This window comes from Bacillus sp. AFS077874, assembly GCF_002566505.1.
In the GTDB taxonomy this organism is placed as follows: Bacteria; Bacillota; Bacilli; order Bacillales; family Bacillaceae_G; genus Gottfriedia.
The window spans coordinates 4,723-62,393 of record NZ_NUYF01000006.1 but is presented as its reverse complement, the minus strand read 5'-3'; the positions used below and the strand labels follow the sequence as shown (position 1 = coordinate 62,393).

55 protein-coding genes and 1 pseudogene (1 of these 56 running past the window's edge) are annotated in these 57,671 nt (G+C 33.2%); 21 read left to right on the top strand and 35 right to left on the bottom strand.

Annotated features, from left to right (window positions below; all coding sequences use genetic code 11):
• The 4 genes in view from COJ46_RS05250 to COJ46_RS05235 are tightly spaced (at most 41 nt apart) and all read right to left on the bottom strand, a layout consistent with a single transcriptional unit that may run on beyond the window.
• Positions 1–560 carry the 5' portion of an MFS transporter gene (locus COJ46_RS05250; protein WP_097976764.1) on the bottom strand. 601 nt of this gene lie to the left of the window's left edge, so 560 of the gene's 1,161 nt are visible here — the first part of the coding sequence; it begins with the start codon at positions 558–560; the stop codon falls past the left edge of the window.
• A 41-nt stretch (positions 561–601) separates the two neighbouring features.
• On the bottom strand, positions 602–1,915 hold the full coding sequence (locus tag COJ46_RS05245) for a VTT domain-containing protein (protein ID WP_097976765.1): 1,314 nt from the start codon (positions 1,913–1,915) through the stop codon (positions 602–604).
• Positions 1,916–1,955: 40 nt separating this feature from the next.
• Positions 1,956–3,314, bottom strand: coding sequence for a sensor histidine kinase (locus tag COJ46_RS05240; RefSeq protein WP_097976767.1), 1,359 nt, complete (start codon positions 3,312–3,314; stop codon positions 1,956–1,958).
• Between the two features lies 1 nt (position 3,315).
• Positions 3,316–4,014, bottom strand: coding sequence for a response regulator transcription factor (locus COJ46_RS05235; protein WP_097976769.1), 699 nt, complete (start codon positions 4,012–4,014; stop codon positions 3,316–3,318).
• A 237-nt stretch (positions 4,015–4,251) separates the two neighbouring features.
• Between COJ46_RS05235 and COJ46_RS05230 the strand changes: the two genes are divergently transcribed.
• Complete coding sequence (locus tag COJ46_RS05230) at positions 4,252–7,368, top strand: efflux RND transporter permease subunit (RefSeq protein WP_097976771.1); 3,117 nt, start codon at positions 4,252–4,254, stop codon at positions 7,366–7,368.
• Positions 7,369–7,453: 85 nt separating this feature from the next.
• Here the strand turns inward: COJ46_RS05230 and COJ46_RS24390 are convergent, their stop codons facing one another.
• Positions 7,454–7,810: a hypothetical protein gene (locus COJ46_RS24390; RefSeq protein WP_176527923.1), complete on the bottom strand. Its 357-nt coding sequence runs from the start codon at positions 7,808–7,810 to the stop codon at positions 7,454–7,456.
• A 35-nt stretch (positions 7,811–7,845) separates the two neighbouring features.
• Here COJ46_RS24390 and COJ46_RS05220 point away from each other — a divergent pair, with 35 nt between their 5' ends.
• From COJ46_RS05220 to COJ46_RS05215, 3 genes are read left to right on the top strand one after another with little or no spacing between them, the layout of a single operon-like run.
• Entirely contained in the window at positions 7,846–8,025 is a 180-nt protein-coding gene (locus COJ46_RS05220) for a hypothetical protein (protein WP_097976773.1), read from the top strand.
• 36 nt (positions 8,026–8,061) lie between these two features.
• Positions 8,062–8,241, top strand: a complete 180-nt coding sequence (locus tag COJ46_RS24125) for a hypothetical protein (protein WP_141437799.1) — start codon at positions 8,062–8,064, stop codon at positions 8,239–8,241.
• A 9-nt stretch (positions 8,242–8,250) separates the two neighbouring features.
• Positions 8,251–8,448 carry a hypothetical protein gene (locus COJ46_RS05215; RefSeq protein WP_097976774.1) on the top strand — a complete coding sequence of 66 codons (198 nt, stop codon included), beginning with the start codon at positions 8,251–8,253 and terminating at the stop codon, positions 8,446–8,448.
• Between the two features lie 170 nt (positions 8,449–8,618).
• Here the strand turns inward: COJ46_RS05215 and COJ46_RS05210 are convergent, their stop codons facing one another.
• Positions 8,619–8,948, bottom strand: coding sequence for a hypothetical protein (locus COJ46_RS05210; protein ID WP_097976776.1), 330 nt, complete (start codon positions 8,946–8,948; stop codon positions 8,619–8,621).
• 228 nt (positions 8,949–9,176) lie between these two features.
• On the opposite strand from COJ46_RS05210, the gene COJ46_RS05205 reads away from it, so the two are divergent.
• A complete protein-coding gene (locus COJ46_RS05205) occupies positions 9,177–9,944 on the top strand; it encodes a TSUP family transporter (RefSeq protein WP_097976777.1) in 768 nt (255 codons plus the stop codon).
• 84 nt (positions 9,945–10,028) lie between these two features.
• Here the strand turns inward: COJ46_RS05205 and COJ46_RS05200 are convergent, their stop codons facing one another.
• The 4 genes from COJ46_RS05200 to COJ46_RS05185 form a co-directional block, all read right to left on the bottom strand.
• On the bottom strand, positions 10,029–11,204 hold the full coding sequence (locus tag COJ46_RS05200) for a thiolase family protein (protein ID WP_097976779.1): 1,176 nt from the start codon (positions 11,202–11,204) through the stop codon (positions 10,029–10,031).
• A 45-nt stretch (positions 11,205–11,249) separates the two neighbouring features.
• Positions 11,250–12,032, bottom strand: coding sequence for an SDR family NAD(P)-dependent oxidoreductase (locus tag COJ46_RS05195; RefSeq protein WP_097976781.1), 783 nt, complete (start codon positions 12,030–12,032; stop codon positions 11,250–11,252).
• A gap of 216 nt (positions 12,033–12,248) precedes the next feature.
• Positions 12,249–12,725, bottom strand: coding sequence for a 2,4'-dihydroxyacetophenone dioxygenase family protein (locus COJ46_RS05190; RefSeq protein ID WP_097976783.1), 477 nt, complete (start codon positions 12,723–12,725; stop codon positions 12,249–12,251).
• Positions 12,726–12,915: 190 nt separating this feature from the next.
• A complete protein-coding gene (locus COJ46_RS05185; protein ID WP_097976785.1) occupies positions 12,916–13,704 on the bottom strand; it encodes an SDR family NAD(P)-dependent oxidoreductase in 789 nt (262 codons plus the stop codon).
• A gap of 143 nt (positions 13,705–13,847) precedes the next feature.
• Here COJ46_RS05185 and COJ46_RS05180 point away from each other — a divergent pair, with 143 nt between their 5' ends.
• Entirely contained in the window at positions 13,848–14,753 is a 906-nt protein-coding gene (locus tag COJ46_RS05180; RefSeq protein WP_097976787.1) for a LysR family transcriptional regulator, read from the top strand.
• Positions 14,754–14,818: 65 nt separating this feature from the next.
• Here the strand turns inward: COJ46_RS05180 and COJ46_RS05175 are convergent, their stop codons facing one another.
• Positions 14,819–15,004, bottom strand: a complete 186-nt coding sequence (locus tag COJ46_RS05175; protein WP_097976789.1) for a hypothetical protein — start codon at positions 15,002–15,004, stop codon at positions 14,819–14,821.
• 30 nt (positions 15,005–15,034) lie between these two features.
• Positions 15,035–16,324: an MFS transporter gene (locus tag COJ46_RS05170; RefSeq protein WP_098565732.1), complete on the bottom strand. Its 1,290-nt coding sequence runs from the start codon at positions 16,322–16,324 to the stop codon at positions 15,035–15,037.
• 475 nt (positions 16,325–16,799) lie between these two features.
• Here COJ46_RS05170 and COJ46_RS05165 point away from each other — a divergent pair, with 475 nt between their 5' ends.
• Positions 16,800–17,573, top strand: coding sequence for an SDR family NAD(P)-dependent oxidoreductase (locus COJ46_RS05165; RefSeq protein WP_097976792.1), 774 nt, complete (start codon positions 16,800–16,802; stop codon positions 17,571–17,573).
• Between the two features lie 119 nt (positions 17,574–17,692).
• Here the strand turns inward: COJ46_RS05165 and COJ46_RS05160 are convergent, their stop codons facing one another.
• The 5 genes from COJ46_RS05160 to COJ46_RS05140 form a co-directional block, all read right to left on the bottom strand.
• Positions 17,693–18,643: an alpha/beta hydrolase gene (locus tag COJ46_RS05160; RefSeq protein ID WP_098565731.1), complete on the bottom strand. Its 951-nt coding sequence runs from the start codon at positions 18,641–18,643 to the stop codon at positions 17,693–17,695.
• Between the two features lie 138 nt (positions 18,644–18,781).
• Positions 18,782–19,780, bottom strand: coding sequence for a TauD/TfdA family dioxygenase (locus COJ46_RS05155; protein ID WP_097976796.1), 999 nt, complete (start codon positions 19,778–19,780; stop codon positions 18,782–18,784).
• Positions 19,781–19,848: 68 nt separating this feature from the next.
• A complete protein-coding gene (locus tag COJ46_RS05150) occupies positions 19,849–21,138 on the bottom strand; it encodes an MFS transporter (RefSeq protein ID WP_097976798.1) in 1,290 nt (429 codons plus the stop codon).
• Between the two features lie 87 nt (positions 21,139–21,225).
• Entirely contained in the window at positions 21,226–22,281 is a 1,056-nt protein-coding gene (locus COJ46_RS05145; protein ID WP_097976800.1) for a TauD/TfdA family dioxygenase, read from the bottom strand.
• Between the two features lie 33 nt (positions 22,282–22,314).
• Entirely contained in the window at positions 22,315–23,829 is a 1,515-nt protein-coding gene (locus COJ46_RS05140) for a long-chain-fatty-acid--CoA ligase (protein WP_098565730.1), read from the bottom strand.
• Between the two features lie 384 nt (positions 23,830–24,213).
• Here COJ46_RS05140 and COJ46_RS05135 point away from each other — a divergent pair, with 384 nt between their 5' ends.
• Positions 24,214–25,254 carry a YeiH family protein gene (locus COJ46_RS05135; protein WP_176522552.1) on the top strand — a complete coding sequence of 347 codons (1,041 nt, stop codon included), beginning with the start codon at positions 24,214–24,216 and terminating at the stop codon, positions 25,252–25,254.
• A 102-nt stretch (positions 25,255–25,356) separates the two neighbouring features.
• Here the strand turns inward: COJ46_RS05135 and COJ46_RS05130 are convergent, their stop codons facing one another.
• Both COJ46_RS05130 and COJ46_RS05125 read right to left on the bottom strand, forming a co-directional pair.
• Positions 25,357–25,893 carry a DUF2179 domain-containing protein gene (locus tag COJ46_RS05130; protein ID WP_097976806.1) on the bottom strand — a complete coding sequence of 179 codons (537 nt, stop codon included), beginning with the start codon at positions 25,891–25,893 and terminating at the stop codon, positions 25,357–25,359.
• 411 nt (positions 25,894–26,304) lie between these two features.
• The gene (locus COJ46_RS05125) at positions 26,305–26,928 is read right to left on the bottom strand and encodes a TetR/AcrR family transcriptional regulator (protein WP_097976807.1); all 624 of its coding nucleotides are present in this window, start codon (positions 26,926–26,928) and stop codon (positions 26,305–26,307) included.
• Between the two features lie 118 nt (positions 26,929–27,046).
• Here COJ46_RS05125 and COJ46_RS05120 point away from each other — a divergent pair, with 118 nt between their 5' ends.
• Entirely contained in the window at positions 27,047–29,287 is a 2,241-nt protein-coding gene (locus COJ46_RS05120; protein ID WP_097976809.1) for an MMPL family transporter, read from the top strand.
• Between the two features lie 61 nt (positions 29,288–29,348).
• Here the strand turns inward: COJ46_RS05120 and COJ46_RS05115 are convergent, their stop codons facing one another.
• The 4 genes from COJ46_RS05115 to COJ46_RS05100 form a co-directional block, all read right to left on the bottom strand.
• A complete protein-coding gene (locus COJ46_RS05115; protein WP_097976811.1) occupies positions 29,349–29,651 on the bottom strand; it encodes a transposase in 303 nt (100 codons plus the stop codon).
• Positions 29,652–29,942: 291 nt separating this feature from the next.
• Positions 29,943–30,353: a GNAT family N-acetyltransferase gene (locus tag COJ46_RS05110; RefSeq protein WP_097976813.1), complete on the bottom strand. Its 411-nt coding sequence runs from the start codon at positions 30,351–30,353 to the stop codon at positions 29,943–29,945.
• Between the two features lie 65 nt (positions 30,354–30,418).
• Positions 30,419–30,937 (bottom strand): spermidine/spermine N(1)-acetyltransferase, encoded by a 519-nt coding sequence (gene paiA, locus COJ46_RS05105; RefSeq protein ID WP_097976815.1) that lies wholly within the window; start codon positions 30,935–30,937, stop codon positions 30,419–30,421.
• 28 nt (positions 30,938–30,965) lie between these two features.
• Entirely contained in the window at positions 30,966–31,418 is a 453-nt protein-coding gene (locus COJ46_RS05100; RefSeq protein ID WP_097976817.1) for a MarR family winged helix-turn-helix transcriptional regulator, read from the bottom strand.
• A gap of 124 nt (positions 31,419–31,542) precedes the next feature.
• Between COJ46_RS05100 and COJ46_RS05095 the strand changes: the two genes are divergently transcribed.
• The 3 genes from COJ46_RS05095 (at position 31,543) to COJ46_RS05085 (ending at position 32,845) form a co-directional block, all read left to right on the top strand.
• Complete coding sequence (locus COJ46_RS05095) at positions 31,543–31,980, top strand: GNAT family N-acetyltransferase (RefSeq protein ID WP_097976879.1); 438 nt, start codon at positions 31,543–31,545, stop codon at positions 31,978–31,980.
• Entirely contained in the window at positions 31,977–32,642 is a 666-nt protein-coding gene (locus COJ46_RS05090; protein WP_097976819.1) for a YczE/YyaS/YitT family protein, read from the top strand. The genes COJ46_RS05095 and COJ46_RS05090 overlap by 4 nt, the downstream gene beginning before the upstream one ends.
• A 68-nt stretch (positions 32,643–32,710) precedes the next feature.
• Positions 32,711–32,845: a hypothetical protein gene (locus tag COJ46_RS05085; RefSeq protein WP_056467807.1), complete on the top strand. Its 135-nt coding sequence runs from the start codon at positions 32,711–32,713 to the stop codon at positions 32,843–32,845.
• A gap of 65 nt (positions 32,846–32,910) precedes the next feature.
• Here COJ46_RS05085 and COJ46_RS05080 read toward each other — a convergent pair whose 3' ends face one another.
• Positions 32,911–33,726 (bottom strand): putative protein N(5)-glutamine methyltransferase, encoded by an 816-nt coding sequence (locus COJ46_RS05080; protein WP_286133574.1) that lies wholly within the window; start codon positions 33,724–33,726, stop codon positions 32,911–32,913.
• A 246-nt stretch (positions 33,727–33,972) separates the two neighbouring features.
• Positions 33,973–35,214 carry a cation:proton antiporter gene (locus COJ46_RS05075; RefSeq protein ID WP_097976821.1) on the bottom strand — a complete coding sequence of 414 codons (1,242 nt, stop codon included), beginning with the start codon at positions 35,212–35,214 and terminating at the stop codon, positions 33,973–33,975.
• Between the two features lie 395 nt (positions 35,215–35,609).
• On the opposite strand from COJ46_RS05075, the gene COJ46_RS05070 reads away from it, so the two are divergent.
• The 4 genes from COJ46_RS05070 (at position 35,610) to COJ46_RS05055 (ending at position 40,318) form a co-directional block, all read left to right on the top strand.
• Positions 35,610–36,323 carry a DUF421 domain-containing protein gene (locus tag COJ46_RS05070; RefSeq protein WP_097976823.1) on the top strand — a complete coding sequence of 238 codons (714 nt, stop codon included), beginning with the start codon at positions 35,610–35,612 and terminating at the stop codon, positions 36,321–36,323.
• 334 nt (positions 36,324–36,657) lie between these two features.
• A complete protein-coding gene (locus tag COJ46_RS05065; protein WP_176522553.1) occupies positions 36,658–38,118 on the top strand; it encodes a spore germination protein in 1,461 nt (486 codons plus the stop codon).
• Complete coding sequence (locus tag COJ46_RS05060; protein WP_176522554.1) at positions 38,115–39,227, top strand: GerAB/ArcD/ProY family transporter; 1,113 nt, start codon at positions 38,115–38,117, stop codon at positions 39,225–39,227. The genes COJ46_RS05065 and COJ46_RS05060 overlap by 4 nt, the downstream gene beginning before the upstream one ends.
• On the top strand, positions 39,224–40,318 hold the full coding sequence (locus COJ46_RS05055; protein WP_097976828.1) for a Ger(x)C family spore germination protein: 1,095 nt from the start codon (positions 39,224–39,226) through the stop codon (positions 40,316–40,318). The genes COJ46_RS05060 and COJ46_RS05055 overlap by 4 nt, the downstream gene beginning before the upstream one ends.
• A gap of 158 nt (positions 40,319–40,476) precedes the next feature.
• Here the strand turns inward: COJ46_RS05055 and COJ46_RS05050 are convergent, their stop codons facing one another.
• Entirely contained in the window at positions 40,477–40,908 is a 432-nt protein-coding gene (locus COJ46_RS05050; protein ID WP_097976883.1) for an Lrp/AsnC family transcriptional regulator, read from the bottom strand.
• 153 nt (positions 40,909–41,061) lie between these two features.
• On the opposite strand from COJ46_RS05050, the gene COJ46_RS05045 reads away from it, so the two are divergent.
• From COJ46_RS05045 to COJ46_RS05035, 3 genes are all read left to right on the top strand, one after another.
• Entirely contained in the window at positions 41,062–41,643 is a 582-nt protein-coding gene (locus COJ46_RS05045) for a beta-class carbonic anhydrase (protein ID WP_097976830.1), read from the top strand.
• A gap of 33 nt (positions 41,644–41,676) precedes the next feature.
• Positions 41,677–42,120, top strand: a complete 444-nt coding sequence (gene cynS, locus COJ46_RS05040; RefSeq protein WP_097976832.1) for a cyanase — start codon at positions 41,677–41,679, stop codon at positions 42,118–42,120.
• Positions 42,121–42,256: 136 nt separating this feature from the next.
• Entirely contained in the window at positions 42,257–43,537 is a 1,281-nt protein-coding gene (locus tag COJ46_RS05035; protein ID WP_097976834.1) for a purine/pyrimidine permease, read from the top strand.
• A 141-nt stretch (positions 43,538–43,678) separates the two neighbouring features.
• Here the strand turns inward: COJ46_RS05035 and COJ46_RS24385 are convergent, their stop codons facing one another.
• A complete protein-coding gene (locus COJ46_RS24385; RefSeq protein WP_176522555.1) occupies positions 43,679–43,852 on the bottom strand; it encodes a hypothetical protein in 174 nt (57 codons plus the stop codon).
• A 159-nt stretch (positions 43,853–44,011) separates the two neighbouring features.
• On the bottom strand, positions 44,012–45,415 hold the full coding sequence (gene pdxR, locus COJ46_RS05030; RefSeq protein WP_097976836.1) for a MocR-like pyridoxine biosynthesis transcription factor PdxR: 1,404 nt from the start codon (positions 45,413–45,415) through the stop codon (positions 44,012–44,014).
• A gap of 119 nt (positions 45,416–45,534) precedes the next feature.
• Between pdxR and COJ46_RS05025 the strand changes: the two genes are divergently transcribed.
• The gene (locus COJ46_RS05025) at positions 45,535–46,461 is read left to right on the top strand and encodes a DMT family transporter (RefSeq protein ID WP_097976838.1); all 927 of its coding nucleotides are present in this window, start codon (positions 45,535–45,537) and stop codon (positions 46,459–46,461) included.
• 442 nt (positions 46,462–46,903) lie between these two features.
• On the opposite strand, the gene COJ46_RS05020 is transcribed toward COJ46_RS05025, so the two are convergent.
• The 3 genes and pseudogenes from COJ46_RS05020 to COJ46_RS25335 all read right to left on the bottom strand — a co-directional run.
• Positions 46,904–47,686, bottom strand: a complete 783-nt coding sequence (locus tag COJ46_RS05020; RefSeq protein ID WP_176522556.1) for an ABC transporter permease subunit — start codon at positions 47,684–47,686, stop codon at positions 46,904–46,906.
• Positions 47,679–47,954, bottom strand: a complete 276-nt coding sequence (locus COJ46_RS05015) for a DUF4162 domain-containing protein (protein ID WP_176522557.1) — start codon at positions 47,952–47,954, stop codon at positions 47,679–47,681. Before COJ46_RS05015 ends, COJ46_RS05020 begins: the two co-directional genes overlap by 8 nt.
• A 72-nt stretch (positions 47,955–48,026) precedes the next feature.
• A pseudogene (locus tag COJ46_RS25335) lies at positions 48,027–48,095 on the bottom strand (hypothetical protein); the annotation flags it as partial.
• A 150-nt stretch (positions 48,096–48,245) separates the two neighbouring features.
• Here COJ46_RS25335 and COJ46_RS05010 point away from each other — a divergent pair.
• Positions 48,246–48,629, top strand: a complete 384-nt coding sequence (locus COJ46_RS05010; RefSeq protein ID WP_286133575.1) for a TetR-like C-terminal domain-containing protein — start codon at positions 48,246–48,248, stop codon at positions 48,627–48,629.
• A gap of 1,078 nt (positions 48,630–49,707) precedes the next feature.
• Here COJ46_RS05010 and COJ46_RS05005 read toward each other — a convergent pair.
• The 4 genes from COJ46_RS05005 to COJ46_RS04985 form a co-directional block, all read right to left on the bottom strand.
• Complete coding sequence (locus COJ46_RS05005; RefSeq protein WP_097976845.1) at positions 49,708–51,789, bottom strand: transglycosylase domain-containing protein; 2,082 nt, start codon at positions 51,787–51,789, stop codon at positions 49,708–49,710.
• 979 nt (positions 51,790–52,768) lie between these two features.
• On the bottom strand, positions 52,769–53,962 hold the full coding sequence (gene yhbH / locus COJ46_RS04995) for a sporulation protein YhbH (RefSeq protein WP_097976849.1): 1,194 nt from the start codon (positions 53,960–53,962) through the stop codon (positions 52,769–52,771).
• A gap of 323 nt (positions 53,963–54,285) precedes the next feature.
• The gene (locus tag COJ46_RS04990) at positions 54,286–55,188 is read right to left on the bottom strand and encodes an aldo/keto reductase (RefSeq protein WP_097976851.1); all 903 of its coding nucleotides are present in this window, start codon (positions 55,186–55,188) and stop codon (positions 54,286–54,288) included.
• A 103-nt stretch (positions 55,189–55,291) separates the two neighbouring features.
• The gene (locus COJ46_RS04985; RefSeq protein WP_097976853.1) at positions 55,292–57,187 is read right to left on the bottom strand and encodes a PrkA family serine protein kinase; all 1,896 of its coding nucleotides are present in this window, start codon (positions 57,185–57,187) and stop codon (positions 55,292–55,294) included.
• Positions 57,188–57,671 lie beyond the last annotated feature (484 nt).

Genomic DNA, 57,671 nt, shown 5'->3' with positions numbered 1-57,671 from the left:
GGTTTATTTATTCTTTCTTTTACACTAAATAAAATAATCCATCCAATTGTTATAGGAATCAATGAATATAAAAACACATCCTTAATGTTTTTATTTCCTACCGCTTGCAAAATAACAATGGCTGTTCCTATTCCTAAAGCAGCTCCTAACATATCCATCATTTGATGAATACCGAAAACTCTACCTTGCTTATTTTTCCCACCAGATTCTGATATTAAAGCGTCTCTTGGGGCTGTACGAATTCCCTTTCCAGTTCGATCAACTAGCTTCCAAATGAAAACTCCGATCCATGAACTTGAAAAAATTAGAACAAGCCTTCCTATACCTGATAACCCATATCCTACAATCGCCAAGTTTTTTCTGTTCTTCAGTCGATCTGAACGCTTACCAGAATATAACTTTAATACACTAGCCAGACTTTCGGATAAGCCGTCAATAAGACCGATTATAAAAGGACCTGAGGCTGACAGAATAATAGGGATTAACGGTGTTACCATGTAAGTACCCATGTCTGTAAAAAAGCTGACCAGACTTAATATCCACACATTCTTGCCTCTCATAATCCATTACCTCCTTAAATCGTAATAAAAGAAGATTACAGTCATTCGACTTGCTTTTTTAATAATTTTTCCTCACGTATATTCTCTTTCAACAGCGAGACAAATCGAAACAACTCTAATGAGAATATGATTCCACTTAACCAAACTGAGCTGAATACAAATCCAGCGGCAATGTCACTAGGCAATAAGTGGTGCAAATAGACGCTGCTTATAGAAAATAGTAGAACAACAAAAATAAAACAGAAGAACATTACGATATTAAGTAAATAAGCTTTGTTATGTCGAATTAACATAATAATGAAGTAACCTAATACTGTCAAAATCAACATAGATTTTTCATTTGGAAAGTTTTTACTTACATTACTACCTAACATAAAGTTGAAGATCCAAGGAATCCCAACGGAAAGTATAACAATTCCAGCTAAACTAGCGATAAAAAAGAGCAATTCTAGCCATTTATTTTTGTTGTTTATTAATATGACAAGTATGGTAGCAAGTGAGACTACCAATAAAACCTTCCATGTCGATAATGAATAAATAAAGTTCATACTCCCATGCCAATTTTGATTAAATAAATTAAAAACAATGGTCTTGAATACGGAATTGAATTTATTAAATTCATTACTAATTTTGTCCTGAATTAAGCCGATCATTAAGATATAGAACGTAACGAAAAAAATTAAACATGTTAGGATGATCAACTTTAATTTCATGAAACTTTTAAATCTCTTGAAACTTGATTCAAAAATTAATAGTAATGACTCTTTTATTATTTCCTTATTTGTTCTAACAACAAATAATGTAAGTACGATAATACCTAATAAAATGCTACCTAATACTAACCACTTTTTAATTTCTACTTGATAGATATCCCATTTAGGTCCCATAATCTGCCCTAACCATATAAAGGTTCCAATCCAAAGAAATACACCTATATAGGAAAAAAAAGCAAAGGATCGATACGGTAATTTAATGATTCCAGATATGATGCTTGCGAAATGTCTAATCCCTGGAATAAAGTAAGATACTAATAATAATACCTTCCCATACTTTTCATACCATTTTGACATCTTCTCGATCTTTTCAGGACCCATATGGATATAACGTCCAAATTTGCGAAAAAACGGTGTACCAAGTTTATATCCTAACCAATAGGAAATCGTTACCCCAACAATTCCACCCAGACCAGCAGAAATAATAGACAAAACAATATTCATTTTCCCATGAAAACATAAAACACCTACATAACTCATTAATGCTTCATTCGGAATAGGAACTATAATCAATTCCAACATTAATGATAAAAATAGGATTATATAACCATATTCATTTAATAAATGGATGATTTCGTTCATATTAAAACCTCAATCTTCAATACTCATGTACTGATTATTTTCACTTAAACTCATCTAGGGGAAATACTACCTCTACTTCCGTTCCTACATTTTCAACACTTTTAATATTAATTTTCCCATTATGCAAGCTAATTATATTTTTTGCAATTGAAAGACCAAGTCCAGTGCCACCACTAGTTTCACGGCTACGCGCTTTATCAACTCGATAAAATCGTTCAAAAATATTTTCTAATTCTTCCTCTCGAATCCCAATTCCGTAATCTTTTATTGAAAGAATAGCTGATTCACTACTACAACTAATGCTTACCTCAATTTTGTCTGAACTGTACTTTATAGCATTATCTAAGAAGATAATAATTACTTGTTTAATTTTAAGTTCATTACCTTTGATTAATATTTTCTGTTTTTGTGCGTGGAAAGCAATTTCTCGTTTATATACATTTTGCAGTTGTACTAAAGTCGAATTACATAAAGCAACTAGATCTACTGGATTCATTTCGATATTCTTTAAATGTTCTGATTCGGCCAAAGTTAATAGCGTTTTGGTTAAATCTTGCATACGGTTGGCTTCAGAATATATCGTTTCTATTGCTTCCGTCGCCATTTCCTCATTTTTCAAACCACGTCTTCTTAATAAATTAGCAAAGCTACTAATGACAGTAATCGGAGTTTTTAACTCATGAGAAGCATCTGAAACAAACTGTTTCTGCTTTTCGATGTTTTCTTGTAACCTACTGATCATTCGATTAAACGTGCTTGCCATTTTATGCAATTCATCTTTCGTTTCATTTTTTATTAAAATCTTTTTTGGAACCCCACTTTTTTCAATATCTTCCATCGTAGTAATCATAGAAGTAATTGGGTTCATTATGATGCGTGTTAACCAACTTCCAGCCATCATTGATAAAATTGCAGAGACACCAATAACAATCGCCATTATTGTTAATAACAAATCTTTCCGACCTTCAAGTCCTACTAACAGCTCACCAATTTCGAGCGTTCCAATCACTTTTTGGTTCTGTAAAATTGGTACACGTACGACTATATTTTGATGCTCACTAAAAGGGATTAGCTTCGTTTCTTCTTTTTTAGTGAACTTAGGTTTAATACGATTCAGTAGTTTATCATTACTAATTTCTGTCACAATATTAGAGTTTGGATCAATGATTCGAATATAAGAATGATTAGACATAAATGGATATAATGCTTCTTCATTTATCACCAAAGAGTTATGGATTTCATGTTTTTTTAAAATTTCATGCGCCTTTTGACTTACAACATGTTCTTCCATATTTACAGTTGTTTTCATAAACAAATAAAAAACTAACCCGTTAATTAAAATTAGGATGATTAAGATCCATGAAGTAATTAATAAATTTATTTTAGTTGTTATTTTCATCTTAACCCTTCCTCATTGTGTACCCCACACCTCGTATCGTTCGAATTAAAGGGACGTCAAAGTCCTCTTCAATTTTCTTTCTTAAATGTCTAATGTACACATCAACAACATTTGTTTCCCCTTCGTACTCATAACCCCAGACGGTAGTTATGATGCCTTCTCTAGTCACAATTTTATTTTGATTTGTTAATAGATAAACTAATAAATCATACTCTTTTGGTGTTAATGAAATGACTTTACCATCCCTCTTTACTTCTCTAGCTTCTAAATTAACAACTAAATCCTCAATCGTTAAAGTGGGATTTTCGTCTTCGCTTTTCTTAAATTCATGAACTAGATTACTTGATCGTAGACACGAACGTATTCTTGCTAAGACTTCTTCGATTTCAAAAGGTTTTGTAATATAATCATTAGCACCATAATCAAGTCCGATAATTTTATCGTGTGTGGCATCTCTAGCAGTTAATAAAATTACTGGAACAAATTGATTTGTTTTTCTGATCCTTCTTAAAACTTCGATTCCACTCAATTCAGGTAACATAACATCTAATAAAATTAGATCGACATTATTGCTTAAAGCCGACTCTAAACCAGCTTTTCCATTATGTTCGACTAACACTTCATAACCCTCATATTCTATTTCTAATTTTAAAACTCGAGCTATATTTATTTCATCCTCAATAATTAAGATTTTCTTCATTTAACTCACCTATTTCTATTAATAGTTTTAGTATCTCTATTCTATTTTTAAGACTGATTCTAGTCTTAGAAGTTCCTTGTATAAATGCCATTATAGAACTTTTGATTCGTATTTTTTTCATTTTAATCTAATTTTAATTGATTATTCATAAAAGTTTCAGTTAGGAATTTTACAATGACATGGAGTTGATTTATGAAATAATTTTCAATTTAAAATAAAAATCTTAGGAGGTTTAAGATGAAAAAATTTATAGAAGGGACCATGCAAAGAGCAATTTTAATGATTGTTTGTGTCGTTATGATTGTAACTTGGGGTGCTATCTCAGCTTATCAAATGCAACGCGATTATTTACCAGGTATAAACAATTCAACTCTTACTGTAAGCATGCGTCTACCTATGTATCAGGCCGATCAAGTAAAACAAAATATTACTAATAGTCTTGAAAGTGCTGTAAGAACAACAGAAGGTTTACAAGATATCGAAACTAGCTCTTATGATGGCGGAGTTTTTATGAGTCTGTATTTTCCAATGAATACAGATATGAAACAAGCCGAAATTGATGTAAATAAAGCTTTAGAAAATGCGGACATTCCTCCGACAATTACATCTAAACCTTTAGTTACTAGACTTACAACTAGTTCATTCCCAATCCTAACTTTCAGTTTGACTAGTGATAAATTAGATGATAATACTTTAAAATCAGTAACACAAATGGATATTGTGCAACACCTTAAAACAGTTCCAGGTGTATCTGATGTATCAGTATTTGGTGGTGCAAAAGACGGATACGTACTAACTGTTAGAACAAAGGACCTAGCAAAAAATAAACTTACTTTAGATGACTTAAATAAAGCATTAGCTGTATCAGTTCCGTCCTTACCTGAAGGAACGATCTTACAAAATCAATTGTCTATTCCAGTTAAATTTGATGGATGGAATTTAAATGAAAAACAATTAAATGATGTAAAAATCAAAAATTCAGATGGTGATCAAATTCCACTTTCAGCATTTGCAACTGTTACCCACGCCCTAAATGATGGAAAAACGATTGCAAGAACTGATGGAAAAACAAGTGTTCAATTAAATGTTATTAAAACACAAAGTGCAAACATTACCGACGTAGCAAAAAATGTGAAGGAAAGAATTCAAAGCTTACAACAAGTAAAAGACGGTTCTGTAAAATTGACTCCTCAATTAGATCGTGAAAAAGAATTAAATGATTCATTAAACGGTTTAATTCGTGAAGGTTTACTTGGATGTCTTTTCTCAATGATTTGCGTATTTTTCTTCTTCCGCAATGTAAAATCAACATTAGTCATTGCAATTTCATTACCAATTTCTTTATTAGCAACAACAGCTATCCTAAAGTCAATGGGGATTACACTTAATATTTTAACCGTCTCAGGCTTAATCGTTGCAATGGGTCGTATTGTTGATGATTCAATCGTTATCCTTGATAATATGTACCGTAAAAGAGAACAAAATCCTGATAAATCATTACTATATTCATTAAGTTCAGCAGTTTATGAAATGACACCGGCAATTTTAGCATCAACACTTACAACAATTGCTGTTTATATTCCAATTGCCTTTGTAGGTGGAGCTATTAGTGCTTCGTATAGCGGATTTGCTTGGTCTGTTGTTATCTCTCTAATTATATCGTTCTTTGTAGCAATTCTTGTTATTCCAGCACTTGCACTAATGGGTTGGAAAAATAATACAAAGAAAACAAATGCTGTTTCTTTAGAACCAATGATGAAACCGATCTTATTATCATCATTAAAGAAGAAAAAACTTACAATTTTCATTTCAGCTTTACTATTTATTTTCGCAGTAGCATTTGGTTCGTTTTTACCCGTTTCATTCTTACCAAGTGCTAAAACTGGTCAAGTGGCAATTAAACTTGAATTACCTCAAGGAAGTACATTAATGCAGGTAGATTCCGAGGTTCAAAAAGTAGAAAATCAATTAAAAAATAATCCAAAAATAAAATCTTATCTATCTAATTTTGGATCGACCAATACGCCACAAAGTGATGATGTATTTGACCAAGGCGGTGGTTTCCTACAAAAGCCTAACGTAGCTAACATTTCTGTTGCTTTAAAGAACGAAAAAGACTCAGACCAAGTCATTAAAGAACTTGGTAAACAACTGCCACAATTATCTAAAAATGTAGCTTATACTGTTTCAAGTCAAAGTATTGCTGGTGATGATTCTTTATTGAAAGTCATATTTACTGGCTCTGATCAAGCTACACTAGATAAAATTGCAGATCAAATGAGATCAAAACTTGTTAAAATTGATGGACTAAGTGTTGATGGAAAAGTAGATTTAACATCTGGTCTTCCAAAATATAAAATTACATTTAACCAACAAGCAATTGAACAAAATGGAATTCAATTAGCAGATATAACGAAAGTAATTAACCGTTATATGTCACAATCTAAAGATGCTACATTTGTAGTTGACCATATAAGTCTGCCAGTTGATATGTATCTTGATCAAATTAGTAGTGGAAATACTCAAGTTCAATTAAATGCATCGACAGAAGATGTAATCAATTCACTTAAAAATGAAACTTTCTTAACAAGTAGTAATAAAACCGTCAAACTTGAACAAATTGCATCTATTACGAAAGATAATGCTCCTTCAACGATTAATGAACGCAATGGAGAGCCTTACTCAATCGTTACAGGTCAAATAACTTCAAATGACATCAGTAAAGTTTCAAAACAAGTTGATGACGTAATTAGTAAACAAGCTCTTCCTAAAGGAGTAAGTTACTCTATGGGAGGTATTACTCAACAAGTTAAAGAAATGATTTTTGATATGTCAATTGCCGTAGCCTTCTCTATACTTTTAGTTATGGTCATTACTTCATCATTATTTAAAGGATGGAGAGCTCCAGTTTCAGTATTATTAAGTATCCCACTAGCATTAAGTGGTGTTGTTATCTCTTTAGTAATAGTAGGTGGAGAGTGGAACTTAGCAGCACTAATCGGGGTCTTAATGTTAACTGGAATTGTAGTAACAAATGGTATCGTACTAGTTGATAAGATTGAGCGTAATCGTAAAAACGGTATGAATACTGAAGAAGCCGTTATTTCTGGTAGTCTTTCAAGGATTAGACCTATCTTAATTACAGCAGCAACAACGATTTTAACACTATTACCACTAGCATTTTCACACCAAGGTGATACAGTTATTTCACAGACATTAGGAATTGTTGTAATCGGTGGGATGATCACATCTACTTTAAATAGCTTTTTAGTAATACCAATTATTTATCAATGGTTGCATAAAAAACAATCAAATAAGAAAGTAATTTCAACTGAGGAAGTTAATTCACTATAATTTTTTAAAGGTAACTCTTGTATTTGAGAGTTACCTTTTCTATTTTAGATTTTATATTTTTTAGGCCAAAATCTTGTACATATTTTCATCTAATAAATAAAAAATGTATAGTCAAAAACACTGACAAGCTATCCACATATAACAAATTGATAGTTAGAAGACCTGAATAATTCAAATTTAATGGGTGATATATAATGAAGAAATGTAACTGTGACAGTGAGCCATGTAGATGCGAACCTAAACCTCCGTGCCCACCAATAAAGCCACTTCTACCACCTAAGCCGCCATGTCCGCCGCCTAAGCCGCCAAGTCCACCGCCTAAGCCACCATGTCCACCGCCTAAGCCACCATGTCCACCGCCTAAGCCACCATGTCCACCGCCTAAGCCACCGTGTCCACCTTGTCCTCCATGTCGACCGTGCCCGCCATGTCCTCCATGCAAATGTTGTTGTTGCGAACATGAGAAATGCGAGTGTCATGAACACAAGAATTGTGATTGCTACGAACATAAGAAATGCGATTGCCATGAGCACAAGAATTGTGATTGCTGTGATCACAAGAGATGCGAGTGTCATGATCACAAGAAATGTGATTGCCATGAGCACAAGAAATGCGAGTGTCATGACCACAAGAATTGTAATTGCTGCGAACACATGAAATCCGATTGTCGTGAGCGCAAGAATTGTGATTGCCATGAGCACAAGAAATGTAATTGTTGTGAACACAAGAAATGCAATTGTCATGAACACAAGAAATGTAATTGTCATGATCACAAGAAATGCGATTGTCATGACCACAAGAAATGTGATTGTCATGACCATAATAAATGTGATTGTTGCGAACACAAGAAATGTGATGGCAGTATTACGGTGAATATTAATATTGATTGTTGTTGCAAAAAAGATAAGAAAACTCGAAAACATTCCGACAAGCACAAATGTGATTGCGATGAACACCACGAATGTGACTGCTGCGAAGACCATGAATATGACTGCTGTGAAGATCACGAATGTGACTGCTGTGAAGACCATGAGTGTGACCGCTGCGAACACAAGAATTGTGATTGCTGTACAGATGTAATTGCTAAAATATTAAGTGCTGTACAAAATGGTCAATCATTATCTCATTGCGATAAAAAAATTACGATTAATATCAACATTAACAATAAATAAGCAATTTCATGAGATGAATCAACCTCAAACAAAGGCAAAAAAATAGAGTGAAGAAACCTAGTGTTTCTCACTCTATTTTTATTTATTAAAATCGTTTTCCTTTTTTATTGAATTGCCTTTTATTTCTTCTAATGAATTAAGATAAATCTCAATTTCACTCATTTTTAGTTGTATTTCTTTAATTGAATCCTCTAATATTTTCATTAAATCATTTTGTACTTGTTTAATAACTTCATCATTTTCTAGACCATCAAATCGGATAATACGATTAACTTTTAGTTCTTCAAGTGCCATCTTCATTTCGATTTTAGTAACAATCTCTTTCATTAAACGATTGACGTTTTTTTCAAAGTATTTTTCTTTGGCTTGTCCTATTTCTGTAGTTGTAATTTTTTGTCCGTAATTCAATCCATACACACCTCTTCATTAAATTATCACATACCAATATATGCGAAATTTTAGAAAGTGGCACAAGTTGAAATTAAAATCTCACCTATTATAACTTATACGGAAAAAATGTTACTGCTATTTAATTGTGTAAAAATAAAAATAATTCATATATTACTAAATTAATGATTTACTTCGTTTCCTATTTTAACTACTATCAAATTAGTAAATAAAAGAAAGGTAGATTTGATGATATTCCATATTGATCCGTCGTTATTATTAACTTTAATTGTATTTGGATTTTTAGCTGCATTTATTGATTCTGTAGTTGGAGGCGGTGGGCTAATTACTTTGCCAGTATTATTATTTACTGGTCTATCTCCAGCTGCTGCCGTCGCAACGAACAAATTAGCTGGGTCAATTGGCTCTTTAACGAGCACAATCATGTTCTATCGTTCTGGAAAGCTTGATTTGAAATCTGTCTATAAGTTATTCCCACTCACATTTATTGGTTCCATTTTGGGAGCTTGGACAGTTCATTTAATTGACCCTACAGTTCTCAAGCCTCTTATGCTCGTTATGCTTGCAGCAGTTGCTATATATACTATTTTTAAGAAAGATTGGGGAGATACGACTACCAATAAAAAGCTGTCAGTTACTCGTATTATACTGTTTATGCTTTTAATTTTTGGGATTGGTTTCTATGATGGATTCATTGGCCCTGGTACTGGTTCATTCCTAATATTTGCATTTTTAATGATGGGGTTTGATTTCTTAAAAGCTGCAGGCAACGCAAAGTTTTTAAATTTTGGTAGTAATATAGCTGCATTATTAATGTTTATGTACTTGGGACAAATTCATTACGCCTATGGACTAGCTATGGGACTTGCACAAATAGCAGGAGCAATTTGTGGTTCAAAATTCGCTATTAAAAAAGGAAGTGGCTACGTTCGAATCCTTTTTATTACAGTAACCTTTATCTTGTTAGCAAAAAATACTTTTGATTATCTTCATTGAGATAATTATAAGTGTATCTTGTTTATAAACTAAAATGGTAAGCAATTCTTCGTTGAATTTGCTTACCATTTCTTTTTAATTAGATTATACAGCTTCTATGATGATTGAAACTCCTTGCCCGCCACCTACACATAAAGTTGCTAAACCAATTTGTTTCTTTTGACGTATTAATTCATGTAATAAAGTAACTACAATTCTAGTACCTGAACAGCCGATTGGATGGCCTAATGCAATAGCTCCTCCATTTACATTAATAATCTCTTCTGATATATTTAACTCTTTATTTACTGCTAGTACTTGTGCAGCAAATGCTTCATTGATCTCTGCTAATTCTATATCCTGTATTGTTAGATTTGCTCGTTGCAGTGCTTTTTGTGTTGCTGGAACTGGACCAATTCCCATAATCGAAGGAGCAACAGCAGCGCTTGCTACCGAACGAATTTTGGCAAGCGGTTTTAATCCATATTCTCGAACTGCTTGTTCTGATGCAACAATTACAGCAGCAGCACCATCATTTAATGATGAAGCATTTCCAGCAGTCACTGTTCCATTCTCTTTAAAAGCCGCTTTAAGAGTTTGTAGTTTCTCTTGACTAGTATTTTTTATGTTCTCATCTTCTTTAAATAAAATGGTACCTTTTTTAGTTTTAAGCGTAACTGGAACAATTTCATTTTCAAATTTGCCTTGTTCTCTAGCTCTAATCGCTTTTTGCTGACTATTTAAAGCAAATATGTCTTGCTCCTCGCGCGATATACGATAGTCTTCAACTAAATTTTCAGCTGTAATTCCCATATGGTAACCTTCTATTGCACAGTGAAGCCCGTCATGAAAAATTGCATCTACTGTCCTTAAATCTCCCATTTTTTGTCCCCATCTTGCATTCATTACTAAATGTGGGACATTACTCATACTTTCCGTCCCTCCAGCAATTACAACATTCGAATCTCCAGCTAGTATTTGATGATAGGCTAATGTGATTGCTCGCAGTCCAGATGCACATTGTTTATCAATTGTAATCGCAGGTATTGAAACAGGTAAACCAGCATTAATTGCGGCTTGTCTTGCTGGATTCCCTTTAAGCCCTGATTTTAGAACATTACCTAATACTACTTCATCAACACAATCAGCAGATAAACCAGATCGGTGCCATACCTCCTTAATAACTGTTGATGCAAGCTGTACAGCACCTACATCTTTTAATGAGCCTCCGAAACACCCAATTGGAGTTCTGACCGCTTCAACTAAATATACATTCTTCATTAACGATCCCTCTCTTCGTTATATCTTAATCTCAAATATGGCTACTTACACTTTTTCCTCAATCATCTTTCGGGTATAAGTAGTAACCCACTTCCTTGGCAGTATTCCAACAGATTTTGCCATCAGTTTATTTTTAAAGCCTGGAATGATCACAGTTTTATTTTTCATTAAGCCTTCGTAACCACACTTGGCAACTGCTTTTGGATCCATTAAGTTTTTAATGAAAATTTTTGTTCCAGTTGAAGCAAGTCCCTCAGTAAGTGGTGTCTTTGTTGAAGGAGGACATAATACACTAACTTGAACCCCGGTACCTCTTAATTCTTCGGCTATCGCTTCTGTAAAAGATAAAACATATGATTTACTTGCCCCATACATCGACATCCGTGGAGTTGGTTGAAAAGCTGCAGTTGAAGCAACATTTAAAATTTTACCGTGATTTCGCTTAATCATTTCATCCGCTATAAGTCTAGTTAAATAAGTTAAGGAAATCATATTCAACTGTAAACATTCTATTTCTTTCTTAATATCTAATTCTGTCATTAACCCTAATCCGCCCGCTCCAGCGTTATTAATCAATATATCGATATTGGTTCCTTCCCTTTTTAGGTATGTATACAAGCTCTCTACAGTTTCATGATTACTTAGATCACCGACAAATGTATGAACTTCTATTCCGTATTCCTTTTTTAAAAAACCAGCTTGTTTCTCCAACATCAACTCATCTCTAGCAACTAAAACTAAATTATAGCGATGACCTGCGAAAATCTTTGCAAATTCAAATCCAATACCTTTTGTAGCGCCTGTAATTAACACTGTTTCAGCTGGCATATTTAGATGAACCTCCTTATTTTCAAATATTCTAAATTTTTAAAAATATTAATTTATAACTAATTATACTCATAAGTAATAATTAAATAAAATTAAAGAATTTAACTTACAAGTAAGTCTTACTTATATACAAACGCCTTAAGATTATTATTCATAAGAAAAGAGAATCCTGTTCGTCACTGGACGTTTTTAGATTCTCTTTTCATACACTATTTATTAAAATTTAGTCACATCAACAGGTTCGATACCTTCAGATGCACAATATTCATAGTATCTATTTAGAAACGTTTCCCAATTATCTCTAGCAAGAATTTCACCATTCTCACCGATATAATCCAATGTTCCTTCTACAATATTAAAGGTAATAACATCTTCGTCACCAACAGCAGTAGGTGTATGTTTCGATCCAGCAGGCTCATAAACAACGTCACCTGGTTTAGAAATCCAAGACTCTTCTAGATATCTCCACGTTCCTTGAACAGTATATACAATAACTGTTCCGGGATGGAAATGTGCAGGAAGTTGCATTTTCGCAGGTACATATAATAATGTAAGAGTTTGGCCTGTTACAGGGTTTGCTTTAAGTAATTTAAATTTTGAATCACCAAAATAAGGAATCCAAGGCAACTCATCTACATTAATATTTCCAGCATGGTGCACTATTACTTCTTTTATTCCCTTTACATTACTCACTTAAATCCCCTCTTCCAACTTATGTTTTTTAAATTCGGTTATAGTAGTCCCATACATTAGTATGACAACTTAAAACTACTTCGAATCCGTTATTATCATTATATTCATAATTTTCTGTAAAGTAAAATTAGTATTTTTAACTTGTATTTAAGTTTGACTAATTTACAACACTAATTTATTTTGATCAAATTTACTTAGCACCAAGGCCTCCATCAAGAACTAGTATTTGTCCTGTACAATAGTCAGATGCTGCTGAAGCAAAGTAAAGGGTAGCACCTACTAAATCATGATCACTACCTAATCTTCTTAGTGGAACTTGAGTAGCAATGAATGGACCTGCTTTATGTACAAGCGTTCCTGGTATTTCTGGATTATTCATTCCAGTAGTAAAAACGCCAGGAGCAATTGAGTTTACATTAACACCATGACGCCCCCACTTAACTGCTAAGTCCTTCGTTAAAGTCATAACGGCACCCTTACTTGTTGTATATCCAACAGAATCTACAGCTTCAGGATCAACACCTTTAAATCCTATACTAGAAGAAATATTGATGATTTTGCCGTATTCATTATTAATCATATGTTTGCCGACTGCTTGACACATTAAAAACGTTCCTGTCACATTTGTGTCAAGCATGGATTGCCATTGTTCTAAAGGCATTTCTGCAGCTGGCGTTTCAAAAACAGTTCCACTACTATTTACTAAAATTTCGATGGTTCCAAATTGGGAAACAGCTTGTTCTAATCCCTTTTCAATTGATTTGGGACTAGTCACATCTAATGATATAGCTAACGCTCGTCTGCCTAATGCCTCTATTTCTTTCACAACTTCTTCGCAAACTTCTAAACGTCTAGAACAAACTACTACATTTGCCCCTGCTTCAGCTAAAGCTATTGCCATTACACGTCCTAACCCACTTCCGCCTCCTGTAACGATCGCTGTCTTTCCTGTTAAATCAAATAATTGTGCTAATGACATTTTACTCTTCCTCCTAAAATTAGGAATATTCTAATTTTTGAAAATCTTATTGATATTGATTATACATATAAATTATAATGAAAAAAAATTAAAGATTTTAATGTGTAAGTTAGTATCATTAATATTCAAAAAAGGGGACAAACATGAATATTGAGCAATTAATCTATATTGTTGAAGTCGCAAAATACAGTTCCTTGTCAGTGGCTGCACAAAATTTACATGTTACACAATCAACAATTAGCCAGTCCATAACAAACTTAGAAAAAGAACTAGAAATTAAAGTATTTAAACGTTCACGGGGACATGGCGCGGTTCCAACTGATGAGGGAAGAGTCATTTTAAAACTTGCCTATGAGGTTCAAAAGAAACTTGAGGAAATAAAGGAGACAGCTAATTTATTTAACTCTACCGAGGTGGGTGAGCTTAATATATCTTCTTTACCTGGTTTAATGACATTTCTCGTTAAAGCAATCTCTATTTTTAGTCATGATTATCCTCATGTAAATCTTGAGGTTACTGAAAAAAGTGGTACATTAGTGATTGATGATGTTAGACAGCATAAGACTGATTTTGGCCTAATTACATATTCAAGTGATATAGGAGTAAATATGGAAGGAATCGCTTTTGAAGCACTGCTTGATGGAAAGCAAAAAGTATACGTTTCTAAGCATTCTCCTTTAGCTATTCTTGGTACAGTAACCCCGGAAGACATTCTTGATCAAACGCTCGTCATATATAAAGGCGAATTAATGCAATATTTTGTTCAAGATTTTTTTGTCAAATATAAGCCTATGAAAATTCTATTTACAACAAATAATATGGCTGGACTTCTACAAGCCGTAAATGAAAACCTGGCAATTACATTTGCCCCTGATTTTGTCATGCAAAATTATCCATCAGTTATTAATGGTGATATTATTCCAATCGATTTAGTGAACCATAATACTGTTAACATTTCTTTAGGATTAGTTCGATCAGAAGATAAACATTTATCTACATACGCTAACAAATATATTCATTTTTTAAAATCCGAAATTATGAATAGCTAAAAAAGAGAAGCTACTGCGTTCGAAGTGGACGCGAGAGCTTCTCCTTTTATTCGAAATTATTATTATCACGAACTAATATTTTGCTCAGTTTTGACTTTTGTTTCGTTATCGATATGGTCATCAGCGTAAGTTTCAGTGATTTTATCCTGGCAACTCCAGCAGTTACTACGATTTCTCTCCATAATGGATAATTCTTCATTACATTCTACACAGCAATCGATTCCATCAAAGACTTTTCTATTTTTACACATGATCTTTCCTCCTCGATTATTTCATACTTTTTATATGATGACTTGTTCCTCTACCTTGATTGTAGTGCTTGTTTGCTTAGCTGGACGCACGGCGATCCAAAATATTAATCCGAAAACAAACATAACTAAAGACGTCACTAAAAATCCGTAACCATATGCTAAAGACTCACTTCCTGCATTTTCAATAAAATTACCAAATATAACAGGAGCAATAATACTCGTTGAACTTGATATAGCAACATATGTCCCTTGAGCTTTTCCAATGTTTTTTGGTGAAAAGAACTCCATTAACATAGCTGGTGCCAGTGAAAGAATAACAATTGCAAAACCCGGTGCAAGGATGAAGAACAAGATGGAAATTGCACTTGAATTTGCGACACTTCCGATATATAAACAAATAGCAGATGACATCATTGAAATTCCTGCAAGATTTATTCTTGCTTTTCGTATATCCTTTGTTTTGCGGTAAATGCGGTCTGAAATTAGGGCAAATGCAATTTGGCAAATAGCTGCAAAGAGAAAAGGGAATGATACTGCCATTTTTAATGTTTTACCATCAAAATGTTGAACTTTCGAAAAATATGCTGGAAACCAAACCGCTTGGACAGACAATAACCAATATGCACAGCCTGCGCAAACAGCAGTGAAAATAAAATTCTTAGAAAAAATATGAGGAAAAAACTGCTTCCATGAAACCTTATTTGGAATAACTGAGTTTTTTTCCTCTTGCTCATATGTAGAAATCCCGATATCTTTTGGGCTCTCTTTTCCAAAAATCATCCATAAAAGTAAAACAATACATCCGACTGCTCCCATTGCTACAAAAGCGGCTCTCCAACTATATTGGTTAATTAGTGAGATTAATAGTGGAGAAGCAATTGCAGGTCCGATTGTAGCTCCAAAGAGCACGGCCCCAAAACCAATACCATGTCTATGTTTTGGAAACCATTTTCCAATGATTGAAGTTGAAATAGAAATAGCTGGCCCTTCCCCTGCTCCTAATAGCATTCTTGAAAACATTAATAGAGGTAAACTAGATACAAAAGGTGTTGTAAATTGAACGATTAACCATATTAACATAATCCAAGTAAACATCTTCTTCGTGTTTTTAGAATCAGCCATGCCACCAAGAATGAAAGAAGAGATCGTAAAGAACCAGAAAAACGAGCTTCCAACTAATCCCCATTGCGATGGACTTAAATGTAATTCTTTCATTAACGGAACCGATACTAAACCTATGATGATTTTATCAACTTGATTGACCATGCCAGAAGCAACTAGAATTAATAAAATAATCCAAGAGTATTTTGGTGTGTTCAAAAAAATCTCCCTTTCTTTCCTTCTAATTATTGAACATCTCTAAAATGCAACCTGTTTTCTAACTAAAGCGTTTATAACAAATTAACAATTCTTCCGTTTTGGTAAAGCGCTTACAAAATTGTTCTATCACCTTCTCTACCAAATGACAAAGATGCCCTTCCCCCCTTTATTTACATTGATTCAATTCATAACTTTAATTACATTGAAATATTCTTTATATTTATTATATTCATAATTTTCAGTTAAATAAAATTAAACATTTTAACTTACATGTAAATACTACTAATATATGAAATACGTACCATTGTATCATAGGAAACTATCACACCACGATATATTAGTACAACTAAATTACAAATTAAAATCTTTAATTTTATATAAATATTATTTATAGGTACAATTAAGTATAGAAATGAGTAAATACTATATCATTCAATTTTTTCTAGTACTATTGAATCGAACTGGAGGCTGAACAATGGACTTAAAATTACAAGGAAAAAAAGCACTTATTGTTGGAGGTAGTCGAGGTATTGGTAAAGCTGTTGCCCGCCAGCTAGCTCTTGAAGGTGTAGATTGTACGATTTGTTCAAGAAATGAATCCACGCTAAAGATTGCAGCAGAGGAACTGGCACAAGAAACTAGTCGAAATATTTACCCAATCGTAGCTGACACTACCGATCCAGACTCCATCTTAAATCTAGTAGAAAAATCAGCAGCAAAAATGGGAAGCATAGATATACTAATTAACAGTGGAGCCCGCGTTGGTGGTCATGAGCCTGAGGACTTTAATAGTATTAAAGAAGAACTTATTATAAAGGATTTTGAAGAAAAATATATGGGGTATTTTCGTAGTATTAGAGCCGTTGCGCCACATATGATTGAAAACAAGTGGGGACGAATTATTAATATCAGTGGACTAGCTGCTAGGATTGGTGGCAATTACTTTAGCTCTGGTCCACGTAACGCATCTGTCGTCCATTTAACAAAATCTGCATCAATGGAATTAGGAAAGCATGGAATTAACGTTAATGCAATCTATCCTGGAATTGTTGATACTGAAACTTTTAGAGACAAAGTAACGAATGAAGAAGCAATTCAACAAGTTAAATCACTAAATTCTCTCGGTCGCTTGATTACTCCTGAGGAGATTGCTTACGTCGTTACTTTCCTAGCATCACCTTTATCAGCATCAATAACTGGAGAAGTAATACCAGTAACTGGTGGCATCGGAAATACCGTTTATTTTTAATATACTTATTTGAAATGGTTTTACGGTTTCATAGTTTATAAGTTAATAGTTCAAAGAAATAGAGCCTCACAATTTTTGAGGCTCTTTAAGTGCGTAAACAAATTCCTAAAAATTGATTCTCACACTGATTGCAAGCTTTTGTCACAGTCTGATCGTAAAAATTTATCGATCTTAGAAACCGTTGATTCAATATTGTTCGAAAATATTGCCATATGTGCAAAATAGCCGTGGATCATTCCAGGTTCACACACATAATCAACTTGTACTCCAAACTGTTTCAGCCGATTGGCATAGGCTGCTCCTTCATCCCGTAGTACATCATTTTCCGCCGTAATGATTAATGCTTTTGGAAGGCCACTTAAGTCTTTTGCTATTAACGGAGAAGCGTACTCATCCGTCTTATCCTCTTCATTGCTTAAATAATGAGTTCGGAACCAAATTAGCTGTTCTCGATCTAAACCAAATCCTTTCGCAAACAACTGATGTGATTCTGTATTGAACTCAAGATTCGTTGGGGGATAAATTAAAACTTGTCCCGCAATGCTAGGACCTTTTCTGTCTCTTGCAATCATTGTAACGACTGTAGCAAGATTTCCACCTACACTATCTCCACCAACGATCAATCTAGAGACATCCCCATTAAAGGAAATACCATTTTCATAAACCCATTCCAAAGCTGAAAATGCATCTTCCACTGCTGTTGGAAACTTATATTCTGGTGCAAGGCGATAGTTTACGGATACAACAATCCTCTTTGTTCTATTAGCAATTAAACAACAGCTTGCGTCCGTTGATTCAATATCCCCGAGAACCCATCCCCCTCCATGATAGTATATGAATATTGGAAAGGGACCTTGACCTTCTGGCATGTAAACTCGACAATTAATTTCTTCATTATTACTGACTGGAATCATAAAGTCCTCTACTTTTGATAATCCTTCTAGATTTACAAGAGGACGAGGTGACTTTGATAGCATTTCTCTTACAATTTTGGGTTCCAGTTCATGAATAGGTGGCATCTGTTTTAGTACACTTAAAAACTTCTCCGCTTGCGGATCTAACTTTGCCAAACAATATCATCCTCTCTCGTTTTATTTTTAAACTTTTATCCAGACAATTAGTCAATCTAAATGATAAATTGGTGATCTTATTCATGTCATCCCTGAATAAAATCACCAATTACTTAATAAGCTAAATTTCCCTGTTCTTTAGCTATTTATGGGTGCCCCACCAATATAAAACTCAAAACCTGGAGCAATTTTACGACCATTTGGCATCATAAGCCATAATCTTAATAAATGACGTTTTTTACCCTCTTCCTCAAAATCTTCAAAATGAGTACGTGAATGGAAAACAGTATAATTATTAACGAATTGCATGTCACCTGGTTCCATCATCATATCGATATGGAAGTTTTTATCATGAGTAAGGGAATCAATAAAATCAAATGCTTCAATTTCCTCTTTCGACAAATGGATACCTGTTTTCGTTTGTGCAGATTGGACATACTGGCGAATATATCTGCAGCTTAATTTACCATCGAAATAGCTAAAGATTGGTGATTGAACGACAGGTGATTGACCTGGCGTTTCCTCCCCGCGAAGGTCATGGGCAAATGAACGATAGAGAATTTCAAGATATTCTGGTCGTTTTTCCAGAATTTCATTATAGATCGACATCGCACTCGCGATACTACTTAAACCACCAGATTTGGCTTTACGAAGACATAGTAAACCAACCACATCAGCAAGGTCTGTATGATAATCAAGATGTACATTCGTTTGGTAGCCACGTACTTTTGTATTATCGTTAAAGTCCTTGCCTACATTTTTAATATGACCTAGGAGTTCCCCATTTTTACTTTGAATGATTGGCAGTCCTAAATGGAGTCCAAGCCCCCAGTAAATGATACTTGCTTCTTCATCGGAATATCGATCCATTGGCAATCCACGGATTAAAAGAAAACCTCTTCCATTCTCTAATTCGTCAACAAAGTACTTAATTTCGTCAGCTAAATCAGGAATTGGAAAATCATCCTTTTTAAAATCAGGTGCTTTTAACCCTTTTTGTTGAACATATAATACGGCTTTCTCAAGTGCAGCAATTGTTGTATCGGTTAAAAAATAAATCCATGATTGATCCTTAGCAAGATCAATACCTTTCCAAGCAGATCGCCCTTGAATTTTTTCATTTAAAATGACTGACATTAAAACTCCTCCTTCGAAATTGAAGATTATTAATTTAATTGCCCAATAGTTTACTTGCAGATCATTCCTTAACTACTCATTTGCTCCCCCGATTCATTTATTGCGTTTCTTCGATTTGCGGGATGTACACCAAGCCAAAATACAATTCCTATCATCAGCATTCCTAATGAAGAAAAGCCAAACGCGTAATGATAACCAATTGCTTCAGTTAGTGAATGTTGAATAAAGTATCCGAAAACAAGTGGAGCAATAATACTAGATATACTTGCAAAAGCAATGAATGCTCCCTGTGCTTTTCCAATGTTCTCGGGTGAAAAGAACTCCATCAATATAGCAGGAGCAAGTGAAAGGATTACATACGCAAAACCAGGTGCGAGTGTAAAGAAAACAATAGACATCGTAACTGAATTCACGGTTATTGCTAGATATAGACAAATAGCAGATAACATCATCATTAGACCCGCAAGATTAATACGGGCTTTACGAATATTGCCTGTTTTGCGGTAAAGACGATCAGATAGCATAGAAAATCCAATTTGACAAAAAGCTGCAAAAAGAAAAGGCAGGGATACCGCTAGTTTTAAAGTCTGAGAGTCAAACTGTTGAATTTTTGTAAAATAAGACGGGAACCATACTGCCTGAATGGATAATAACCAATATGCACATCCACCGCACAAAACGGTTAATATAAAGTTTTTAGAAAATAGATACGGAAAAAACTGTCGCATTGATACTTTAGGAAGGCTAGACTGGTGCTCCGTTTGATGCATGGCTGGTAGTCCAATTTCTGTTGGACTTTCTTTACCGAAAATTAACCATAAAACTAACACGATTAGTCCAAGAACTCCCATCACTAAAAATGCCGATTTCCATCCTTGTTTATCAATTAATGATATTAATAATGGAGAAGCGATTGCCGAACCCCCGGTCGTTCCTAAAAGAACCGCACCAAAACCTATACCATGCCTATGTTTTGGGAACCATTTTCCCATGATTGCTGTAGAAAGAGCAGGGGCTGGACCCTCACCTAATCCTAAAAACATTCTTGTTATCAAAAGCAAAGTTAGGCTAGAAGCAAAAGGAGTTGCAAACTGCACAATTAGCCAAACCAATGAAAGCCATGTCAGCATTTTTTTCGTATTTTTGGAATCAGCCATTCCTCCAAGTATTATTGAGGAAAATGTAAAAAACCAAAAAAATGAACTTCCTACAACTCCCCATTTTGTTGGACTTAAATTTAATTCTTTCATTAAAGGAACAGAAACCAAACCAATGATAATTTTATCGACTTGGTTGATCATACCGGTAAGAACTAGAAATAATAGAATTACCCAAGCATACTTTGGAGTTTTTGACATACAAGTATATCCTCACTTTTCACTATTTAAGGAACACCTTTTCCAAAAAAGGAAAAGGTGTTCACACTCATTCTTACAGAAGTTAAATTACTTTAAAGTTTCAACAATTCCGCCCGCTGTTTTATTACGTGCAGGAACACCGCCACGACCTGGTTTTCCAGTATTTTCGTCAAAAAACATTGCGAAATCCGGAGAAATTTCACGGCCATTTGGCATCGTGAGCCATAATCTTAACAAATGACGTTTTTGATCTAGTTCTTCATAATCTTCGTATTGAGTTCGTGAATGAAGAACCGTGTAATTATTTACAAATTGCATATCACCTGGTTCCAGCATCATATTGAAATGTAAATTTTCATCATGTAGTAGAGAGTCCAGTAAATCTAATGCTTCAATTTCAACTTTTGATAGCTGGATACCCGTTTTCGCTTGTGCTGACTCGATAAATAAACGAACATATCGGCAACTTAGTTTTCCATCATAGTAACTAAAAATTGGTGACGTAAATATTGGCGATTCTCCTGGCCCCTCTTCTCCACGGCGATCAAAGTTAAACGGACGACATAGTATTCCTAAATATTCTGGGTTCTTCTCTAGAATTTCGTTGTAAACTGCCATCGAGCTTATAATGCTACTTTCCCCCCCTGATTTCCCTTTTCGTAGACTTAATAAACCTACTACATCAGAACCATCAGCATGAAAAGGAAGATGCAGTTTCGTTTGGTAACCACGAACGTTTGAATTTGCTAAACTAAGACCTTGATCTCTAACGTGCCCTAAAAGTTCACCATTCGCATTTTGCGATACTGGAGTGCCCATATGAAGGCCAAGGCCCCAATAAATGATACTTGCTTCTTCATCTGTATATCTTTCAATCGGTAAACCTCGAATTAATAGAAATCCCCTTCCATTCTCAAGTTCTTCAACAAAGTAATCAATTTCATTTAAAAGATTTGGAACTTGGAAGTCTTCTTTGTTAAAATTTGGTGCTTTTAACCCTTTTTGTTTAACATGTGCTAGTGCATTTTCAAGCTCAACAATTGTTACCTCAGATAAGTGATAAATCCAAGATTCATCTTTTGCTAAGTCTGTTCCTTTCCAAGCTACTGGCCCTTTAACCTTTTCCTTTAAAATTGTTGACATAATGAATCCTCCCTTTATGAATGATTTATTTGTTTACTTCACTTCAGTCAATTCTCTTAACTCTCTACGCAAAATCTTCCCAGTTGAATTCTTTGGTAGCTCTTTAAAAAATTCTACATATTTAGGAAGCTTGTATTTAACTAGCTTATCTTTACAAAATTGAATAATATCGTTCTCTGTAAACTGTTCATCTTTAACTACGACGTATGCTTTTACACTTTCTCCGTATTCTTTATTAGGTACGCCAACTACTGCTGCCTCTACAACTGCGGGATGTTGATATAGTACTTCTTCCACTTCACGAGGATAAACATTGTAACCTCCAACAATAATCATGTCCTTCTTTCGGTCAACAATGTAGATGTATCCATCTTCGTCCATTATTGCGAGATCACCGGTGTAAAACCACCCGTTTTTAAAAGCAGCCAATGTAGCTTCCTGCATTCCTAAATATCCCTTCATTACATTTGGTCCTTGAACAACCAATTCTCCAACCTCGCCTCTTGGTAATTCTTCTCCAAATTTATCTACTACTTTGCTTTGAACAGCGGGAATATTTCTTCCGATTGAACCTGGTTTCCTAATTCCTTTTAATGGATTAATTGCAACAAGTGGGGCTGTTTCAGAAAGTCCATATCCCTCTAATATAGGTACATTGAACTTACTTTCAAATTTTTGCAGAAGCTCTACAGGAATCGACGCACCACCTGAAATACAAATACGAATGGATTTGAAATGCTCCGATGAAGCTTCAAGTAATTGATTAATAAAATTGTACATCGTAGGTACTCCTGCAAATACCGTGGCATTTCTTTTATGAATGGTACCTACTACATCAACTGGGCTGAATTTAGGCTGAATTATAACTGTTGCGCCACAAGTAATCGATGCGTTCAAACAAATTGTCATACAGAAAACATGGAACATTGGCAGAACAGCCACTACTCGGTCGTTTTCATCCAGTTCAAGCAATTTAGAAATAGAATCTGCATTCGAAGTCAAATTTCGATGTGTTAACATTGCACCCTTTGGTTTGCCTGTAGTACCTGATGTGTACAGAATAACTGCTAGATCTTCTTGATCAATAAATGGACTTCCAATTACACTTGTTCCCGATTTCATAAGGTGTTCCCATGTCCATTCCTGTTTCTTTGCTTCTGTATAAATGACTAAATTTAGATTAACCAACTTTTTCTTTAGATCTGATAACGTTGGCTCAACAGATTCATGAGCAATAACCGCTTTTACTTGACTATTTTCTAATATGTAGCTGATTTCATCTTGGGTAAATAAAGGATTAATTGGAACAACAAATGCACCTAGTCGCAATATTCCATAGTAAGCAATGAGAAATTCTGGGCTATTTCCTAATAAAAGGGCAACCCCATCTCCTTTGCCGATTCCTTGTGCAGACATTCCGGTAGCAAATTGATTTACAAGCTGATTTAATTTCCTATATGTAACACACTGATCACCATACATATAAGCAATACTATCCGGGAAATTAATAGCGCTTCTATTTAAGATTTCGTATAAGTTATTGCCCATTAAGTGAATTTTCCCCCTTCCAACCACTTGAAAGTGTTTTATAAATTAATTATTTTGAATATTTGAAATATTACTACACTAAGTATACTCATAAATAAAAATGAAATAAAATTAAAGATTTTAATTTGTATGTAAGTCTAACTAATATTAAGATGTTGTTCATATAATAAGGTCCCATTAAAACACACTTTATAAGATTCACCTAGCTCTAAAATAAAAAAACAAAGCCCAAACTTAAAAAGGCTCTGTTTATTTATAGTTAATTTATACCTTCTATTTCTAACTATCGTATTTCCTTATCATAACTATAATAATAATTTATTTTCCTTATGATAAAAGATTCGATACGATAATAACATAGAACGCCACGAGGAGATGGACAAGATGGAACAAAAAGCAATAATCAATACAAAACCAGAGCAACAAAAAAAGCCTATTAAACAGTTAAATGTAGCAATGATCTATGGAGTGGCTTTTACATTCATCATAGCTGTTCTAGGTTTTCTATTGGCAAAGTTACCAGGGTTCGATCATATTGGACCACTTGCTTGTGCCATTTTACTTGCTTTAGTATATAGACAATTTTTTGGTTATCCTGAAAAATTGCGCGCAGGAATTCAATTTTCTTCAAAAAGACTTTTAAGATTTGCCATCATACTGTACGGTTTAAAACTAAACATAGTTGTCATTTTTAGTGATGGTTTGCCTTTATTACTAAAAGGGGCTGGAACAATTATATTTTCGATTGTTGTTCTTTTGCTTATAGCAAAATGGCTTAAAGCAGACTTTAATCTGTCCTTATTATTAAGTATTGGAACAGGCATTTGTGGCGCCGCTGCAATCGCTGCCGTATCTCCAATAATAAAATCTAAAGATGAAGACACAGCTATGGCCGTTGGGATCATAGCATTAGTCGGCACAATTTTTTCCATCATTTATACTCTAATCTATCCTTTATTACCGATTAGTCCAACTGAATATGGAGCTTGGGCTGGAATAAGTCTTCACGAGATTGCACATGTTGCTTTAGCAGCTGCTCCTGCAGGTCAAGATGCTCTCGCTCATGCATTGCTTGCCAAACTTTCTCGTGTTTTTCTATTAATTCCGGTTTGTTTTATCCTTTTATTCTGGATGAAAAAGAAAGGAAAATTAGATGGAGAAACAAAATTGGAGTTTCCATGGTTTTTAATTGGATTTGTAATTATGAGTTTTGTAGGGAGTTACGTCCTTGGAAAAGAAGTTCCAGTATCAAATAAAACTATGTCAGACGTTGCTGTTTTCACATCATTTATTTTAACAATGTCTATGACTGGTTTAGGATTAAATATTAACCTAAAAGAATTACGTACAAAATCATTACTCCCTCTAATCGCCATAATCATTACATCAATTCTTCTATCTTTCGTTACATTTATTTTGGTTTAATTAGCTCCTTAATTGACAGCCAAACACTCTTTAAATCATTAAATAAAAAAATCAGAGAAACTATACGCCAGTTTCTCTGATTTTTTATTTACTATATAGTGTCTATAATACGTTTGATTTATGTTTTGCTTTCTTCATTGCGTTTAATAAAAACCCACCCTTAAACCTTCTCGCTTCATACGAAATAATAAAGGCACTTGGTTCATATTGTTCAATAAGATCCATTAGTTCGGGTTCTCTATTACGTTTTGTCAATATATCCAAATGATAACGCTCGCTGTCCCTTCCTTCGCCTTGGAACACAGTCACTCCGAATCCTTCCTCGCGAAGTCGATTAATTAGTAGTTTATTTTTGTTCGTCAAATTAACTACTAGTGTCGTGTAGCCAATTGCTAAGCGATTTTCTACGTAACTGCCAATTAGAATGCCAATTCCAAATCCGACAGCATAAACAACCATTGATACAGTACTTTGATCTCCGGAAAAAACAAGCGATAATCCAAATACGTAGATAATTGCTTCTAAAAAACCAAAAAGCGCAGCAGATACACTCAACCCTTTTACAAGAAAAATTGTTCGTAATGTTAAGACAGGTACATAAATCAATTGCAATAATAAGATTAGTAAAATATCTTTCATTGTAGACACCTCAAAGTTTAAATTTTGGACAGCAGATTTAGGTATTTATTTGTTTCATCCTAAGCCTTGCTTTTAAACTTTTTTTAAGGAATCAAAGTGAAAGCCTAGTTGAAAATTATTTGAATAATAAAGCTGAGCTGATGCGTAAACAATGTGATTTTTTGTATTATTTACCAGTTGTAGTACTTAATTCAACTTGTTCAGTTAAATTCCTGCTTATCTTTAAGGACATTAAAAGATTACTGTACAAATAAACCGAACCTACTATTCTAAAACATACTCATGAGCCTTTTATTAGTATGTTATTTTCACTTTCTTGCTCTTTACTTACACATGAGCCTTTTCTCAATTTTGAATATGTTTTATTTAACACGCAAAAAAAGAAGATTTACTCAAAAAGTAAATCTTCTTTTATTTATTGCCCATTATTCCATTCCAAAAGAAGTCTATGATCTGTTCAGCCATTTCATCTATTGTAGGGAAAATTGAATTTTGATCTGTATCCTTATAATTTCCAACCGATAAAATTGCTAAGAACAATTGGGTATAGAATGTTGGATTCCCTTTAGGTATTTCTCCATTCTCTATTGCCATTGTCATTGCTTTTTCGATCACATTATACATCATTTCTTCAGCGTTATTCATCTGTTGTAATTGCTCATCTGATAAAGAGACTTTCGCTTCTTTCGTAAAAGCTTTTAAATCAATTTCAAAAGTTGCTCTTAAATGGACTTTTACCATTTCGTTGAGATTTTCTTTTAACGATTTATCTGTAGATAAAATCTCAGCAATTCGATCACTTATTCGAAGCATCATTTGAACCATTGCATCCGTAAAGAGATCTGCTTTTGTTGGATAATAATAATAAACCGTTGCTTTGGTCACACCACACTTCTTAGCTACGTCATCCATTGAAACTAATTGATATCCGTTTTGAAGGAACAATTGGATTGCATTTTCAACGATTGTTGTTTTTGTAGGCTTTTTTTTTGAATCCTGCGGTGGTCTTCCAAGAGGCCGTTTAATTTGTTCCAATATGATTCTCTCCTAACCTTTTAATTCCCCTTCATTATAGCATAACAAAAGTTCTTGATTAATTAACTGACCAGTATATATAATTAAGATAATAAATTTTACGTGAGGTGAATTCCATATGAAACAGCACCCCTTTCATTCTTGGGGCAAATTTGTAAGTAGTAAACGTACAAGATGGATAACATTGTTGGTGTGGGTTTTATTAACGGTTGTATTATCATTTACTTTTCCATCTGTAAACGAAGTAGAAAACAATACAGCAGATAACTTACCTAAGCAATCCATGTCTCAAAAAGCGGATCAGCTAATAAAAAAAGAATTTCCAACTGATTCTGGAAATCCTTTATTAATTGTTTGGAACCGTAAAGACGGTCTAAGTGAGGACGATTACAAAGTCATTCAAACTGTTTATAAAGAACTTAGAAATAATCCATTAAAAAATCAATTAACATCTCCGTCATATGATTTAATGCCTATCCAGGCAATTAAACGAAGTTCTTCAAAGGATGGTACTACAATCATTACAGCCGTTCTTTTTGATAAAAAAGCAGATGATAAAGTACTACAAAAAAACATCAACAAAATAGAAAAGCTAATTAAAAATAATTCTGGTAATAACCCAGTAAAACGAAAATTAACAGAATCAGGTCTAAAAGTCCGCTTTTCTGGCCCGGTTGGTATTCAAACAGACGCTGTAAGTTTATTTTCACAAGCCGATGTTAAACTTTTATTATCAACAGTATCACTTGTATTAGTTTTCTTAATCCTTCTATATCGTTCACCAATTATGGCAATTGTCCCGTTAATAGTCGTTGGTTTCGCGTATGGAATCGTAAATCCATTATTAGGCTTTTTAGGTGATAAAGGTATTATAACGGTGGATTCCCAAGCCGTTTCGATTATGACAGTTTTATTATTTGGTGCAGGTACTGATTATTGTTTATTTTTAATATCTAGATATCGTGAGTATTTACTTTTGGAAGAAAACAAGTATAAAGCTCTTCAGCTCGCAATCCGAGAATCTAGTGGAGCCATCTCGATGAGTGCTTTAACGGTCGTTATTGGATTAGGTACACTCTTATTAGCTCAATATGGTGCTTTCCATCGTTTCGCAGTACCATTTAGTTTGGCAGTACTTATTATGGGTATTGCTTCAATCACAATCCTACCTGCCCTACTTTCTATTTTTGGTAGAGTTTCATTTTTTCCTTTTATCCCAAGAACAGAGGAAATGGAAGCATTAAGAGCTAAGAAAAAAGGCAAATCAATTAAGAAATCAAAAATCAAAGTAACATTTAATCAAAAAATAGGAAAAGTAGTTACTCAAAAACCTTGGACAATTATTCTAGTCTCGATCATGCTTTTAGGAGGGCTAGCTCTATTTGTACCTCGAGTACAATACACATACGATTTACTTCAATCATTTCCTAAAGATATGCCTTCAAGAGAAGGTTTTGATTTAATATCTGACCATTATTCATCAGGTTTATTAGCACCTGTTAAAGTAATAATCGATACAGAAAATAAAAATATCCCTATAAAAAAAGAATTAGAATCACTTTCATTCGTAAAAGATGTATCTGATCCTATTACAGGTAAAGAGAATAAAAAATTACAATTATATGAAATTTCTCTAGTCGATAATCCATATTCTATTAAAGGATTAGAGAGAATCCCTCAACTAGAAAAGAAAATTAAGAAACTATTGAACGAATATGATATACAACAAGTAAATAAGCATTACTGGATTGGTGGAGAAACAGTAACAAATTTAGATACAAAAAATATAACTGAGCGTGATGAATCCGTGATCATTCCGGTAATGATTGGATTAATTGCATTATTACTGTTAACTTATTTACGTTCCTTTACAGCGATGATTTACTTAATTCTAACCGTCATATTATCTTATCTTTCAGCATTAGGTGCTGGCTGGCTAATTCTTCACTACGGATTTGGGGCTAGCGCGATACAAGGTTCGATTCCATTATATTCCTTTGTATTTTTAGTAGCATTAGGTGAAGATTACAATATATTCATGGTTTCGGAAATATGGAAAAATAAAAAGAAACAAACTCATCGCGAAGCAGTTTCTAATGGCGTCGCAAAAACCGGGGCTGTTATTTCATCTGCTGGATTAATCTTGGCCGGTACATTCCTAGTATTAGCAACACTACCTATTCAAGTATTAGTTCAATTTGGAATTGTTACTTGTATTGGAGTATTAATTGATACATTCATAGTTCGTCCACTTTTAGTTCCAGCAATTACTACCGTATTAGGTAGATTTGCATATTGGCCAGGTGAACTTTCGAAAAAAGAGTATGATTCAAAACTAGAAATGCAAATAGAAAAATAACGATAAAAAAACACCATAATGCATGCTATAGAGAAATGATGCGTTGTGGTGTTTTTGTACTTTACTTATTAGTTTGATTAAGCTGTTTCATCATCAAATTAATCAATAGATATAAGCCATATATACCTAAGTAAGAGCCAGCAATTAAAAAATAAATATTAAGAAATACAGCATGGATATTAGTCATAAAAACAACATCATGTTTTATAATTTCATAAATTGATATTGCTGAAATTCCACCAAATACTACATAAGAAATGATTGCGATCAAATTAAAGATTGTGTTAAACATTCGATTAAATCTGGCTAATCCAGTCATAATAATAGGAAAAAAAATAATTGAACAAAATATTAAAGTTTTCAAGTGCTTACTCCATTTTATTATTGAATATTGTTAATTTTATTCTTTACCAATTTTGATTAACTATCCAAATTGACCGCTCATTTCATTCTCCCCCTAAAATTAACCAAAAAAATACCAAAAAAGCTTGGTGACTAGTCAAGCTTTTTTGGATAACCGTATGAAAAAGGGGTGGGGAATTATACATAAGGTTTTATGACACCATAGATCAATACCGGGGTTATTTGTATTGAATGTTATCATAATTAAATGATAATGATTATCAGTATCATCGTCAACCTTTATACTTATCTACTATAAATATTTCTCCATAATGACGTAATCTTTCCCATCTTTTATAAAACTGGTATTGGTTTCTATCAAACCAAATTTTTTATAAAAACTCACTTTATTCTTTCTAGCATTACACCAAATTTTCTTCACGCTATTATTCTGAACTTCCTTTATTACATAATTTAACAACTTACTCCCATACCCTCTACCTTGTTCTTGTTGAAGAGTTGCAAATTTACGGAACTGACATTCTCCGTTCGTTATAAAAATAGAAATAACTGAAATTAAAGTAAATCCTTCAAAAAGGCCATAATGAACCCCTAAATCATCATCTTTCAATTTGATATAATCAAAAGGCTGATCTGCCCACATAACTTTATGCCTTATTTCCCATACATCTTCCTTTTTTACTTGTCTAATCGTCGTTTCCATTGTTCTCTCCTTTGTGTTCTTTACCATTAATCAGTAGTTGAGAGATTATTTTAATGTGGACAATTTTACCCAAGTGTTTTAGTCATGATAAAGTCTATTTGTTCTTCATCACCCATATAAAATGAGTGTGATCCAGTGTGAATAAATCCCATTTTTTTATAAAATGCGATCGCATTTTCGTTTTTTTCCCATACGCCTAGCCAGATTTTCTTTTTATTAAGTTCCTCCGCAATTTCTATGGCTTTATTAAACATAATTTTACCAAGCCCATGTTTTTGAAACTCCTTCTTTATATAAATACGCTCGATTTCAAGTGATTCAGAACCCATTTCTTCGGATTGGGCATCGTCTGTATTGACCTTTAAATAGCCAGCGATGGTTTGATTTAAATGAATGAAAAAGAATTGCGAAGACTGATTTAACAATTCTTCTTCTATTTGACTTAAATTAAACGCTCTTTCTAAATAAGCATTCATATTTTCTAGCGTATTTTGATCCTTAAATGTCTCATTAAACGTTTCATAACCGATTTGTAGAAGTGTGTTTGAATCTTTAGAGCTACACTTTGTTATTTTGATCGTCATATTAATCCGTCTCTCCTCTTATCTAAAATCAATAATTTCTCTTGTTTCCCTTTTTTACAAATTCCCAGTCTTTTTCTACATTTTTTCTTACCTTTTGAAGTAGAGTAAAAATGGTTTCAACTTCTATTTCGGACAGTCCCTCTAGTGCAACGATATTAGAATAATCGTTTTCTCTTTTTATAAATGGATAAACATTTTCCCCTTTTTCTGTTGCAAAGAGTTTTTTTATTTTTTTGTTCTCTTTATCCTCTTTCTTTTCAATAAATCCATTCATTTCAAGTTTTTTTATAGCACGCGCTGCTGTTGTTCGATCTACTTTTATCATCTCAGCTAATTTTTCTTGAATGATTCCTGGATTTTCAGCTATTCGCACTAGATATAAATACTGCCCTTTTGTAAGGTCATGCTCTTTAAATTCAATATTACTGATCGAATCTAGAGCCCTTGCGATCATTCCAATTTCACGAAGAATTTCCTTCATAAATAACTCCTTAGTATTAATTTTGTTGTAAATGCAATAAAAATGATATATATTGAATTTAACTTATTTTTGTTGCATTTGCAATAAAACAAAAAAATTTAATTAAAAGGGACTGATAAAAATGATGAATACAAAAAAAATAATGAATGAAGAAGAGCTAAAAATAGCATTTGCAATAAGGAAAGATATATTTGTGAAAGAACAAGGTGTACCTCTAGAAGATGAATTTGATCAATACGACAAATTGAATGGAGATTGCCAACACATATTAGTTCATTACAATGAACAACCAGTCGGAACAGGAAGAATTAGGTTTGTTGATGGAGTAGGTAAATTGGAAAGAATCTGTATCCTTGAGTCTTTCCGAAAATTTGGTCTTGGCAAAAACATTATTAAAGCTTTAGAAGAAATCGCGGAAGAACAAGGAGCTTCGAAAGTAAAATTGCATGGCCAAACACATGCAGAAGGTTTTTATAAAAAACTTGGTTATCATACTTCCTCTGATGTCTTTATAGAAGACGGGATTCCTCATATTCTAATGCTAAAAGAAATAACTAAATGATAAAGCGATTAATTAAAGCGAAACATGTCTTTTACGTATTAGGAATTTTAATATTAACCTTAGGTATTTCAATCAACATACAATCTAACCTTGGAACTTCACCTTTTGATGCACTTTTAGTAGGGTTATCCAAAAATGTGGGGTTGACTGTCGGAAGTTGGGAAATCATCATTGCTTTACTTCTAATATGTATAAATTCTTTTTTAAAAAGACAAAGACCAGAATTTTTAGGATTAGTAACTGCCTTTATTACAGGTATCGGTATTGATATGTGGCTTTATTTATTACACAATTTAGTAACACCTGAAATTTGGTATGGCAAAACAGCATGTTATAGTTTTGGATTAGTTATTTCAGGACTCGGAACTGCAACCTATTTACACACAAACTTTGCACCTATTCCAGTGGACCGATTAACATTAATCCTACAAGAATTAACAAGAACAACTATCTTTATTTCGAAAACAGTCATTTATCTCATTTTCTTAATAGCTGCCTTCATTTCAAATGGACCAATTGGCATTGGGACGATGCTAACCGTTTGTTTTGGTGGGTTAATACTTAATTTCTTTATGCCACTTACAAAAAAATTTTTAGACCGCGTATTATCACAACATAGTACATCTTCTAACTTTGAAAAAGAGAAAAATCTTTCTATATAGAATGTACTAGATTACTTTTACTCATAAATCTACACTCTTCGGAAACACTATCTTTGGAGGTGAAGCACATGAGTAAAAAATCATCTGGAAGAGGACAAAAGGCTCCAAGTGTTAATCCACAAGGATACGGAAAAGACGTTGAATTTTCAACTGAGCCTCAAAGTGAACTACAGAATTTAGCAAAAAAGTCGAACAAAAAATAAACTTTGATACTAAAAACAACCAGAGTAACCCATAACGAGGCTACACTGGTTGTTTTTAATTAATTCTATAATGGCGGTTTTGTACCAATTACGACTGTGGCGTCCAAATCATTATCGTGTGCTAACCCGGCTATTAGTCCACACTGAGTAAAAATTTCAACTGTTTGAGGAGCCTGAATTTTACTCGTCTCTATTAATAAATGCCCGCCTGAAGCTAACCAAAAAGACGCATTTTCTGCCACTTTCCGATGAATATCATTTCCATCCTTACCACCATCAAGTGCCACTTTTGGTTCATATAGCCGTGCCTCCTGAGGGAGAGACGTTATTGCCTCAGTTGGAACATATGGTGCGTTCGCTACTATAATATCAACATTCCCAAGTAATTGAGGTGGCAATGGATTATAAAGATTACCTTCATATACAAGACCACCTAGTTTAGAAACATTACACTTGGCACATTGAACTGCAGTAGAATCAATATCGACCGCATACAACGAAACCAACCCTACTGCCTTGGAAATCGCTACACCTACTGCACCAGAACCACAACAAAGATCAACCACTTTGACACCAGGTACAGACAATTCAATAGCCATTTGAGCAAGAAACTCTGTCCGACGGCGAGGAACGAAGACGCCTGGGACTACCACAATCCTATCACCATAAAACTCCGCCCAACCTAGGATGTATTCTAATGGTGAACCAGTTACTCGAAGATTTACCATTGTTAAAAGTTCTTCAAAAGTATTAGCTTCAGAAATGAGAAGCTGAGCCTCTTCTTCTGCAAAAACGCAACCGGCGTTCCGAAGTTGCTCGATTATACTAATTTTTATTTGATCACCACTATAAATTTCATTTTGTTTTATTATTAATCCCACCCAATCTTTATAAAAGTGTTTATTATTGGGAGTTCGTTATATATTGTAAAATCCCTTTTTCAACTTTGATACAAATAGTTGGGGATGGTCCTTTCTACTCTATACGTAGATGCTTACTCGTATTACGCAAAAACAAAATAAAAAGACTTAACCGTTGTAGTCCTGGAAAAAAGCAGTTAACAATGTTTAAGTCTTTTTATAAATGATCTATTTTAGTTATTTATTTATCAAAAATCTTTTTGTCGATTACTGTCTGACTTTTTCTTTATTTTTTATATACATTATAACTTTTGGAATACTCAAACCTTGAATCAGCAATGAAAACACTACATTTGTATATACAATTAGCAAGATGTTTTCTCTATATGGGAATTCAGCTGGTAAAGTCAGGGCAAGTGCAATTGACAATGCACCTTTTAACCCACCCCAGTTAATCAGGAACTTTTCATTATTTGTAAAGGTTTTCCTATTTAGCAGACTAATATTTACTGCAATTGTTCTAGCAATTAATACAATCAATATCGTTATGAAAGAAACTTTCCAATTTGAAAATACATCTAATCGATAAACTACTAAACCAATTAGTAGGAATAAAATTGTATTTCCTACAAACGATATGATGTCCCAAAAACTGGCTATATAATCTTCGGTTACCGCACTCATCCCAATTTTCTTTCCATAATTGCCAAACACAATGCCTCCAATTACAACTGCAATTACGCCACTTCCATGAAAATGCTCTGATAATAGATAACTTCCATAAAAAAGTAAGAAGGACACCATTGTTTCAAGAGGGTAATTATCTACGAAACTAATCATGTATGATGCTAAAAATCCTAAAATTAACCCTATAACTGTTCCGATCAGAACAACCTTGAAGAATAATAAAAAACCAGCCCCTATTCCTGATAATCCCATGTTAATGTAACTTAATAGGAATACAGTAGATATTTTAAAAAACACAACTGCTATTCCATCATTAAACAGGCTTTCGCCTTCTAAACTAGCTGCAATACTTTTCTTTACATTGTAAATCTTAAACATTCCCATAACCGAAATAGGATCAGTTGCACACATTAGAGAAGCAATCGTAAAAGATACTACTACTGGTAACTTACAAATATAAATCAAAGCAACAGCAACAAGTACAAATGTTATGAATGTACCTAAAAGAGCTAAACTTAGAATTTCATTTTTATATTTTTTAATTTCTCTATATTCAAACTTCATCGCAGCCTCTCCAAGAAGCGAAGGTAAAAAAAGACCAAGAACGATTAATGAAAAAGTCTCGCTTTTGGTAAATAGGTCGGCAATTTTATCTAAAAAGTCAATATTCATAAGTCCAATTACTAAACCAATAATGACTAGAAATATTGTATAAGGTTTATTTAGTTTATTTGCAGCCAACCAAGATATCACACCAATTAAGAGTAATATTAAGAATTCTCCTATAATCACGTTTGAAACTTCTAACAATCCGTGTTCCATATAAAACTCTCCTTAGTCTCTCCCAAAAATCATATGAAATAGAATTTAATTTAGTTATTTTCTTAACTATTTATCTGTTTATAGTTAAGCTAATTTACTATTATTAGGTTAATAACATTTTTACCAAGTAAGGTAAATTTATGTAGAAGTAAAAAGGGCATTTAAGTGTTTAATTACTTAAATGCCCGCTTCTTTGATTAACAGCCATACTAATTAGAATACAGAATCATTTAGACTGCTTATTAGAAAAACATAAGTAAAAATACCTTTCACCCGGATTAGTATTGATTCAGTTCGATAGATACTTGATAAAAGAATCTACATTTACGTATTATCTATTTCTTTTATGCAAAAATATAGTAAGAATAAAAATTAAAGGTGAAGGTAATGAGGTAATGATTGGAACAATTGATGTCATAATTCGAACTCTTTCAGCATTTATTTTACTTATTTGTATTACCCACTTATTAGGAAAACAAACAATTTCAAAGATGACTTACCATGACTATATTACTTCTATAACAATAGGTTCTATTGCAGGTAATTTAGCGTTTAATACTTCTATAAGATTTAGTAACTACATAACTGCATTAATCATTCTTTGCACGTTTTTATTCCTCGCTACTTTAGTTTCATTAAAAAATAAAAAAGCTAGAGCCATCTTCAATGGAGAACCTACTGTTGTTATACAAGATGGAAAGATCCTTGAAAAAAACATAGAAAAACTAAAAGTTACAATGGATTCATTCAATCAAGCATTAAGAAGGAGAGATATATTTGATATAGATGAGGTAGAATTCGCTATTTTTGAACCTGATGGCCATTTATCTATATTAAAGAAACCGTTATATCGTTTTGTAACTAGAGAAGATCTGGGAATTTCTAGTCGTTCCAAATCTGATTTCCCTATTGAAATCATTATGGATGGTCAAATTATTGATGAAAACATCACTCAAAACAATTTAACTAAGGCATGGATCTTCAATGAAATTGAGCAGCGAAGTTTGAAATTAGCTGATGTTTCATATTGTGTTCGCGGGACGAATGGGCAACTGTATTTTGATTTATACAAAGATCAGATTAATTCGCCTGTTGATATAGAGGAATGAATATAAAGAATCGGTAACCTCATTTGAGATTACCGATTTTCATGTTAATTTTCAGATTAATTTAGACTAAGAACTCTAACTCACCTTCTAATGTTTAAAAACTAGTTAAAAATCAGCTATGAAAAGATTGAAAATAACAACTTAAATTAAAAAGGTCTAATAAAATACCTCCACTAGCACTAATGCATTCTATATTATTATGACAATCAAAAATAGGGCTCTCACGTGTCAGTTAATCTGACCTATGAGATACCCTTTTCTTTATTTTCTTATTCTGACCAATGAATATGTTTTTCTATTTTACAAACAATACACGATAGGAGGTGGAATATTATTGAAAACGAAACAAACAATTACAATTTCTAAAGACATTAATACTAATTTAGAAAAAATAAAAGAAGAGTTTTCGAATGTTTTTGATTTTAAAACAAGAAAGATAACTTTCAATGATAGACCACTATGTATTGCTTTTATTGATACCATTTCAAATAAAGATATTATTAATGAAAAAATTATTAAAGTACTTTTAAATATAAAACATGGAAATATCATGACTGATCTACCTGTTTCAACTATTTCAACAACTAATTGTTTGAACGAAATACAAGGGGCTCTTACGAATGGAAATACGGTATTGCTAGTTGATGGTTCAAATGAAGCCTTTATCATAGATACTGTTTTATTCGAAGTGAGATCGACAAGTGAGCCTACAAATGAAAAAGTTATTTCAGGTTCTCATGACGGTTTTGTTGAGAGCCTTAATAAAAATATTAATTTTCTAAGAAGTAGAATTAGAAGCACTGATTTAAAAATAGAAGTTTTACCGATTGGAGATCCTAGTACCAATGTTGGAATTTTATATTTAGATAATATCGTAAATAAAGATATTCTAGAAATTGTTAAAGTCCGGATTAACTCTATTCAACTTGAAAATAACTTAACAACTGGTAAGCTAGAAGAATTTATTGAGGATAGTTCACTTTCACCATTCCCACAAATTCTAGAAACGGAGCGTCCTGACCGAGTTATTTCAAATTTATTTGACGGGAAAATTTGCGTAATAGTTGAAGGAAGTCCAACAGTTTCAATTATGCCAGCTTCTTTTTTTACGTTTTTCCAAACTCCCGATGACTATAATGGTCGAGTTTTAATTGGTACTTTTCTAAGACTCATTAGACTATTTTGTTTTTTTCTCTGCATTACTTTACCTGCAGTTTATATAGCAATCGTTTCATTTAGCTATGAAATTCTCCCATATGAACTAGTATCCACCATTCAAAACAGCATTGAATACGTACCATTTTCTCCATTTGTTGAAGCATTAATTATGCAGTTGTTCTTGGAATTATTAAGGGAAGCGGCAATTCGTCTACCTAGTCCGATTGCACAAACTATTGGTATTGTAGGTGGCCTCGTTATTGGTACTGCAATTGTTGAAGCAAATTTAGTATCAAATACAATGACTGTAGTTCTTGCAATTACAGCAGTTGCTTCATTTGTTATTCCTACACATGAAATGAGCTTTTCACTTCGACTATTAAGTTTTCCAATGATTATTTTGGCCTCAGTCTATGGATTTGTAGGTATTGTATTCGGTTTAATGCTTATTTTTATTCATATTGTAAAGCTCGAGTCGTTTGGTACTCCATACTTTTCACCGCTTGCACCGATTCGAGTTAAAGATCTAAAAGACGCATTAATTAGAGTGCCAAGCTGGAAAATGAAAACAAGACCGACGAATGCACAGCCTATTGATACTATTCAATCTAAAGGAATGAAGGGATGGAAAAAATGAAAATTAAGAAAAACGAGACCATTTCATCCTTTCAATTATTTTTTTATTTGGTTATCGTACAAATGAATGTTGGAATATTTACACTACCAAGCTATTTATATAAGGAAAGTGCTCATGATGGATGGATTTCTATCTTATTTTCTTGTTTATTTTCAATTAGTACTGTATTTCTATACTCATTTTTACTTAAGCGATTTCCAAATTTAACTATATTTGAAATTTGTACATTTTTTTTTGGTAAGTGGATTGGCGGAATAGTAAAGGCTTGTTATATTTTGTATTTTTTATTTACAGCCTATTTAATTAATCAATCTTATCTATTTGTTTTTAGTAAATGGGTTTTTCCAAACTCACCAACTTGGGGTATCCTCCTCCTCCTATTGATCATTGGAGTTTACTTAGGGAAAGAAACCATCCGAACACAGGCCCGATTTTTCCAGTTATCTTTTTGGGCGTTTTTAGTCATTTTCTTTTTTAGTATAGAAGCATTTCAACAGGTGGATTTTAAATATTTATTACCTATTGCTCATGTTAATTTTTCTCATATTTTAAAAGGTAGTTATCTATCTTATTATTTCTTACATGGCTTTGAATGCCTTTTAGTGCTCTACCCATTTGTAAAAGAACCTCATAGTAAAAAAATAAAAAGTACCATTTTTTCTATATTGTTTATTACGATTATTAATCTTTTCACTGTGATTTTATGTTTTGCATTTTTTAGTGATAAGGAGATGAAGTCAATCCCAGAACCAACAATCTATTTGTTTAAAACATTATCCTTTTTCAAAGAACTAGAGCGACTAGATTTACTATTTCTATCAGTATGGTTTATCATAATTGCCTCTTCTTATGTGTCATATTTAAACTTAGCTAATGTTGGTATTTCAAACTTATTAGGAAAAAATCAAAATCATACTTCATCCGTACTTACAATTTGTATAGTAATCTTTTTAATTGGCAATTTAATACCTACTGCAAAAGGATTTTTTGAAACTTTACTTAAAATTTTATCTTTTTCAAGTTTTATTTTTATACTTGCAATTCCGACGTTTGTATTATTCATCTCCCTTCTATTTAAGATTAAAAGTAAGGAAGTTAATTTGTCATGAAAAAATATTATTCTATTCCTTTTTTACTAATCTTTTTATTAACAGGATGCTGGGACCAGCACTCATTAAAAGACTCTGCACTAGTACTTGGCGTCGGATTTGACCAACTTCCAAAAGACAAGGTTAAAGGAACAGTAAGCATAAGAACTAGCATTTCGAAAGGTGACCAAACTGAAAATATCAATTATCAGGTCAGTGAAGAGGGCATATCGATAAGAGATATACGTAACAATATTGATTATCAAATACCTGGAAATTTTTCATCTAACAAACTACTAGTTATGCTTTTAGGCGAAGATCTTGCAAAAAATAATTTGTATCCTTATTTTGATAATTATTTCCGATTTATACGAAGCACGCTAACTTCAAGAGTTGCAATTGTAAAAGGACAGTCTTCTAGCATCATTGAAATGAAAACATATAAAGATATTTTTATTAGTGAATCACTTTCAGAAATGCTTGAGGCCGCTGAAAAAATTTCTGTTATTCCAAAAGAGACCCAAGAAACTGTTTACAAAAAAATGGATGATCCAGGTACTGATTTAGTCCTACCTTATTTAGAAAAAATAGACGATGAAACAATTAAAATTAAAGGTGTGGCACTTTTAGAAAACAATCGATTTACTGGGAAAGTACTAAATAATAAACAGTCAAAATTATTGTTATTACTGAAAGACAAAAAAAGTAATACGATGAGTTTGACGGTACCTTTGGGGAAAAATAATGGGATTGTTTCTTTTAAAGTTAAAAGTATAAAAAGAAACCTACAAATCAAAAACGGAAACGGACCAAAAGTAAAAATTGATTTAAAATTAAAGATTGATTTAACTGAGTATACTGGCGCAGATCTAGCTAGTAATATCAAGAAAAGAGAAGTAGAAAACAAAATTGCTAAAAATATCGAAAAGGAGCTAAAAGAAGTAATTAGCATTCTTCAAGAAACAAATTGTGATGCATTAGGGATTGGTAGATATATAATGGCTTATCATCCGGATACATGGAAGAAGATAAATTGGGAAAAGGACTATTCAAAAGTGCCCTTTGAGGTCAATACAAAAGTAACTATGTATACAAGTGGTATTATTTTATGAATGCTAAAACAAGTAAAGTTTAGCATTCATTTATTACATTACAAAACCAGAAAAGCCCTATATCGGGCTTTTTTTGGTTTTGCTTGGTTCAATTCATACTTCATTTCGATCTATGGTCCCGTTCATAACTTTTGATAGTTAACAAATAAAAATTAGCTTTATTTTAGCTTTCCTATTGATAAGTTAACACGATAATTCCCGTACTCTAATAGTCTTTCTAGAAATGTATCCAATTCTTCATTCGAAGAAAAATGCGTTTTTAATAAATAGCATCCTTCACCACTTGTACGATGTACCTCAGAAACTGCTTCTTCTTCTTGAAAGAAACTCTTAAACGCTTGATGATTAGCCGTTTTTACGAACACAGTAACAAATGCAGTGACGATTTGTCCTAATTTGATTCGGTTTATCGCAATTGTATATTGTTCAATAATCCCTAAATCCTCTAGTCTTCGAATGCGATTTCCTACGGCCTGCCCTGTCATATGTATTTTTTGACCAAGTTCTTTCCATTGAATTCTTGAGTGTTCTCCTAATAATTTTAGTATCTCAAAATCTGTTTGATCAATGATATAAATCAATCCTTTCATCATGAAAGTAGAAAGTCAGATAGTGTTTCGTCAACTTATTCTGCTTATCGATACAATTCACTATACTTAGTTTATCCTCTTACATCACATTACTAAATACCTAGAGGATGCAACATAGATATACATTTAAATTTAAAGGTGGTTACAAACAATATGCTATTACAAGAAATTTTAGCGTACAATGAACAATTTGTACAAGACAAGGAATACCTACCTTATGAAGCAACAAAAATACCCCAAAAACGAATGGTTGTTGTCACTTGCATGGATGCTCGTTTAATTGAGCTACTTCCAAAAGCTTTAGATTTACACAATGGTGATGCAAAAATCATCAAAAATGCGGGTGGTACGATTACAGATGCCTTCGGTAGTATCATGCGAAGTGTTGTAACTGCTGTATATGAATTAAATGCAGAAGAAATTTATATTATTGGACACCATGCATGTGGAATGAGCCAAAGTAATCCAAAAGGAACACTTCAAAAAATATTGGACCGTGGAGTATCTTCACCAGAAATTTTCTCAGCGATCGAATATGCTGGAATTGATCTTGAAAAGTGGTTATTTGGATTTGATCATGTCAGCGATTCAATACAAGCTAATATTGATTTAGTAAGAAATCATCCATTTATACCAAAAGACATTCCTGTCCATGGTTTAGCTATTGATCCTCACACAGGTAAATTAGATTTATTAGTAGATGGATATAAATCACTAAATGACGTTCAAAATTAAATAGTATTACTAAATGAAAGGAAGTTAATCGATATGAATAGAAATGAAGCTACGCAAAAAATTATGGAAGCAAAAATTGCAAAAGGTTTAACATGGGAAGAAATTTCAAAAGTAAGTGAGAACTCTGAGACTTGGGTTGTAACAGCATTATTAGGACAAGCTACAATGACTCGTCCAGAAGCAGAAAAAATGGCTGAACTATTAGAGTTAGATGAAGAAGTAGTTCAAGCATTAACACTCATTCCACATAGAGGTGCTGCAATGCAAATGCCGCCTACTGACCCAATCTTATATCGTTTATATGAAATGTTATTAGTGTACGGACCAACTATTAAAGAATTAATTCAAGAAAAAATTGGTGAAGGCATCATGAGTGCAATTGATTTCGAACTAGGTGTAAAGAAAAAAGAAGATCCAAATGGTGACCGTGTAATCCTAACACTTAATGGTAAATTCTTACCATATCGTAAGTGGTAATTTATTAAAAATATTTATCTATTAAATTAAAATAAACTTACACTATATAAACCTTAGAGATCCACCTTTTTAATCTACCACTATAGAAAAGATGGATTTTTTCTATAAGGTTCTTTTTTCAGCAAGGGAGATTAATATGAATAATAAATATTTTGATACTAGCTTTAGTATCCTACAGTGGTTTGTGTTTCTATTAGCCAATGCAATTGCATTGCCAATCATAATTGGTGGCATATTCCATTTATCAATTGAAGACATCTCAACTTTAATGCAGCGTACTTTTTTAGTTGTGGGAGTGAGTTCATTTTTACAAGCATGGTTAGGGCATCGTTATCCCATTGCGGATGGTCCAGCCGGTTCATGGGTAAGTATATTTGTCATATTAGGTCAAGTAGCTATGCATCAAGGACAAAGTGCAAAAGATGTACTACAACTTTTAGAAGGTGGATTGATTTTCGCAGGTCTATTACTTTTCATTCTTGGGATAACAGGACTTGTGCACCGAATTCTACGTTTATTTACCCCTTTGGTTACCGGAACATTTCTTTTAATCTTAGCTCTTCAGCTTAGTGGTGTATTACTAAAAGGCATGATGGGATTACAAGGAACTGTAACTCAACCTAATTATACATTAGCTACTATTGCACTCTTTGTTTTTGCCTTTATTACTTTTTTATCAATTAAAGGAAAAGGATGGATGAAAAGTTACGCTGTGTTACTTGGAATTTCAATTGGTTGGCTTTTGTATGCTATATTTGGAAAATCGTCCCATCTTCCTTCTCATACATCTTTAGTTAAGTTTCCTGAAGTATTTGCTTGGGGTATGCCTAAGTTAGATATTGGAATTACTCTAACTGTCACTTTATTTACATTCCTTTTAGTTGCAAATACAATTGCCGCTATTTCGGCTGTAAAACAAGTGGCTCCGTTATCTAACGAAAATGAAAGACAAACATTGAACCGCGGTATATGGGTCGGAGGTATATCACATGTTTTCACGTCGTTGTTCTCTACAATTGGCGTTGTACCATTACCTGCATCAGCAGGATTTATTCAATTAACAGGTCAAAAAAAAGTAAAGCCATTCCTTATAGCAAATCTCATATTAGCTGGGATTTCTTTTATTCCCTCTTTTGTCAGCTTGATATCCTTGCTACCAGGTCCTATTGCAAATGCCGCACTTTTAGCAACATTTGTCCAAATGATCGGCATTTCATTTCAATCGATTTTACGTGAAGAATTAAATCAACGGCGATTAACGATAGTAGGAATTTCATTATTAATTAGTTTAGGAATAATGTTTCTTCCAGAAAGTGCATTTAGCGGAATACCATCTACCTTCAAATATGTTCTAAGTAATGGATTACTCGTAGGTACTATGATTGTTATTTTACTAGAACAATTTTGGAAGGAATGATTCTTGATAAAAAAACAGAAAAACCCTATAAGGGCTTTTCTGTTTATATGATTAGTTCTATAACATTCCAATAGGCCAAGAAAAATAAAGATAAAAAAAGCATACTTCTCTAATTATCGTTAGTATGCATACTTATATTTATTAGTGCTTTAACATATATCCCCAAAGTAATAATGGTGTAATAAGAAAAGTGTAAAGTACTATTTGTAAAACAATTATTGGTTTTATTTCTTTAAAATCACTTACCCAAAACTTAGAAACTATCGCATATAATGCTAATTCTATTACTGGTCCAAATACAATTAACCATTTCATTTTAAAAATATTGCTCCTTTTAGAAATTCTAAGATGCATAGATTAAATTCTCACTCTAAAATTATAACACAAAATAGAATAAATTATTTTACAAAAACAAAAAATCTGAAGTATTAGATAAATGTTCATTTAATGTCCGTTTTCCCTATTGACCATTTTTTATTTCAATATTTTGAACCATGAATTGTATAGCAATCGAATAGCCTCTTCAATCTCAGCCTCTGATAAAATAGCAAATCCAAGTAAAACTTTATTTTTTGGCGTATTCCCTTCGCTATAATACATTGAGACTGGATATACTTTAATACTATTTTCTGCCGCTCTTTTTATTAACTCTTCTTCTAACATTCCATTGTGAACCTTTAATAAAATATGTAAGCCAGAATCTTCTCCTATCACTTCCACTTTATTAGAAAAGTACCTTTCTATAGTCGAAACAAGTACATCTCTCTTTTTTCTATATACAACTCGCATTTTATGAATATGTTTTTCCCAATGTCCTTCGTTTAAAAATCTTCTAATGATTTCTTGATCGATTCTCGAAACACTTTGTGTGTAGAATAAATATTGTGATTGATACAATTTAATTAGCTGTTTTGGCAACACCATGTAACTCATACGTAATGATGGGAGTAAAGCTTTAGAAAATGTACCCATGTAAATTACGTTTCCCTCTGTATCAAGCCCCTGCAATGCTGGAATTGGTTTTCCAGAATAACGAAATTCACTGTCATAATCATCTTCAATAATATAACGTCCGTACTCCTCTTGTGCCCATTGTAATAGTTGTGCTCTTCTTTTAATTGGCATAATCATTCCACAAGGAAATTGGTGAGACGGGGTAACGAAAATAACTTTCGCATTGCTAGCTTCTAACGCTGCAATACAAATCCCATCCTCATCAAGTGGGATCATTTGAACATTTTCTTCTCCCTTCTCAAAAACAACCAACTTCCGATGATACCCTGGATTTTCAACTGCAAAATGCTTTCCCTTTAGTAATTGAAACAAGATTCTTATTAAAAATTGGGTTCCGGCTCCTATGACAATTTGACTCGATGAACATCTAACACCTCTTGATTCATATAAATATTTCGCAATCTCTTCACGCAAGTTGGATTCACCTTGTGGATGACCAAGGAATAGAAGTTCCTTATTTTCTTGTTGCCATACTTCATTTGAAATTTTCCGATAGACAGCGAATGGAAATGTCTTTGGATCTACACCCGTTTGTGTAAAATCATATTTATATATCTGTTCTTCGTATAATACTTCCTTAACGAATTCTCTTTTTTTCTCTGTAAGCATCATTTGCTCAATTTCACATACAAAATACCCCTTACGTGAAACGGATTCAATATACCCTTCTGCCAGAAGTTGTTCATATGCCGATTCAACTGTATTTTTACTCACTTCTAAATACATTGCTAACTTTCTTTTTGCTGGAAGCTTCGCCATAGGAGGGATTTTTCCACTTCTTATTTCTTCTTTTATATACCCATATAACTGTACATATAACGGTATTTTTGACTCAATATTCAAATTCGGTGTTATCTCTAACATGAAATCTGACCCCCTCGAAAAATGAATTATTGATACTTCTTATAGTACCAGAGGTTATATATAATTCTTTTTATCATGTAAATCAAATAAAATCAATTTTTGAAAGGAGCATCATGATCATGCAAAACAGCAGACGTCTTGGACTATTTATGATTCTTACAGGAGCTACTTTATGGGGATTATCCGGTCCATTAATTCAGTGGTTTTTTCAACGTACGACAATGTCATCTATCGACTACTTAGTAATTCGCCTCTTACTTGCTGGAGTCTTTATTTTATGTTTCTTACTTACAAAAAAACAAAATATATTTCGTATTTGGCAACAACCAGTTTATCTATTACAACTTATCATTTTCTCTATTCTAGGAATGCTTGGCGCACAATATGCTTTTATCGAAACTGTGCATATTAGCAACGCTGTGACCGCTACTCTATTCCAATTTTTAGGGCCAGTTCTCATTACTATATATGTTGCAATACAGCATAAAAAACTGCCTTCTACTATGCAGGTGCTAGCAATTTTCTCTGCACTGATCGGCACATACTTTATTATTACAAACGGATCAGCCCATAATATTGTCATGTCTAAGGAAACTATTTTATTCGGACTGTTAACAGCTATTGGTTTTACCTTCTATACACTTCATCCTACTTCCCTTATTCAACAATGGGGGACGACTCTTATTATCGGCTGGGGTATGCTAATTGGAGGTATTGTATTATTTATTTACAATCATTCATTTGAATGGAAACAATTTTCACAAACCTTTACGATGTCAACATTCTCTATGCTGATTTTAATTATTTTAATAGGTACACTTTCTTTTCTTCTCTACATCGGTAGCCTAAAATATTTATCAGCAACAGAGACTAGTATTTTATCTAGTATTGAACCACTTGTAGCAACTATTGTTTCTATTACTTGGCTAAAGGAATCTTTCGGAGTATACCAATTACTAGGTGGAATATGTATCGTCATCGCAGTTATTTTCTTAACAATGCCAGAAAAAGAAGCAAAATCCACATTCACAACTGAACAAATATGATGCCAAATGTAAAAATCTTTATGATAAAAAACAGAAAAACCCTATAAGGGGCTTTTCTGTTTTTCATTTGCTCTATTCATTTTATTCTATTGTCCAGCGATTCACCATTTGGCTAGTTTATATAATTCTAGATAGTATGAAAGGTTTAAATTTATCCCACTTTTGGATTCTTAACCAATTAACTAAATTAGTTGTTTGTTTCACTGTATTTTTTCTTTTTGCATTTATCTGGAGTAGTTCTTTTGCAAACATAAAATAGACTGTCTTTATCTGTATTCTATAATTATTTACAAGTACTAGTTTTGCAGCAGGACAAAAAGCTAATTTGTTAGGTGTATGATAAGGCATAGTTTTTTGTGCGTTTTAAGTTTTCGAGTTAGCTCGACACCTAAGTGCCAAACCAATTCTTAATCCCTATATTTTTCAAAGGTTAAAAGGATATTTACAATGGTAGATCTTTTCGTTTAAAGACGAGTATCCCAATTAAATATAGGACAAGTGCTAACCCAACAAGTATGATTAATTGAGCACCGTAGCTTCCACTTTGAATGATTGCATTGGAATCGTAGAGAGTGATAATAGTAACATTTTTAAGGATTTCCAGACTGTCATTCATACCAGAAAGCATATTCGTAGCAAAGAAAAACACCGTTAATCCTGCACCAAGGGCAAGGGAATGGCTTGAACGGTTGAAAAAACAAGATGCAAAAAAAATAATACTGTGAATTGCTAAATTCAATATCAAAGACCCTAATGTTAGAATGAAGAATTTCTCTAATGGTAACTCACCAGGCTGGACTAACTCTGACACACCGTATCCTACAACAAATATTAGCCCAAACATTACCACAAGTGTAAAAATAGAAAATATGATGCTTGTAAAAGTGTATTGAGTTCTTGTGATAGGAGATGACAGATGAAAGGCCATGCTACCTTTATCTACTTGATCGGCTATTAGCTTATTTCCAATAGTAACAGAATAAATCATGGCAAAGATGAGGGCGAAATTCCCAAAATATTGATTTGCTATAAAAGCAATTAAGGTTGTTATATCACCTAAAGGATTAACAGGAGCATCTATGCTAGCTTGTGCAATTTCATGCATGGTTTCCGGAGTGAATACACTCATCACAATCCCGATTAACAGGGATAATACTCCTGCAATGATAGAAAATATTTTTATATTTGATTTAACTAAGTGAATAAATAAAGACTTTTTAAACATGGTCATGCTTCTTTCCTTTATAAAAATTCATAAAATACTCTTCTAGAGAGTTCTTCATTTCATGAAACGATGTTACATCTCTTTTAGAAAGAGAACGTATTAGTTCGTTAATTTGATTGTCTTCTATTTCCACCATGACCTGCAAACTGTCCTTTTGAATCTCGCTAATAATAAACCCTTCTTCTTGAATAGATTGAAAATCATATAGTTTTTGAAACTTTATTTTAAATGTTGTCTTATCAAATTGCTTAAAATCCTGTTCATTCATAACTGAAATTAACCTACCATGCTTTATCATGGCAAGACATTTAATTTCACCACGCCATTCCTTCTTTATTTATCCGACAACGTGGCGAATTGTCGTTGTTTTTCCCGCACCGTTAGGACCTAGAAAGCCAAATACCTCACAACAAAACAAAATATAATAGATGCCTTCTGGGAACTTTATTGCACTAAGCGAATAGAGAAAATAACAATAAAGGAAATTACAACGAGAGCTGGATATAATCGATCTACATTTTATGAGTACTTTACAGATGTTTATGATGTCCTGGAGCAAATGGAAAACACATTGATTTCCAGGCTACAAGAGTTGCCTATGCAGCAACTATCTTCTCCAGGTGATCCATTCCCGTTTGAAGCACTTGTTAGCATGTATTCACACCACAGCAAATACCTTGTGGTACTACTTGGAGATCACGGAGATCCAGCATTTCAAGGCAAAGTCAAAGGCAGCATGAAGCCGATAATAAAAGAAATTCTAGTTTCAAAAGGAGCGAAAGATAGCTTTGAACTAGACTACACACTGGAATATGCTTTATCAGCTATGATTGGTATCCTCAGCTATTGGTTCAACCAAGAAAAAGCACCATCGCTCGAAAGCTTGATGGTGCTAATAACGGAGCTTTCTAGTGAGGGAGTTATGAGGAAATTAATAGGATAAAGTTGAGTGGCATTTCATTTTTGGGATAGTGAATCCGTATGTTAAAATGTAGTAATTTAGAAGATAGCATGCAATTGAGCGCCAATATACTTCTACTAATAGATGGCGTTAATTGAACAACAAGCAACATAGTTGTTGTAGTAAATGAGGTCATTTGTTGTATAAGAAAGGATAAATGAATACAGGCATTTAACCTTGTCCATCTATCCTCTCTTTGCCATATAAAACTTGTAACATTTTACTTATTTGAACAACCAACTAACAGTAACAAAGTAACCTAAATCAACAAGGTAAATTATTCTTATAACCCATCTCCTTAATCAAATAATATGTTAATTTTTTATTTATAATAATTTTCCCTTCACTACGCACTAACGAATAACTCGTATATAACTAAACTGTCAAACAATATTAAATAAAAATTAGCAATGGGCTGCCAAACAGGCTTTTGATCAAGATTTTCGTCAATAATACTTTTATTGAAGTATTAGAATTAACTGGAAAACAGTGTCATGAGCATATTAATAAAAACTTTTAAAAATAGGACCTAAAATTGTCCTATTACTTATAAAACATATTATTCAATTATAAAAACACGAACTTATTTGTGAATTTTTTCACTTAAACTAATCTGCCATTATGTTGAATAAAAAAATCGACTAATCAGCCCATCTTGTTGTTCACTAATGCACTATGCGTTAGTTCAATAATATTTATTTTCTTCTCAACTCTTTTAAGATTTGACTTAAATAAAAAACGATCAGAATCATACAAATTGATACTACTAACTCCATAGTTTAAATCCTCCACATTATATTGTTTATTAAATTATCTTTTGCTTCGAAACACACGTCAATTGGGTTATTTTTTGTGAAAAATATCACATCATTTACAGATTACTTATTTCACTAAACTGCCATTTTGTTGAATAAGAATCCTATCTATCCCATTGATTAAACTTTGTGTATTTATGATAAAAAAACAGAAAAACCCTCAATGGGGTCTCTCTGTTTCTCACTTTCTACGAATTTTATATAGATTTACTAAACTCTACTTTTATTTATGTCGGATCGCTTCTTTAGCCCTTCCATTTTTTACCTTTTTCTTTTCCATTTCCATGTCCTTTTCCTTTATTTTTATGCTCCTTCTTTTCATGCTTGTCTTCTTTCCAACCATCATCTTGCTCTTTCTCTTCTTCTCTATACATTTCCTCTTGTTTCTTTTTCTTTTCTAATTGTTTTTTATAATTCTTTCCAAGTAGTGGTAGATCGAACTTATTGGGCGGAATTTCCTTTCCAGATTTCAATATAATTTCTTTAAATATTACAGTCGCGGTTTGACTACTTGATGATGTCAAATAATGACTTTTATCTGTTTTATCATAGCCTAACCATACTGCCCCAACGATGTTTGGAGTATATCCTACAAACCAATGGTCTTTTGCTCCGTTTTCAGTGGAAAAAGGCAGCTGAGTAGTTCCTGTTTTACCTGCAATATCTCTGCCTGCTATTTGTGCTTTAACTCCTGTTCCCTCTTTGACAACACCCTTGAGCATAAATGTAATTTTTTGAGCGATGGATGCCTCGGTCACCCGAGTTTGTTTTTTATTCCATTTCCCAATCGTCTCTCCATCTGCATTCTCAATTTTTTGAATCGCATGTGCTTCTACCATAATGCCGTTATTTGGAAAGGCGGAAAATGCTTGAGCCATTTTTAAAGGGGATGTTCCTTCATTCATACCTCCAAGAGCTAGACCAAGAGTCTGATCTTTTTTATCTAATGGAATACCAAAACGCTTTACTGCATTTATCCCATTACCTAATCCTATTTTTTGTAATAACCAAACAGCAGGTACATTATAAGAGTGGATAAGTGCGTCATACATCGTAACTTCTCCATGAAATTGATTGTCAGAGTTTTGAGGTTGATAGCCATTGATATTAATAGGATGATCTTCTAAAGTATCAAAAATATCATATCCTTGTTCCAACGCTGGAGTATAAGTTGCCAATGGTTTCATTGTAGACCCAGGCTGACGTTTTAATTGAGTGGCACGGTTATATTGCCTGAAAGTATGCTCACCACGTCCGCCAACAAGAGCAGTAATACCTCCTGTTGAAGGGTTAATTAGAATGGCTCCGCTTTGAATGGTTTGATCAGACTGACTTTTAGGAAACATATTGTTATTTTTATACACATCTTCAACAGCATTTTGAATGGCAGGATTCAATTCGGTATAAATATGGAGTCCTCCCGAAAGAACCTCGTTTGGTGTCAGATGATATTTATTGATCGCCTCATCAATAATATAATCTACATAATATGGATATTTACCTTGGTAATCTTTATTTTTCTTATCTGCTAATACAATTGTTTGTGCCTTAGCCTTCTGAGCTTCACTTTGACTAATATAGCCTTCATTTTCCATTAATGACAGCACAGTATTTCTACGATTAATTGCTTTATCGAAATTCTTAAAAGGCGACAGGTTAGAAGGAGCCTTAATGATTCCCGCTAACATCGCTGACTCGCTTAATGTTAACTGATTCGCATCTTTCCCAAAATACACTTGAGCTGCACGCTGAATACCCCAAGCACCTTCTCCGAAATAGATCTGATTCAGATAACGCTCTATAATTTCATCTTTCGAGTATACTCGTTCAATCTTTTTTGTCAAAATCAATTCTTTTAACTTTCTTGTATAGGTACGCTCTTGAGTTAGAAAAGCATTTTTGGCTAACTGTTGCGTGATTGTACTTCCGCCTGCAACAATTTCTCCACTTACTAAGTTTTTAAGTAGCGCCTTTGCAATCCCGAAATAGTTAATACCATTATGCTTGTAAAAGCGTTGATCTTCTGTTGCAATAACGGCATGTATCATTTTTGTTGGAATTTGCTTTATGCTGACTCCCTCGATGTTCGAAACTGAGATTTTACTTGCGACTTCTCCTTTTTGATCAAAGATGATTGTCGGCTGCGGTGCAGGATCTTCCAATTTACTCACATCACTTGTCCAAATCAAGATATTCATAATAAATAAAAAGCATACAGCTAACGCTGCGACTATCGATAATATTTTGAAAAGGATGTCTTTGGAAGATAAACGGTTCCATAGTTTCTTTGATAATTTTCTTTGCTGTCTTCTCTCTATTCTCCCCACACTGTTTTCCCCTTTGTAACTGTTTGTCATTTATCTGTAAAAATGCTTATCATTTGCTGGATGGTACATCCAATACTCTTCTTTATCCTATCCATCTTTTTTGCTTCGTTAATTCATAGAGGGATAACATAAATAAAGAAGAGCTATCAACGCTATTTACCCTTATAGAATAAAAGCTTCTATTAAATCTAATTTACTTTCTTTGATTCGGTCTTCTCATGAACAATACGTACATACCGTACTAAAGAGGAATTGATCAAACTAAACCCTTTTTCATTTTTCACAAAAAAATAATCATACTTCAACAGTTTACTCATCACTTCAAGCCGAATCTCCTCAATGGTAACTTCTAATCCTTGGGTTACATTTTCCCATTTTATAGAGGATTCACAAGTGTAACAAACATAAAGTGTTTTCGAGTATATCTTCCTTTCTTTCGCTCCTGTCTTCACAAAAAAAATACCCTTTTTCATCGGGGTATTTCACAGTATACTGCTATCTTCGTTTACATAACTTTTATTTTATACTAGCTATGTTTTTATTGTTTGATTTATCACAATTATACAAGGTGTTGTGATATATATCACTAACTAATAAAAGGAAAAAGCTAACAACTACACTTATCGTGTTACTTCTCTAATTGATGAAATGATGGAATTTCAAGATTAATTTACAGATTAAGGTGGGCTTATGAAATTACCAGAAGCTTTTGGGAATACTCATCTGTTCAGTACAACCCTGTTTATAATCACACATGGCTTTTAATATGTACCCCGATTATTCCAATAAAAGGAAAACTCCATTCATTTTTTTAACAATATTGCTCAACTATACTGTAATTATGTTGAATAAAGTCCTTTCTATGCCATTCATTAAACTTAGTATTCATGACAAAAAAACAGAAAACCCCTCAATGGGGTCTCTCTGTTTTTCACTTTCTACTAATTTCGCACGCCATTTAATTCTCCATACCCGCTCTCTATTTTGCTGCCTTCTCATGCTCCTGCTTGAAAAAGCTCTTCATAGAATGGAACACATCTGACTTTTGCTTTAGAATATAATAGCGAAATTTCTCGTCATTTATGTTTTTATACGCGGACATTAGCGTACTGTGTCGATTGTATTGGTTTACTTCTCCGTATCCGAACATATTGCTCACTTTCATTAATTCTTGAACTAATTTTACGCAGCGAGCATTATCAGATGTTAAATTATCTCCATCAGAGAAGTGGAATGGATAGATATTATATCTTTCAGGAGAATATTTGTATTCAATCACTTCTAAAGCTTTTCGATAAGCAGATGAACAGATCGTTCCTCCGCTTTCTCCTTTTGTGAAGAACTCTTCTTCTGTAACTACTTTTGCTTCTGTATGGTGTGCGATAAACTCGATATCAACTGATTCATATTTTGTTCTTAAAAATCTAGTCATCCAAAAGAAGAAGCTTCGTGCCATATACTTTTCCCATAAGCCCATACTTCCGCTCGTATCCATCATTGCGAGTACGACGGCTTTAGATTCTGGTTTTCTAATTTCATTCCATGTACGGAACTTTAAGTCTTCTGGAGAGATCGGATAGAATGATGGCGTACCACTCATAGCATTGCGTTTAAACGCTGACATCATCGTACGTTTTTTATCAATGTTACCCATTAACCCAGTTTTTCTAATGTCATTAAATTCAATGTTTTCTACTGTATTTAAATCTTGTTCTTTTCGTTTTAGATCAGGTAATTCTAACTGACTAAAAAGAGCTTCCTCTAATTCCATTAGTGAAACCTCTGCCTCATAATAATCTTCACCTGATTCTTTGCCTGCGCCTTGCCCTTTACCTGCACCTTTTTGTGGCTGGCCTCCTTGAGAACCATCTCTTGCCACTACATCGCCAACTTTACTGTCTCCAGTACCCTGACCAACGTGTTTATTTTTATCGTAGTTGTATCTAATCTTATACTCATCTAGTGACCGAATTGGGATTTTTACTACATCGCGCCCGTTTGACATAATGATGCTTTCTTCTGTGATCAAATCTGCTAAATTCTTTTTAATCGCCTCTTGTACCTTTTCTTGGTGGCGCTGTTGGTCGTCGTGTCCTTTACGATGGAGGGTCCAGTCTTCCTGTGAAATGGTAAAATTATGCTTTTGTTCATGTTCATTATTTTCATTACTCATTTTCTTTCCCTCCCTTACTTGTTTTGATTTATTTGTAAAAATAAAAAAATCGTCACACAGTAATACACAATTGCATAAACTATTTCGGTAGGTGATTTTCTACCCTTTTTTATGGATTACTCTATCATATGCAGAAGGACACAATAATTGACAATGTTTCTTCTAAATTTTACACCCATTTTTTCAGAAAATAGGACGAGTCCTTAAAAATAAATATATTTATATATTAATTCCAATAAACTTTTGCCTTTAACTATATGTAACAATACTTAAAAAAGAACAAAAAAAGTGGAAAACTAGTAAAAAGTTTTCCACTTTTTTATTTAAGGTAAATTATGCCCCATTCCAGCTACGTAAATTCGTAGCCATTGTTCCGCTGACATACTTAACTTTGTAGACTCAACTGCTGTTTTAACACGTTCAATTTTACCAGATCCTACGATTGGCATCATTTTAGCAGGATGAGCTAATAACCATGCGTACATTACTTCGTCGATTGAATTTGCGCCAATTTCACTAGAAATCTCTTCAAGCATTGCTCGAACTCGTACCGCTGTTTCAGACTGACTAGTAAAAATTTGTCCGCCAGCTAATGGGGACCAGATCATTGGAGCAATATCTTTTTCAAGTAATAAATCAATTGTTCCCTTTTCAAAATGCTCTAATTGCATTGGAGAAACTTCAATTTGATTTGTTACTAAAGGCATGTTTAGATATGCTTGTAATGCGTTAAATTGAGATGGTAAAAAGTTTGATACCCCAAAGTTGCGTACTTTTCCTTCCAAATGAAGTTGATTAAACGCTTCTGCGATTTCCTTTGGATTCATAAAAGGATTTGGTCTATGTATTAAAAGTAAATCGATATAATCTGTTTGTAGATTTTCAAGAGAATTATTAACACTCATAAGGATATGCTCCTTACTAGTATCATAATGATTCATTTTAAGTTCAGGAAACTTTGATGACTTTAACTTTATTCCACATTTTGTAACGATTTGGATTTTTTCACGAAGCTCTGGTTTTAGCGCTAAAGCCTTTCCAAAAATTTCTTCACAAGTATAGCCACCGTAAATATCGGCATGATCAAATGTTGTAATTCCTAAATCAATACATTCTTCTATAAAAGTGACTAATTGTTCTGATGTCATCTTCCATTCAGATAAACGCCATAATCCATGAATAATTTGTGAAAACTCAAGATTTTCAGCTATTTGAATTCTTTTCATCTACACTACCTCATCCTTCTTTTTAATCATTATCATCATTATAGGATAAACATTATTAATTGCAAAAGAAAACGGCTATCTAATAGATAGCCGCTTAAACAATTTATCGGTTAAGTAATGAGCCTACGTAGCGTAATAATTCATTTGCTGATGTTGAGTTATAACCATATTCATCAACTAATCTGCTGACAACGTCATTGATTTTCTTTAATTGACGCTCGTCAGGAGTTTTTGTGGACGTCGTAATCTTCACAACATCCTTCAAATCCGAAAAAAGTTTCTTTTGGATTGCTTCTTTTAATCTTTCATGTGAATTATAATCAAAACGTTTGCCTTTCCTTGCATATGCAGAGATTCTAATTAGTATTTCTTCACGGAATGCTTTCTTTGCATTCTCAGATATACCAATTTGTTCTTCAATCGAACGCATCAACTTCTCATCTGGATTCATCTCTTCACCTGTTAAAGGATCACGAAGCTTATTCTTATTGCAATATGCTTCTACATTATCAAGATAATTATCCATAAGTGTTTTTGCAGACTCTTCATATGAATATACAAAAGCTTTTTGAACTTCTTGTTTTGCAATATCATCATATTCTTTTCTTGCGATAGAGATAAAATTCATATAACGCTCACGATCTTCATTAGAAATAGATGGATGTTGATCTAAACCATCTTTTAATGAGCGTAATACATCCAAAGCATTAATTGAAGGAATCTCTTTTCGAATAATTGTAGATGAAATACGGTTAATGACATATCGTGGGTCGATACCATGCATACCTTCATCTAAATATTCTTTCTTCAGCTCCTCTAAATCAACAGTGTTATAGCCCTCTACCATTTCACCATCATATAGACGCATCTTCTTAACTAAATCAATATCTCCTCGTTTTGGTTCTTTTAAACGAGTAAGAATTGTAAACATTGCTGCTACACGTAAAGTATGTGGAGCAATATGAACATTTGAAACATCACTTTCAGAGATCATTTTTTGATAAATTCTCTCTTCCTCACTAACTCTTAAATTATACGGAATTGGCATTACGATTATTCGAGAATGAAGTGCTTCATTCTTCTTATTATTAATAAAAGATCTGTACTCTGTTTCATTCGTATGAGCAATGATTAATTCATCCGCAGAAATCAATGCAAAACGCCCTGCCTTAAAGTTTCCTTCCTGTGTCAGGGATAATAAGTGCCATAAAAACTTTTCATCACATTTTAACATCTCTTGGAATTCCATCATTCCACGGTTTGCTTTATTTAACTCACCATCAAACCGGTAGGCACGTGGATCTGACTCTGATCCAAATTGAGCAATTGTTGAAAAATCAATACTTCCTGTTAAATCTGCAATATCTTGAGATTTTGGATCAGACGGGCTAAAAGTACCAATACCAACTCGACGATCCTCTGATAAGAATACTCTTTCTACCATAACATCTTCTATTCTTCCACCAAACTCTTGTTCAAGTCTCATTAAGTTTAAAGGTGAAAGATTTCCTTCAATTCGAACTCCATATTCATTGAAAAAATCATCTCTTAAATGGTTAGGAATTAAATGCAATGGATCTTCATGCATTGGGCAACCTTTAATAGCGTAGATTGCTCCTTGATCAGACCTTGAATAATTTTCTAAGCCTCTTTTTAACATCGTTACCAGTGTAGATTTACCACCACTTACAGGACCCATTAATAATAAAATACGTTTTTTTACATCTAATCTCTTGGCAGCAGGATGGAAATATTCTTCCACGAGTCTCTCTAATGCTTCTTCTAATCCATATAGGTTGTTATTAAAGAAACTGTAGGTTTTTTTACCATTCACTTCTTCAATACCTGCGTCTTTAATCATATTATAAATTCTAGAATGTGCAGTTTGTGCAACCAATGGCTCCTCTTTTAACATTTCAAGATACTCAGCAAAAGTGCCTTCCCATTTCAATCTTTGTTCCATGTCCCGGTGCTGCTCAAGTTTCTTTAAAATATCCATGGACAAGTACCTCCTTCTTCTCATCTGTAAGAGAGATTATTAAAGGATATGCAAGGATGTCCGTACTCATGCTATATCTTTGAGTAGGAAAATATATTTTATCGAAATTCAATTCTCATAATTTTACTTTCATATTTCTATGTTTTTTTTGTATAATAAGGTTTAGGGTGTTGGGAATTTTTCAATTGGGAGGATACATACTGATGAGACTAGTATTAATTTTATTAGTTACAGCATCATTCTTAGCAGCAATTTTCACAGGCGGCTATAATGACAAACCTGGACTGAAAAACAGATAATTTTTTTTTAAGGATGCTTCTAGACGCGGATCTTAATTTTTATTTAGACCGTTCTAATGGAAGCATCTTTTTTTATTTGTTCACTCTTTGATAAAATCTTAATTTAAATAAAAAAATCACCATTTATATGGTGACTCAGTGTGTAGACAAATTACAAAAACTTGAGTTTCAGACTGATTGCAAGC

What these genes read in the sequence shown, in the direction of transcription:
- COJ46_RS24125 (WP_141437799.1), top strand. Translation starts at nt 8,062, where the DNA reads ATGAGCACAAGAAATGTAATTGTTGTGAACACAAGAAATGCAATTGTC.
- COJ46_RS05135 (WP_176522552.1), top strand. Translation starts at nt 24,214, where the DNA reads ATGGAACAAAAAGCAATAATCAATACAAAACCAGAGCAACAAAAAAAG.
- COJ46_RS05220 (WP_097976773.1), top strand. Translation starts at nt 7,846, where the DNA reads ATGAACACAAGAATTGTGATTGCTACGAACATAAGAAATGCGATTGCC.
- COJ46_RS05240 (WP_097976767.1), bottom strand. Translation starts at nt 3,314, where the DNA reads ATGAAAATAACAACTAAAATAAATTTATTAATTACTTCATGGATCTTA.
- COJ46_RS05175 (WP_097976789.1), bottom strand. Translation starts at nt 15,004, where the DNA reads ATGTGTAAAAATAGAAAAGTCTTTGATGGAATCGATTGCTGTGTAGAA.
- COJ46_RS05205 (WP_097976777.1), top strand. Translation starts at nt 9,177, where the DNA reads ATGATATTCCATATTGATCCGTCGTTATTATTAACTTTAATTGTATTT.
- COJ46_RS05185 (WP_097976785.1), bottom strand. Translation starts at nt 13,704, where the DNA reads ATGTCATTAGCACAATTATTTGATTTAACAGGAAAGACAGCGATCGTT.
- COJ46_RS05010 (WP_286133575.1), top strand. Translation starts at nt 48,246, where the DNA reads ATGGAAAACACATTGATTTCCAGGCTACAAGAGTTGCCTATGCAGCAA.
- COJ46_RS05245 (WP_097976765.1), bottom strand. Translation starts at nt 1,915, where the DNA reads ATGAACGAAATCATCCATTTATTAAATGAATATGGTTATATAATCCTA.
- paiA (WP_097976815.1), bottom strand. Translation starts at nt 30,937, where the DNA reads ATGACGATCAAAATAACAAAGTGTAGCTCTAAAGATTCAAACACACTT.
- COJ46_RS05165 (WP_097976792.1), top strand. Translation starts at nt 16,800, where the DNA reads ATGGACTTAAAATTACAAGGAAAAAAAGCACTTATTGTTGGAGGTAGT.
- pdxR (WP_097976836.1), bottom strand. Translation starts at nt 45,415, where the DNA reads ATGTTAGAGATAACACCGAATTTGAATATTGAGTCAAAAATACCGTTA.
- COJ46_RS05235 (WP_097976769.1), bottom strand. Translation starts at nt 4,014, where the DNA reads ATGAAGAAAATCTTAATTATTGAGGATGAAATAAATATAGCTCGAGTT.
- COJ46_RS05110 (WP_097976813.1), bottom strand. Translation starts at nt 30,353, where the DNA reads ATGGAAACGACGATTAGACAAGTAAAAAAGGAAGATGTATGGGAAATA.
- COJ46_RS05195 (WP_097976781.1), bottom strand. Translation starts at nt 12,032, where the DNA reads ATGCCAGCTGAAACAGTGTTAATTACAGGCGCTACAAAAGGTATTGGA.
- COJ46_RS05020 (WP_176522556.1), bottom strand. Translation starts at nt 47,686, where the DNA reads ATGTTTAAAAAGTCTTTATTTATTCACTTAGTTAAATCAAATATAAAA.
- COJ46_RS05015 (WP_176522557.1), bottom strand. Translation starts at nt 47,954, where the DNA reads ATGAATGAACAGGATTTTAAGCAATTTGATAAGACAACATTTAAAATA.
- COJ46_RS05155 (WP_097976796.1), bottom strand. Translation starts at nt 19,780, where the DNA reads ATGTCAGTCATTTTAAATGAAAAAATTCAAGGGCGATCTGCTTGGAAA.
- COJ46_RS04990 (WP_097976851.1), bottom strand. Translation starts at nt 55,188, where the DNA reads ATGAAAAGAATTCAAATAGCTGAAAATCTTGAGTTTTCACAAATTATT.
- COJ46_RS05130 (WP_097976806.1), bottom strand. Translation starts at nt 25,893, where the DNA reads ATGAAAGATATTTTACTAATCTTATTATTGCAATTGATTTATGTACCT.
- COJ46_RS05120 (WP_097976809.1), top strand. Translation starts at nt 27,047, where the DNA reads ATGAAACAGCACCCCTTTCATTCTTGGGGCAAATTTGTAAGTAGTAAA.
- COJ46_RS05140 (WP_098565730.1), bottom strand. Translation starts at nt 23,829, where the DNA reads ATGGGCAATAACTTATACGAAATCTTAAATAGAAGCGCTATTAATTTC.
- COJ46_RS05150 (WP_097976798.1), bottom strand. Translation starts at nt 21,138, where the DNA reads ATGTCAAAAACTCCAAAGTATGCTTGGGTAATTCTATTATTTCTAGTT.
- COJ46_RS05070 (WP_097976823.1), top strand. Translation starts at nt 35,610, where the DNA reads ATGATTGGAACAATTGATGTCATAATTCGAACTCTTTCAGCATTTATT.
- COJ46_RS05045 (WP_097976830.1), top strand. Translation starts at nt 41,062, where the DNA reads ATGCTATTACAAGAAATTTTAGCGTACAATGAACAATTTGTACAAGAC.
- COJ46_RS05095 (WP_097976879.1), top strand. Translation starts at nt 31,543, where the DNA reads ATGAATACAAAAAAAATAATGAATGAAGAAGAGCTAAAAATAGCATTT.
- COJ46_RS05180 (WP_097976787.1), top strand. Translation starts at nt 13,848, where the DNA reads ATGAATATTGAGCAATTAATCTATATTGTTGAAGTCGCAAAATACAGT.
- COJ46_RS05230 (WP_097976771.1), top strand. Translation starts at nt 4,252, where the DNA reads ATGAAAAAATTTATAGAAGGGACCATGCAAAGAGCAATTTTAATGATT.
- COJ46_RS05060 (WP_176522554.1), top strand. Translation starts at nt 38,115, where the DNA reads ATGAAAATTAAGAAAAACGAGACCATTTCATCCTTTCAATTATTTTTT.
- COJ46_RS24385 (WP_176522555.1), bottom strand. Translation starts at nt 43,852, where the DNA reads ATGAAATGGTTAATTGTATTTGGACCAGTAATAGAATTAGCATTATAT.
- COJ46_RS05100 (WP_097976817.1), bottom strand. Translation starts at nt 31,418, where the DNA reads ATGAAGGAAATTCTTCGTGAAATTGGAATGATCGCAAGGGCTCTAGAT.
- cynS (WP_097976832.1), top strand. Translation starts at nt 41,677, where the DNA reads ATGAATAGAAATGAAGCTACGCAAAAAATTATGGAAGCAAAAATTGCA.
- COJ46_RS05145 (WP_097976800.1), bottom strand. Translation starts at nt 22,281, where the DNA reads ATGTCAACAATTTTAAAGGAAAAGGTTAAAGGGCCAGTAGCTTGGAAA.
- COJ46_RS05200 (WP_097976779.1), bottom strand. Translation starts at nt 11,204, where the DNA reads ATGAAGAATGTATATTTAGTTGAAGCGGTCAGAACTCCAATTGGGTGT.
- COJ46_RS05025 (WP_097976838.1), top strand. Translation starts at nt 45,535, where the DNA reads ATGCAAAACAGCAGACGTCTTGGACTATTTATGATTCTTACAGGAGCT.
- COJ46_RS04985 (WP_097976853.1), bottom strand. Translation starts at nt 57,187, where the DNA reads ATGGATATTTTAAAGAAACTTGAGCAGCACCGGGACATGGAACAAAGA.
- COJ46_RS05090 (WP_097976819.1), top strand. Translation starts at nt 31,977, where the DNA reads ATGATAAAGCGATTAATTAAAGCGAAACATGTCTTTTACGTATTAGGA.
- yhbH (WP_097976849.1), bottom strand. Translation starts at nt 53,962, where the DNA reads ATGAGTAATGAAAATAATGAACATGAACAAAAGCATAATTTTACCATT.
- COJ46_RS05085 (WP_056467807.1), top strand. Translation starts at nt 32,711, where the DNA reads ATGAGTAAAAAATCATCTGGAAGAGGACAAAAGGCTCCAAGTGTTAAT.
- COJ46_RS05055 (WP_097976828.1), top strand. Translation starts at nt 39,224, where the DNA reads ATGAAAAAATATTATTCTATTCCTTTTTTACTAATCTTTTTATTAACA.
- COJ46_RS05075 (WP_097976821.1), bottom strand. Translation starts at nt 35,214, where the DNA reads ATGGAACACGGATTGTTAGAAGTTTCAAACGTGATTATAGGAGAATTC.
- COJ46_RS05050 (WP_097976883.1), bottom strand. Translation starts at nt 40,908, where the DNA reads ATGAAAGGATTGATTTATATCATTGATCAAACAGATTTTGAGATACTA.
- COJ46_RS05035 (WP_097976834.1), top strand. Translation starts at nt 42,257, where the DNA reads ATGAATAATAAATATTTTGATACTAGCTTTAGTATCCTACAGTGGTTT.